General features: G+C 46.3%; 48 protein-coding genes and 1 other RNA gene (1 of these 49 running past the window's edge). 10 read left to right on the top strand and 39 right to left on the bottom strand.

Translation table 11 applies throughout. The annotated features are described in order from the left end of the window. Positions 1-302 precede the first annotated feature (302 nt). From GM612_RS00570 to GM612_RS00555, 4 genes are all read right to left on the bottom strand, one after another. On the bottom strand, positions 303-1,436 hold the full coding sequence (locus GM612_RS00570) for a THUMP domain-containing class I SAM-dependent RNA methyltransferase (RefSeq protein ID WP_155430436.1): 1,134 nt from the start codon (positions 1,434-1,436) through the stop codon (positions 303-305). 85 nt (positions 1,437-1,521) lie between these two features. Next, positions 1,522-1,900: RNase P RNA component class B (gene rnpB, locus GM612_RS00565), an RNA gene on the bottom strand. 20 nt (positions 1,901-1,920) lie between these two features. Further along, positions 1,921-2,268 (bottom strand): cell division regulator GpsB, encoded by a 348-nt coding sequence (gene gpsB / locus GM612_RS00560; RefSeq protein ID WP_155430435.1) that lies wholly within the window; start codon positions 2,266-2,268, stop codon positions 1,921-1,923. 55 nt (positions 2,269-2,323) lie between these two features. After that, entirely contained in the window at positions 2,324-2,893 is a 570-nt protein-coding gene (locus GM612_RS00555) for an SLOG family protein (RefSeq protein ID WP_155430434.1), read from the bottom strand. A 185-nt stretch (positions 2,894-3,078) separates the two neighbouring features. Here GM612_RS00555 and recU point away from each other — a divergent pair, with 185 nt between their 5' ends. Both recU and GM612_RS00545 read left to right on the top strand, forming a co-directional pair. Further along, on the top strand, positions 3,079-3,684 hold the full coding sequence (recU, locus tag GM612_RS00550; protein ID WP_343031726.1) for a Holliday junction resolvase RecU: 606 nt from the start codon (positions 3,079-3,081) through the stop codon (positions 3,682-3,684). A 24-nt stretch (positions 3,685-3,708) separates the two neighbouring features. After that, positions 3,709-6,051, top strand: coding sequence for a PBP1A family penicillin-binding protein (locus tag GM612_RS00545; RefSeq protein ID WP_155430433.1), 2,343 nt, complete (start codon positions 3,709-3,711; stop codon positions 6,049-6,051). Positions 6,052-6,137: 86 nt separating this feature from the next. Here the strand turns inward: GM612_RS00545 and GM612_RS00540 are convergent, their stop codons facing one another. The 5 genes from GM612_RS00540 to GM612_RS00520 form a co-directional block, all read right to left on the bottom strand. Then, a complete protein-coding gene (locus GM612_RS00540; protein ID WP_155430432.1) occupies positions 6,138-6,866 on the bottom strand; it encodes a DnaD domain protein in 729 nt (242 codons plus the stop codon). A gap of 93 nt (positions 6,867-6,959) precedes the next feature. Beyond that, positions 6,960-8,255, bottom strand: coding sequence for an asparagine--tRNA ligase (asnS, locus tag GM612_RS00535; RefSeq protein ID WP_343031725.1), 1,296 nt, complete (start codon positions 8,253-8,255; stop codon positions 6,960-6,962). 21 nt (positions 8,256-8,276) lie between these two features. Next, positions 8,277-9,464, bottom strand: coding sequence for a pyridoxal phosphate-dependent aminotransferase (locus GM612_RS00530; protein WP_155430431.1), 1,188 nt, complete (start codon positions 9,462-9,464; stop codon positions 8,277-8,279). Positions 9,465-9,485: 21 nt separating this feature from the next. Beyond that, entirely contained in the window at positions 9,486-9,992 is a 507-nt protein-coding gene (locus GM612_RS00525; RefSeq protein WP_155430430.1) for a cell wall elongation regulator TseB-like domain-containing protein, read from the bottom strand. Positions 9,993-10,045: 53 nt separating this feature from the next. Next, on the bottom strand, positions 10,046-12,874 hold the full coding sequence (locus tag GM612_RS00520) for a helicase C-terminal domain-containing protein (RefSeq protein ID WP_155430429.1): 2,829 nt from the start codon (positions 12,872-12,874) through the stop codon (positions 10,046-10,048). A 344-nt stretch (positions 12,875-13,218) separates the two neighbouring features. Between GM612_RS00520 and mvk the strand changes: the two genes are divergently transcribed. From mvk to fni, 4 genes are all read left to right on the top strand, one after another. After that, positions 13,219-14,163: a mevalonate kinase gene (gene mvk, locus GM612_RS00515; RefSeq protein ID WP_343031724.1), complete on the top strand. Its 945-nt coding sequence runs from the start codon at positions 13,219-13,221 to the stop codon at positions 14,161-14,163. Continuing rightward, the gene (gene mvaD, locus GM612_RS00510) at positions 14,163-15,149 is read left to right on the top strand and encodes a diphosphomevalonate decarboxylase (RefSeq protein WP_155430427.1); all 987 of its coding nucleotides are present in this window, start codon (positions 14,163-14,165) and stop codon (positions 15,147-15,149) included. The genes mvk and mvaD overlap by 1 nt, the downstream gene beginning before the upstream one ends. Positions 15,150-15,219: 70 nt before the next feature. Beyond that, positions 15,220-16,293, top strand: coding sequence for a phosphomevalonate kinase (locus tag GM612_RS00505; RefSeq protein WP_155430643.1), 1,074 nt, complete (start codon positions 15,220-15,222; stop codon positions 16,291-16,293). A 4-nt stretch (positions 16,294-16,297) separates the two neighbouring features. Next, positions 16,298-17,338 carry a type 2 isopentenyl-diphosphate Delta-isomerase gene (fni, locus tag GM612_RS00500; RefSeq protein WP_155430426.1) on the top strand — a complete coding sequence of 347 codons (1,041 nt, stop codon included), beginning with the start codon at positions 16,298-16,300 and terminating at the stop codon, positions 17,336-17,338. Between the two features lie 86 nt (positions 17,339-17,424). Here the strand turns inward: fni and GM612_RS00495 are convergent, their stop codons facing one another. After that, on the bottom strand, positions 17,425-18,777 hold the full coding sequence (locus tag GM612_RS00495) for an RsmB/NOP family class I SAM-dependent RNA methyltransferase (protein WP_155430425.1): 1,353 nt from the start codon (positions 18,775-18,777) through the stop codon (positions 17,425-17,427). Between the two features lie 255 nt (positions 18,778-19,032). Between GM612_RS00495 and GM612_RS00490 the strand changes: the two genes are divergently transcribed. Next, entirely contained in the window at positions 19,033-19,842 is an 810-nt protein-coding gene (locus tag GM612_RS00490) for a Cof-type HAD-IIB family hydrolase (protein WP_173021174.1), read from the top strand. Between the two features lie 93 nt (positions 19,843-19,935). Here the strand turns inward: GM612_RS00490 and GM612_RS00485 are convergent, their stop codons facing one another. Further along, positions 19,936-20,838: a hypothetical protein gene (locus tag GM612_RS00485; protein ID WP_155430423.1), complete on the bottom strand. Its 903-nt coding sequence runs from the start codon at positions 20,836-20,838 to the stop codon at positions 19,936-19,938. Positions 20,839-20,955: 117 nt separating this feature from the next. Here GM612_RS00485 and GM612_RS00480 point away from each other — a divergent pair, with 117 nt between their 5' ends. After that, complete coding sequence (locus GM612_RS00480; RefSeq protein ID WP_155430422.1) at positions 20,956-23,088, top strand: metallophosphoesterase family protein; 2,133 nt, start codon at positions 20,956-20,958, stop codon at positions 23,086-23,088. 73 nt (positions 23,089-23,161) lie between these two features. Here the strand turns inward: GM612_RS00480 and GM612_RS00475 are convergent, their stop codons facing one another. From GM612_RS00475 to GM612_RS00465, 3 genes are all read right to left on the bottom strand, one after another. Further along, positions 23,162-28,384, bottom strand: coding sequence for an MBG domain-containing protein (locus GM612_RS00475; protein ID WP_173021173.1), 5,223 nt, complete (start codon positions 28,382-28,384; stop codon positions 23,162-23,164). Positions 28,385-28,677: 293 nt separating this feature from the next. Next, entirely contained in the window at positions 28,678-30,183 is a 1,506-nt protein-coding gene (gene glpK, locus GM612_RS00470; RefSeq protein ID WP_155430642.1) for a glycerol kinase GlpK, read from the bottom strand. A gap of 171 nt (positions 30,184-30,354) precedes the next feature. After that, a complete protein-coding gene (locus tag GM612_RS00465; RefSeq protein ID WP_155430420.1) occupies positions 30,355-30,543 on the bottom strand; it encodes a 2-hydroxymuconate tautomerase in 189 nt (62 codons plus the stop codon). A 170-nt stretch (positions 30,544-30,713) separates the two neighbouring features. On the opposite strand from GM612_RS00465, the gene GM612_RS00460 reads away from it, so the two are divergent. Beyond that, positions 30,714-32,135 (top strand): C69 family dipeptidase, encoded by a 1,422-nt coding sequence (locus tag GM612_RS00460; protein WP_155430419.1) that lies wholly within the window; start codon positions 30,714-30,716, stop codon positions 32,133-32,135. A gap of 103 nt (positions 32,136-32,238) precedes the next feature. On the opposite strand, the gene GM612_RS00455 is transcribed toward GM612_RS00460, so the two are convergent. The 19 genes from GM612_RS00455 to GM612_RS00365 all read right to left on the bottom strand — a co-directional run bounded on the left by GM612_RS00455 (position 32,239) and on the right by GM612_RS00365 (position 51,560). Further along, positions 32,239-32,556, bottom strand: coding sequence for a hypothetical protein (locus GM612_RS00455; protein ID WP_155430418.1), 318 nt, complete (start codon positions 32,554-32,556; stop codon positions 32,239-32,241). A gap of 143 nt (positions 32,557-32,699) precedes the next feature. Beyond that, on the bottom strand, positions 32,700-33,062 hold the full coding sequence (gene rplS, locus GM612_RS00450; RefSeq protein WP_155430417.1) for a 50S ribosomal protein L19: 363 nt from the start codon (positions 33,060-33,062) through the stop codon (positions 32,700-32,702). A 208-nt stretch (positions 33,063-33,270) separates the two neighbouring features. Further along, complete coding sequence (gene trmD, locus GM612_RS00445) at positions 33,271-34,038, bottom strand: tRNA (guanosine(37)-N1)-methyltransferase TrmD (RefSeq protein WP_155430416.1); 768 nt, start codon at positions 34,036-34,038, stop codon at positions 33,271-33,273. Next, positions 34,038-34,559, bottom strand: coding sequence for a ribosome maturation factor RimM (gene rimM / locus GM612_RS00440; RefSeq protein WP_155430415.1), 522 nt, complete (start codon positions 34,557-34,559; stop codon positions 34,038-34,040). Before rimM ends, trmD begins: the two co-directional genes overlap by 1 nt. Positions 34,560-34,621: 62 nt before the next feature. Beyond that, positions 34,622-34,879, bottom strand: coding sequence for a KH domain-containing protein (locus tag GM612_RS00435; RefSeq protein WP_155430414.1), 258 nt, complete (start codon positions 34,877-34,879; stop codon positions 34,622-34,624). Between the two features lie 9 nt (positions 34,880-34,888). Further along, positions 34,889-35,164, bottom strand: a complete 276-nt coding sequence (gene rpsP, locus GM612_RS00430; RefSeq protein ID WP_155430413.1) for a 30S ribosomal protein S16 — start codon at positions 35,162-35,164, stop codon at positions 34,889-34,891. 133 nt (positions 35,165-35,297) lie between these two features. Continuing rightward, the gene (locus tag GM612_RS00425) at positions 35,298-35,594 is read right to left on the bottom strand and encodes a hypothetical protein (RefSeq protein ID WP_155430412.1); all 297 of its coding nucleotides are present in this window, start codon (positions 35,592-35,594) and stop codon (positions 35,298-35,300) included. A 2-nt stretch (positions 35,595-35,596) separates the two neighbouring features. Beyond that, positions 35,597-36,841: a VWA-like domain-containing protein gene (locus GM612_RS00420; RefSeq protein ID WP_173021172.1), complete on the bottom strand. Its 1,245-nt coding sequence runs from the start codon at positions 36,839-36,841 to the stop codon at positions 35,597-35,599. A gap of 20 nt (positions 36,842-36,861) precedes the next feature. Further along, a complete protein-coding gene (locus GM612_RS00415; RefSeq protein WP_155430410.1) occupies positions 36,862-38,019 on the bottom strand; it encodes an ATP-binding protein in 1,158 nt (385 codons plus the stop codon). Positions 38,020-38,093: 74 nt separating this feature from the next. Beyond that, positions 38,094-39,542, bottom strand: a complete 1,449-nt coding sequence (gene ffh / locus GM612_RS00410; protein WP_155430409.1) for a signal recognition particle protein — start codon at positions 39,540-39,542, stop codon at positions 38,094-38,096. 18 nt (positions 39,543-39,560) lie between these two features. Beyond that, positions 39,561-39,902, bottom strand: a complete 342-nt coding sequence (locus tag GM612_RS00405; protein ID WP_343031723.1) for a putative DNA-binding protein — start codon at positions 39,900-39,902, stop codon at positions 39,561-39,563. A 126-nt stretch (positions 39,903-40,028) separates the two neighbouring features. Beyond that, positions 40,029-41,591 (bottom strand): signal recognition particle-docking protein FtsY, encoded by a 1,563-nt coding sequence (gene ftsY, locus GM612_RS00400; protein ID WP_343031722.1) that lies wholly within the window; start codon positions 41,589-41,591, stop codon positions 40,029-40,031. A gap of 21 nt (positions 41,592-41,612) precedes the next feature. Continuing rightward, positions 41,613-45,164, bottom strand: coding sequence for a chromosome segregation protein SMC (gene smc, locus GM612_RS00395; protein WP_155430407.1), 3,552 nt, complete (start codon positions 45,162-45,164; stop codon positions 41,613-41,615). 25 nt (positions 45,165-45,189) lie between these two features. Next, entirely contained in the window at positions 45,190-45,891 is a 702-nt protein-coding gene (gene rnc / locus GM612_RS00390) for a ribonuclease III (protein ID WP_155430406.1), read from the bottom strand. 95 nt (positions 45,892-45,986) lie between these two features. Continuing rightward, entirely contained in the window at positions 45,987-46,235 is a 249-nt protein-coding gene (gene acpP, locus GM612_RS00385; protein WP_155430405.1) for an acyl carrier protein, read from the bottom strand. A gap of 73 nt (positions 46,236-46,308) precedes the next feature. Further along, entirely contained in the window at positions 46,309-47,346 is a 1,038-nt protein-coding gene (gene plsX, locus GM612_RS00380; RefSeq protein WP_155430404.1) for a phosphate acyltransferase PlsX, read from the bottom strand. Positions 47,347-47,364: 18 nt separating this feature from the next. Beyond that, the gene (gene recG, locus GM612_RS00375; RefSeq protein WP_343031721.1) at positions 47,365-49,398 is read right to left on the bottom strand and encodes an ATP-dependent DNA helicase RecG; all 2,034 of its coding nucleotides are present in this window, start codon (positions 49,396-49,398) and stop codon (positions 47,365-47,367) included. An 88-nt stretch (positions 49,399-49,486) separates the two neighbouring features. After that, entirely contained in the window at positions 49,487-51,178 is a 1,692-nt protein-coding gene (locus tag GM612_RS00370; protein WP_155430403.1) for a DAK2 domain-containing protein, read from the bottom strand. Positions 51,179-51,197: 19 nt separating this feature from the next. Continuing rightward, complete coding sequence (locus tag GM612_RS00365) at positions 51,198-51,560, bottom strand: Asp23/Gls24 family envelope stress response protein (RefSeq protein WP_155430402.1); 363 nt, start codon at positions 51,558-51,560, stop codon at positions 51,198-51,200. 209 nt (positions 51,561-51,769) lie between these two features. Between GM612_RS00365 and rpmB the strand changes: the two genes are divergently transcribed. Further along, positions 51,770-51,955 carry a 50S ribosomal protein L28 gene (gene rpmB, locus GM612_RS00360; protein ID WP_020088997.1) on the top strand — a complete coding sequence of 62 codons (186 nt, stop codon included), beginning with the start codon at positions 51,770-51,772 and terminating at the stop codon, positions 51,953-51,955. Between the two features lie 447 nt (positions 51,956-52,402). Here rpmB and GM612_RS00355 read toward each other — a convergent pair whose 3' ends face one another. From GM612_RS00355 to rsmB, 6 genes are all read right to left on the bottom strand, one after another. Continuing rightward, a complete protein-coding gene (locus GM612_RS00355) occupies positions 52,403-53,050 on the bottom strand; it encodes a thiamine diphosphokinase (protein WP_155430401.1) in 648 nt (215 codons plus the stop codon). Continuing rightward, complete coding sequence (gene rpe, locus GM612_RS00350; RefSeq protein WP_155430400.1) at positions 53,051-53,701, bottom strand: ribulose-phosphate 3-epimerase; 651 nt, start codon at positions 53,699-53,701, stop codon at positions 53,051-53,053. Between the two features lie 10 nt (positions 53,702-53,711). After that, positions 53,712-54,614, bottom strand: a complete 903-nt coding sequence (rsgA, locus tag GM612_RS00345; protein WP_343031720.1) for a ribosome small subunit-dependent GTPase A — start codon at positions 54,612-54,614, stop codon at positions 53,712-53,714. A gap of 83 nt (positions 54,615-54,697) precedes the next feature. Next, positions 54,698-56,692 (bottom strand): Stk1 family PASTA domain-containing Ser/Thr kinase, encoded by a 1,995-nt coding sequence (gene pknB / locus GM612_RS00340; protein WP_155430399.1) that lies wholly within the window; start codon positions 56,690-56,692, stop codon positions 54,698-54,700. Further along, the gene (locus GM612_RS00335) at positions 56,692-57,435 is read right to left on the bottom strand and encodes a Stp1/IreP family PP2C-type Ser/Thr phosphatase (RefSeq protein WP_155430398.1); all 744 of its coding nucleotides are present in this window, start codon (positions 57,433-57,435) and stop codon (positions 56,692-56,694) included. Before GM612_RS00335 ends, pknB begins: the two co-directional genes overlap by 1 nt. A 12-nt stretch (positions 57,436-57,447) precedes the next feature. Next, on the bottom strand, positions 57,448-57,671 hold the 3' portion of the coding sequence (rsmB, locus tag GM612_RS00330; protein WP_155430397.1) for a 16S rRNA (cytosine(967)-C(5))-methyltransferase RsmB. The gene runs 1,123 nt beyond the window's last position; the window shows 224 of its 1,347 coding nt (coding positions 1,124-1,347); the start codon falls outside the window, past its right edge; it ends in the stop codon at positions 57,448-57,450.

Raw genomic sequence — 57,671 nt, 5'->3', positions numbered from 1 at the left:
TTATGTTATGAATTCTAACATGTCTCAAAACCCTTTACCAGCAATACTTTTACGATGTAAAGTCAGATTTTTAAGAAAGTTGACCAGTAAACGCCTGGCAGTCTAAATGAGAGACTGATTAAAAAAGTTTTTAAAGTTCCATCTGCATGTTATGTTTATCCACACCCAAAGGTTCGTTATTGCATCCAAATAATCAGGAATTTAACCGGGAGTTAAAAAATAGCCGTTAAGAATATCGGGTTCATTATGAAATCTCCTGATATTCTTAACGGCAATTAAGCATTAGTAAGACGCAGTAAGTGCTATTTTCTGTGCGTTGCCCAGTACTGGAAATAATCCGTTCTTAGCGCGCCATTGTAAAGTTTTCGACGCTTCGTTGCTTTTTGACCATAGAAGTTTTCAAACTGTAAGTCGGCCGTCAAAATGTATTTTGACCAGGTCGTTAACGGTTTAAAAACCTGTCCCATTTGCTTATAAAGCTCGCGGACACTCTTCTGGTCTCCCATTCGTTTACCGTACGGCGGATTAACGATGATGACGCCATCCTGCTTATCGGTTCTGAAATCCTTAACGGCAATCTGTTTAAACGTGATATCGTGCAGAACGCCTGCTCCGTTGGCGTTTAATTTTGCAATATCGATCATTGAACCATCGATATCAAAACCGCTAATGTCGAGTTTTTCCTCGCGTTGCTGGGTTTTTGCATCTGCTTTCAGCTCGTCCGCCATTTTGGCGTTATCGGGGTGCCATGCTTCACAGGCAAAGTGTCGATTTAACCCTGGAGCAATGTTTCGCGCCATTAAGGCTGCTTCGATTGGTAGCGTCCCGGAACCGCACATCGGATCGATAAACGGCATGTCTGGATGCCAATTTGTAAGTTCGATCAACGCTGCCGCAAAGTTTTCCTTCAGCGGCGCCTCACCCTTTTCCTGACGATAGCCTCGTTTAAAAAGGCTGTCCCCGGTGGTATCTAAGGTTAACGTTGCCTCATCCTTGTTAAGCGCAATTTCCAGTGAAAATAGTGCGCCAGTCTCAGGAAAACGGGTTTTTCGATGGTAGGCAGTCGCCATTTGGCTCACGATTGCTTTTTTGGTAACCGCTTGAATATCTGGGACACTGAACAATTTAGAATTTTTAGAACGGCCATTGACCGGGAATTTGGCATCCATTGGTAGCAACTGATCCCAGTCCATCGCTGTTATGGTATCGAAGATATCATCAAAAGTGGTCGCTTTAAAAGTTTTAAGAATGATTTTGATCCGGTCTGCCGTTCTTAACCACAAATTGGCGCGTAAAATATCGTGCATAGTGCCTTCAAAATAGATTCGGCCATTGTCGACTCGAACCTGATAGCCTAAATCACGCAATTCTTGACCTGCTAAGGCTTCTAAACCACTAGCAGTAGCTGCGTATAGTTGGAAACGTTGTTCTGTCATGATCTGCCTCTTTCTACATGGTGAGTGACCGTTTAATTGCAAAAAAAAGGTGAGAGTCACCTCTCACCAATCCTGACCTGTAAATTCCTATAAGCCATGTTCCGTACTGAACCAAGTGTCAGGGACAGCTTGATACAGCGGTAATCATCTATCTCGAGAGTGAAACACTCTCCCCCCACATTTAGTTCATTTCCAGATGTGAAGCGCCCCTACCGTAGTTTGGGTTGCCCGCTCGAGGGGTTTACCAACGTTCCACCGCACCCGTTTCCGAATACGTCATCGTCGCTGTGGCACTTTCAGGGATATTAACGCATAGCCGAAACCTTAGCGCGTTCTCCCGCCGTAACTTCCAAAGAAGTTCCCCGGCTTATTTTTTCACCGAGCACGAACACTACAAGCATCGCAGCTTGTGCGGGCATGGACTTTCCTCAGCCGACATTAGCCGACCGCGATTACCCAAAATTTACAGGTAACTATCAAATGATTATAGACGATGGGATGCGTTAGCACCACTGTCTAACTGTGATCCGAAAACGTGTCGTTCCAAGTTTGAAAGCCGTTTTAAAATGTCCATGTTAGTGACATTAGTTGCTGGTTGACTTGGTTGAGCAACCGTTGAACCACCAACTGATAATTGCTTAGTCAGTTCGTCAACTTTCGCCCGCAGACGTTCGTTTTCGTCTTGAAGGTGCTGATTTTCCTTTGTGAAAGCTTCATAATCCTTAATGACATTATCCAAAAAGCCGTCAACGTCAGCGGGATCATAACCCCGCATCTTCTGGCGAAATTCCTTTTGCAAAATATCCTTAGGAGTAAAATTAATGGTTGCCATGTTTAAATACACCTCATTATTTATTCAACACCAACATTTAAGATGTTATCAAATTTTAGTTTGAATTGAAACCTTTATTTGAATTTTCTTCAAATTCATACGAAAATTCTTGTAATTGATCGAAATCGATGACTTGGACGGGGTAGTCATGCTGCTCCTGCCACTTCATAATCACATCATAATCGTACCTCGATTTGCCTTCGTTGTCTACATCGTAAACTAAAATCGCACCATCGGTATGTGTCAGCATGAATTCTTGGTAATTTCTTAATTGTTGTGGTGAAGAATAATCGTGATCGCTGACGCTAGCGTGAAAATCCACCAGGGACGTGATTGTTGCCAGTTTGGCTTGATTATCCGGCTTCCAGCGGCTACCAAAGTGAGTAAAGGGCGTCATCATCGCAACTTGCAATTCTGGATAGTCAGCCTTTAAACTCACCGCAACTTGAGCAGCCCACTGTTCGATCCCCATTTGTGGTCCTGTGATCACCCAGGTCGTGCCGTCTTCAACGGCCTGCGTGATCAATTTTTTTAAAGCGTATTGCAAAACAGTATATTTAGGGTCTTTTTCTGAGAAAACGCCCAGTTCATAGGCTCGATAGCCTGTTATCCAAACCCGTTGCATATCTACTGCCCCCCATTTGTGGTATGATTTCAAGCGTGAGTACTTCACCCACGGTATTTTCCATTATACTTTACTAATTGTTACACATTCACAGTTTTTATTCATGTTGCAACTTGGTATAATAACACTAACTGGGTATGTACATGCATTTCACACCTTACTATAGAAAAGAGATGATCCAGCCAGTGACAATCCATTATCCTAACGGGACTAGTTACCGTCCGCAGCAACCCGAAAAACCAGCTAATTATAATTCCAGCTTGATTCGGCATGGTGGCCGCGGAATGACATTAGAACAGGAAATTAACGAAAGTAATCAATACTACCTTGCACACGAGATTGCAGTTATTCATAAAAAACCGACACCTGTTCAAATCGTTAAGGTCGACTACCCGAAACGAAGTGCTGCGGTGATTCGGGAAGCTTATTTCCGACGCCCGTCTACCACTGATTATAACGGAATTTATCGTGGCCGGTATATCGATTTTGATGCGAAAGAAACTAAGGAGACGACCCGGTTTCCCCTGGATAACTTTCATGAGCATCAAGTAGAACACATGCGCAGTTGTTTAAAACAAGGCGGAATTTGCTTTGGCTTGATTAAATTTGTGACCCTCGATCAGCTTTACTTACTGAAGGCCAGCGATTTAATTCATTATTGGGACCAACAAGGTGATCCACACGGTCGTAAATCGATCCCGCTTGCTGCCTTTCAGCAACAGGCAATTCCAGTAGCCTACAGACTCAACCCCACCATCGCTTATCTTGATGCAGTTGATCAGCTTATTTAACGCCCTATTCAAAGGAGTCTATCTATGTCAAGTAATCAATCTGATCCTCAGACACGTTCAGAATCGCGAGTCGCACGACGTCGCCGCCGTCCAAGACGGCCCCATCTTTGGCGCCGAATTTTGACTTGGGCCGTGGGCTTGTTCCTAGCCGCTATCCTGTTCGGTGCCGGGCTATTCTTCTATTACGCTCAAGGAGCGCCGGACATTACCCAGTCGCAACTAGAAAGTGATACTTCAACTCGGGTTTACGACGCTAATAATAACGTCATTTCACGCTTAGGTGCACAAAACCGGGATTACGTGAAGTCGAAGAATATCCCTTCCACACTGAAAGCCGCGGTCGTCTCAATTGAAGACCGACGTTTCTATAAGCACCACGGTGTTGACCCGATCCGGATCTTGGGAGCCGCAATGTCAAACATCACCGGTTCTTCACTTGGCTTGCAGGGTGGCAGTACTTTGACCCAGCAACTGGTGAAATTATCCGTCTTTTCAACTGCCCGCTCCGATCAAACTTTAAAGCGAAAAGCCCAGGAAGCTTGGCTAGCTATCAAAGTCGAACAGAAGTACAGCAAACAGCAGATTTTGGAATTCTACATTAACAAGGTTTACATGGGTAACGGTGTTTACGGTATGCAGACCGCTGCTCACTACTACTACGGCAAATCATTGTCCAAGCTGAATTTACCGGAAATGGCAATGTTAGCAGGAATGCCGCAAAGCCCAACCGACTATGACCCGATTCACCATCCACAATATGCAACTTACAGGCGAAATCAGGTGCTGGATGCGATGGTCAAAAATAAGCAGATCACTTCCAGCCAAGCAGCAACAGCTAAGGCGGTCAGCGTCAAAACTGGGCTGGCAAGTACTCACCCGGTCAGCACGATCAATATGACGAATCAAAAGTACATTGATGCATACCTGAAGCAAGTTTACGCTGAATTAAAAGCCAACGGGTATGATACCAATAATGACGGTCTGCGAGTCTACACCAATCTGAACATGTCAGCTCAAAAACACTTATACAGCATTGCTAATACCTCGAATTACGTGCAGTATCCAAGTAATAAGTTTCAAGTTGGCGCAACCATGGTTGACCCGAATAACGGTAAGGTGGTTGCGATGCTTGGTGGACGAAAGACTGGTAATGTCACCTTCGGCTTAAACCGTGCTGTTCAAACGGACCGCTCTAGTGGTTCAACGGCTAAGCCAATGATTGATTATGGTCCGGCGATTCAGTATTTAAAATACCCAACCTATCAGCCGGTTCAAGATACCCAGTTCTACTATCCTGGTACAACTCGTGAACTCAATGATTTCGATAATAAGCATGAAGGCACGATCACCATGCGGCGAGCCATCGTTGAATCCCGAAATATTCCGGCGGTTCGCACGCTGGACGCCGTTGGGATCAACCGAGCAACTGACTTTATGAGTAACCTCGGCATGACGTTTAAGGACAAGCTGACACTGCAAAACGGAATCGGCGTTTACGTTTCAACCGAGCAGGAAGCCGCTGCTTACGCGGCCTTCGCTAACGGCGGGACGTACTACAAACCGCATCTTCTGAACCGCGTTGTCACGGCTGATGGTCAATCGCATTCTTACAGTTCCAAGGGGACGCGAGCAATGTCTCCAGCCACCGCCTTCATGTTGACTGACATGATGAAGGGTGTTATGACTAGCAGCAACGGTTCGGGGACAGCGGCCAACATTTCTGGTCTTTATCAAGCTGGTAAGACGGGAACTACTGCTTATCCTGACGATTACGCGTCATCGGTTCCCAGTGATTCTGCCATGGATTCATGGATGACTGGCTACACAAAGAACTATTCCCTGTCGGTTTGGACCGGTTATGATAAACAGTTCCAGACTGGTCACTACATTACACAATCAGAAACTGAGATCGCCCAGCAGATTTATCGAGCTGAGATGAGTTACGCGCAACAAAATGCAAGTAACACTAACTGGACGGCTCCTAGCGATGTGGTTGCTACCCGGCGGAATAACGTTACTGAGTACTACGTCAAAGGCTACCCTGGCGATGCTAACACGGCAACTAACGACTCGGGGTACAGCAGCAGTACCAACAGTGGTGACCGCTCAGGCAGCAACGACACCAATACCAACACCAACAGTAGTTCGACCAAGACGACCAGTTCTAGTGAAAGTTCATCAGTTTCAACTGAACAACGACCAACTGGTGGTAGTGGCAATGGTGGCAATAATAATAACAGCGATACCAACACCACTAGTTCCAAGACTTCTGAAAGTTCGTCGAGAACGCAAAGCAACACGAACAGCAACACCAATAATACTGGTAATTCCGGTAGTACTGCCAATTCAACGCGATCTAGTCAGTAGTTGATTGTTATAAACCGTAAAGCCACACAACAAAGCGCCAATTGATTTTCCAATCAATTGGCGCTTTTGTTGTACCTCTAGGCCGGTTATTTTGAGGGGTGTTGCTGCGAATCTTCACCAATTTTAAACATTGGAATATCAGGTAGATCGTTAGTCTTCTTTTTCTTAACCGCTTGGGAATGATCAGCTTGACTTTGCTGCCGTTGATTACGGTCCTTTTGAATCTGCTCAGGCGTAGTCAAATGCTTTTTTTGCCATGTTAGAAGAATTCGGTCCATGTATTTTAAACTGAACGCCTGGCTCAGAACGGTTTCTCTCAGTGCTAAGCGAATTATTTCTGGTTGATAGTGATCCTCATCTAGCCACTGTGAAATGGTTTCTAGCTCGATGGGTGACAGCGGACGGCCAAATTCTTGTTCAATTTGGTTAAAAATAGTCTCCCGCGCGTTGTCAGTTTCTTCCGTGACCGCTTCAGTTTTGGCAGTCTTCACAAACTGAGCCAATTTTTCATAAAGCTGTGTGAAATCATAAGAATCGCGCGCTAACTGACCCGGTTTTTGCACCGTGTTGATCTGCATCAAATGCTTCGCAATCATGGTGTGTAATTCTTGGAAAATCTGGTTATTTGACAAGCCAATCGCTTTGGCGATGGTATCAGTTTGAGGAAAACTCACGCCCCGGTCAGTATAACTTTTAATTTGCAGATAGATCAAGAACTCAGTGTTGCTCATACCAAGTTCACGATAATGCTGCACTAATAACGTGGCAACTGTGGTATTGCCCGTTTTAAGTAGGTCAGCTGCAAATGAATCCATCCTGACTCCTCCCTTCGGAAAGTGAAGAAACTTCCCCAGTACCCAGATTCGGTTTTGGAGAAGTTTCGAGTTGAAACGTAGATGTCATTTAATTTACGGGTAAATGCGGTTTAGCAAACGTGGGAACGGAATTGCTTCTCGAACGTGGTCTTCACCTGTGATCCAAGTAATTGCCCGTTCCAGTCCCAGTCCAAATCCGGAGTGAGGCACACTGCCATACCGCCGGAGATCCAAGTACCAATCGTACTCTTTAGGATCTAAACCAGCTTTGACGATTTGATCATAGAGGTAATCATAGTCAGTGGCCCGCTCAGAACCCCCGATAATCTCACCATAGCCCTCTGGTGCCAATAAATCAGCACAGATAACGACATCATCGCGAGTTGGATGTGGCTTCATATAGAATGGCTTGATTGACTTCGGATAGTTCAGTACAAAAACCGGTTGGCTAAAATGATCGGCCAGGAAAGTTTCTTCTGGTGAACCAAAGTCCACACCCCAATCAACATCAAAGTCGTTTTGCTTCAATAATTCGACGGCTTCATCATAACTGATTCGCGGATAAGGCAACTGGGTGTACTTCTTGAGTGTCTCAATGTCTCGACCCAGCGTTTCTAACGCATCCGCACAGTGATCAATGACGCTTTGAACTAGGAAAGCAATGTAGCGTTCCTGAATCTCAAGGCTTTGCTCTTGGTGCATGAAGGCCATTTCTGGTTCGATCATCCAAAATTCAATCAAGTGACGCCGAGTCTTTGATTTCTCAGCCCGGAAAGTGGGGCCAAACGAGAACACTTTATCAAAGGCCATCGCCCCAGCCTCTTCATAGAGTTGACCTGACTGAGACAGGTAAGCGTCCCGGTCAAAATACTCCGTGTGGAAGAGGTCAGTTGTCCCTTCTGGCGCACTCCCAGTCAAGATGGGTGCGTCGATTTTAGTAAAGCCTTCCTTGTTAAAGAATTCGTAAGTTGCCCGAATCAGCTCGTTACGAATGATCATTGTAGCGTGCGGACGAGATGAACGTAACCATAGATGACGGTGATCCATTAAGAAATCGATTCCGTGTTCCTTTGGCGTGATTGGATAGTCATGACTTTCACCGATCACCTCAATGGTTTCAACGGCAATTTCATAGCCAAACTTTGAACGGCTATCCTCGTGGATCACACCCGTGATCCACATGCTGCTTTCCTGCTTTAATTCCTTAGCAAGTTCGAAAACTTCCTCCGATACGTTATTCTTCAAAACGACTCCCTGGAAAAAGGCCGTTCCGTCACGAAGCTGCAAAAAAGCAATCTTACCACTGGAACGTTTGTTAGTCAGCCAAACGCCAATCTTCACCTTTTCGTCAACGTGATCCTTTGCGTCAATGATGTTAATCTGTTGCACGATGTAACCCCCAATAAATGATTAGTCTTTAAATTGTACCATGAATGTATTGATTCGAGCCATAGCTGTTTTTAATGAATCCAGATCGGTAGCGTAACTGATGCGGACATGGTTATCAACGCCGAATGCAGTCCCGTCCACAAGTGAAACGTGAGCCTCATTCAATAATCTGCTGACCAGTTCACCAGTCGTTTTAATCCCCGATAATTTAAGTGCTTCGCTAACGTCCGGAAACAGATAAAAGGCACCCTTCGGCTTGATTGGCAAGCGAAAACCAGGAATGTCTGTCAGTAACGGATAGATCGTGTTGAGCCGAGTTTCAAACGCCTGGCGCATCACCTCAACTTGGCTTTGATCACCCGACAAAGCGGCTTCCAGCGCATACTGGCTGACCGCGGTTGGATTGCCAGTCGCGTGGGACAAGAAGGCTGAAATCTTACTGATCAACTCGGCGTCAGCTACAACGTAACCCATCCGCCAACCGGTCATTGAATACGTTTTGCTGGCACCATTAATAATAATGATTCGTGGATCTAACTGCTCTGATAATTGCGCGATTGAAGTAAAGGTTGCCCCGTTATACGTCAACTGACCATAGATATCATCCGTAACGACCATTAAATCATGCTGTTTTGTCCAACTGTTAAGTGCGCTTAACTCAGCTTGGTCGTAAATCACACCAGTTGGATTAGCCGGACTGTTCAGCACAAGAGCAACCGTCTTAGCGGTTAAATACTTGTCCAGATCTGCTGGCGTGGCTTTAAAACTATCGCCTACCACAACTGGCACGGGGACCCCACCGGCCAGCTTAATCTGTTCTGAATAGCTGACCCAGTATGGTTCTGGCAACAAGACCTCATCACCGGGGTCCAAAATGGTCTGAAAAACGCTATAAAGTGCCATCTTGGCACCCGTCGTGATAGCGATATTTTCGGCTCTTAAGTTGTTCAAACCGTAGTCTTGCGAGGTTCGGTTGGCAACTGCCGTTCGCAGTTCTGGTAATCCGGCCGATGGCGTGTAAAAGCTGGCTTTACCACCTTTAATAGCTTCGATGGCAGCTTGTTCGATGTTCTTGGGGGTTTCAAAATCGGGTTCCCCAATGCCCAAATTAATCACATCAATGCCATTGGCAATCATCTTTTTAGCCTGCGCCGAACTTTTCATTGTCGCTGATGGTTGAATCTCTTGACTCCGTTTGGAAATTTTCATTTCAATGGCCTCCCCGCCTGGCTAAATGTTCTCAATCGACTGTAATACTTTGCCCGACTTAAAGCTCAGTGTTTCGTAACAGAGCTGGCCCTTTTGATTCATGTAGCTAATGATCCAGGCTGGCCGATTATTGAACACACTGAGCGCCGCTGATAAGACTTTTTGGGGCTTATGTTTTGTCCAGACCTGACTGAGTGCTTGGTTACGTGTCATACCGCTGCTCTGGTTAAGCACGCGAACGTGACCGCCCTTTTGCGGCACAATAATGTAAACGGCTTTATTTTGCTGATTGGTTCCCGCAACCGTGTAGTAGGTGGCGTTTAGATTCGTCCAGTAAAAACCGTTGCTCGTTTTTAACCCCGCGTACTTTTTAGCAATCGAGATCGACTGCGTTTTAGCTTGATTGACCGGCGCCGTAGCATGATGAACACCCCACACAGTGGCAATGATCAAAACTAAAATGACACCGAGCACCGTCCAAATAATGCGGTTGCTTAATCGACGGTGACTTGCATGTTCTCTTCTCATGTTTCTTAACGCGCCTTCCTTCAGTTGTCACTGCCAACAATTATATCAAAGACTTACCCGTCGTGACCGTTACTTTTGTGTTTTTTAAAGAATTTTGTGATATCGCTCAATAATTGTGGCACCTGGCCTGCCATGGTAGGCAAACTGGCCGGTAACGTCTTCAATATCGTTTGACCATAATGCCTGGTCACTAACCGGCTATCCAAGACGATCACCGCCCCATAATCTTGACGAGTTCGAATCAAGCGGCCGATCCCCTGCCGAAGCCGCAAAGTAGCCTTTGGTAACGATAAATTGTAAAACGGATTCTTTCCCTCAGCTTTCATGCGAGCGTACTGAACCCTGGTTTCCAGCTGATCTGGTGAATCAAACGGTAGCCGAGCAATGATTAAGAGCTGCAATTTTTCCTGTGGTAAATCGATGCCCTCCCAAAAACTGGCTGCACCCAATAACACCGCGTTATCTTCATCCATAAACCGCTTGATCAATTTGTCTTTCGAGCCGGAGATACCCTGAGCTAAAATTAACCGTTCACGCGGATGGATCGCTTCGGTTAGACTTTCATAGGCGGCTTCAATGGCCGAAAGCGAGTTAAACAGCACCAGTGTCGGTCGGTTGATCCGCGTCAAAGTCTTGATCAGCGTCTCCGAAACGTACTGATTGTACGCCTCATCATCACGAATATCCGGGGCATCGTTAGTCATGTACAACTTGGCCTGGGTCTTAAAATCAAAGTCCGACTTAAGCCGCCGCATTTTGACACTACTGCGGTCTAAGTCCAGTTGGTCGTATAAGTACTGTGACCGATTGGATGAAAAAAGCGTCGCGCCGGTGAAAGTTGGCGCCTGAAAATGGTCGTAAACGCGCTGGGATAAGAAACCAGCCACCGTCATCAAATTGGACGCGACCATAATATGGGACAAATCACTGCTTATGGTCAACCAATAAAGGTAGCTGCCACCGCCAGCCTGTTCATGCTGGGGAGCCCTTCGAATGGCAATCAGTGTCTGCCACGCATCCGTCAAAGCGGTCAAAGCATGCGAAAAGCGCATAAACAATTCTTCGTCGCTCTTTAGCCACCGATTCGACTGTTTGTAAAACGTGGCCGTGATGTCGCTGAGCTGGGTCTGGAATTTGCCAACGAGAATGTCAAGCTGTTCAAAGAGTCCAGACCGTTGCTCAAGGAAGGCAGTCCAATCGTCTTCAGAGATCACGATCTCCTTGTAAGCCGTACTGAATTTGCCACCGAACTGATCTTTAAACCGACTGATCAGATAGTCGCTCAACGCGCGTAGCTGGCGATGAAATTCGATCAGCCACCGATAGACCGTGTTCAATTGGTCATTAATGGCCATGCCCTGGGTAGCAACCGTCAGCCCATACTCATTTTCCGGATTAAGCTGGTCCATTAGCCGACGCGCGGTCGCCAACGAAACCTGAAAATCAAATTTTTGTCGTTGGGTCTTCAGTGCGTAGTCAGCGAGGTGTTGTGCTTCGTCCACGACGAGGTATGGCCGGTTAAAATTATCGCCCAGCAAAGCAGCGTGTTGAATCAAAAAGGCGTGGTTCACAATAATAAAACGCGAATAAGCCAACCGTTTATAAAGCCGGCGCAAGAAATCGTCCTCGTAAAACGGATCGGTCTCAGATAAATCGTCCAGTCCGTGGTGGTAAACACCATCCAAGTAAGGCGGTTCATTTTTAAAATGCAGTTCGTCCAAATCACCAGTTGTAGTCTGGGTCAACCAAACGAGTAAGCGTAATTTGATCAACTGGGTCTGCTTGGAATGATCCGCCTGACTCAGTGACACTTTAAAGCGTGAAAGGTCCAGGTAATGCCCATTGCCCTTAACCACTTCAGCGTGAGTCTCAAACGGCAGCATCCGTTCTAGTAGTGGCATTGTTTGCGTCATGAGCTGATTTTGCAGGAGCACTGTATCAGTAGCGATGACAACTTGCTTATCATACTTTTGAGCCAGATAAGCCATCGGTAGTGCATAGCCTAGCGTTTTGCCGGTCCCAGTTGGTGCTTCGACGATCAACGGCTGGTCAGCCGTGTCTTGATCCGTATACTGGCGGTAGATCAGGTTCATCATCTTTGCTTGGTCAGCCCGCCACTCAAAGTGTTTGGGAAACCGTTTTAACTTGTTTTTCTTGGTCCTCGGGTACGTGTAGTCACGGTCATCAGTTGACGTTAAGACCGGCGTTTTTCGCAAAGCCAAACCGTTTGACACGTACATAAAGTCCGGTAAGCTGCCGGGATGTTTACGCACTTCAGCCAGTCCCCACTTGAAAACGTCAGCCGTATTTTGCGGTAGATCGGCATCTTCAGCCACCATTTGTTGCAGGGTGATAATTGGCAGTTTTAACATCCGCTGAAACAAAACGATCAGTAATTGACCAGTTACCAGTGCATCATCGTTAGCTGAATGCGGATGATTATGAGTAATATTTAAGTACTGAGTTAAGTCGTGTAGGCGATAACTGGGAACCGTCGGGAGGAGGATTTGACTCAAAGTCACCGTGTCAATGGCTTGAATATTTAGGGTGGGATATCCCACTCGTTCAAGTTCAGCATTCACAAACGGAAAGTCAAAGTTCACGTTATGAGCGACAAAAACGGTGTCTGACAAGAGGCTATAGATTGAACCCGCCACATCATCAAAAAGCGGCGCCCGTTTAACCTGGGCTTCAGTAATGCCCGTCAAGGCTTGAATTGATTGTGGAATTGAAGTCTGAGGGTTCACGTCGGTATTAAAGTGGTTAATGATTGCCCCATTTTGGACCAGCACGCACCCAAACTGAATTATTCGGTTGCCTTCAGCAACGTTGGTGCCAGTCGTTTCAATGTCAACGACGGCATAGATAGTATTTGCATCCATTAAATTTCACCAAATTCTGTATGATCTTTTCCTTGTTCAATAATACTACACTTACCCACGTGACGGTAGTGTCGCTTAAGGTCGGCCTTTTCAGATGGTATTTAACGCCCTATCACTGCGAGCCTAAAGATGGGCATTAGTTGCTGAAGCTTGTCGCGTCGGCTTCAATAAAATGATTATTCTTAATAAAGCATTAAAATTCGCTATTTTTACGGTTTCAAATCCGGCTATTTCTTGTATCAATAGGCTAATTGTCGTATGATACCATGTGTTTGAATTATTACAGTACAATACTCAGTGAGTTTAGCAACTCATCATACAGGGATCGAAGGGAAGTCAAAATCGTGCAATCACCAGTCAGCGGCAGCAGTCATGCCAAAATTATTCTTATCGGTGAGCATAGCGTCGTTTACCACCAGCCCGCAATTGCTCTGCCACTGCCTGCTGTACGTGAAAGCGCCACGCTGACTGCCCGTCAAGACGGGCAGCAGCAACTGGTCAGTCGCTACTATCAAGGCCCCCGTCAGGATGCACCCGCCTCGCTTTACGGAATCAACCACCTCATTGACGTTTTGCTGAAGCAGTTCACTTTTCACGGTGGCTTCACACTGGATATTACCAGTCACTTACCTGCCGAACGGGGCATGGGCTCGTCTGCAGCCACCGCGGTTGCTATCATTCGGGCACTGTACCAGTTTGTTGAACAGCCGCTTTCACACGACCAACTGTTAGCGGACGCAGACATTTCGGAACGAATTATTCATGGTAATCCAAGTGGCATTGACGTGGCGACGGCTAGTGCTCAAGATCCGATCTGGTTTATTACTGGTGAGGAACCGGTTTCGCTGCCCTTTCACCTGCATGGTTATTTGGTGGTTGCTGATAGCGGCATTCACGGACAAACTGGTCAGGCGGTAAAGGCCGTTGCTGATCTGCGACGGGCACAACCAGCGGTCGCCACACCAATTATTAACGAACTAGGCCACTTGACTTATGGCGCTAAATCCGCACTGGCAAATGACCAGTTGATCCGCCTAGGTACGATTTTTAACCGCGCGCAAACTTTATTAGCGCGCTTAGGGGTTAGCCATCCCAAGCTTGACGAAATGATTACTTTGGCCAACCAAAATGGCGCACTAGGCGCTAAGCTGACTGGTGGCGGGATGGGCGGTTGCATGATCTGCCTTGCTGCCGACGAGTCTTCGGCAGCCCGCATCCGGGTGGCCTTAGCCAACTCAGGCGTTACCCAATCATGGGTTCAACCTTTGATAAGTGAGGAATCAAAATAATGGCAATTGCATCGCATCCGATTACGGCAAAAGCACATACAAATATCGCACTGGTCAAGTACTGGGGCAAGTTAGATCAACAGTTGATCATCCCACAAAACGACAGCTTGTCGATCACCCTGGACGAATTTTACAGTGAGACCAGCGTTCAATTTTTACCCTCACTAACTAACGATGAGGTCACCTTCGACCAGCAAAGACTTGCTGATCAGGCTAGTCTTAAAATTCGGCGTTTTCTAGACGGTGTCCGACAACTTGCCGGCGTTTCTGAACGTGCTAAAGTCGTCACTCATAACCACGTGCCGACTTCGGCTGGACTTGCCTCTTCCGCCTCTGGATTCGCAGCATTAGCGGGCGCAGCCAGTCGCGCAGCTGGCTTAAAGCTCAGTCGACGAGAGTTATCGCGATTAGCCCGGCGCGGATCTGGTTCAGCTACACGATCGATCTACGGTGGCTTCGTTGCTTGGCAACAGGGACACGATGACGCAACTTCTTTCGCCTATCCAATCGATGAAAATCCTGACTGGGACATTGCAATCGTAGCGCTGGTTCTTGCCAAGCAGCAAAAGAAAATTTCAAGTCGCCAGGGTATGCGTTTAGCAGTTGAAACCAGTCCCTTTTATCCGGCTTGGATCACCACCAGCAAAACTGATTTTGCAACCGTCAAACGGTCCATTAGCGACCGCAATTTTGATCTACTTGGCCATACTTCGGAACAAAATGCCATGCGGATGCACGCACTCACGTTAAGTTCCGATCCCAGTTTTACATACTTTAATGCTGACAGTCTTCAAGCGATGGACATGGTCCGAGACTTACGTTTGCAAGGCTTGCATTGTTACTTTACAATGGATGCTGGTCCCAACGTTAAAATCATCTGTCGGGGTGTGGATGCACCCAGGATAGCAACGGCATTTCAGAAGCGCTTCGGACCGGATAATGTCTTAGTTACCCGGCCTGGTGCCGGCATCACAATTACTGAATAGGAAATAAATAGTTAAGATTAACAATTAGGGCGGTTCATGTTGATTGCTACTAATGAAAGGACATGATGTTTTGATTTCTGTGAAAGCTCCGGGGAAACTTTATATTGCTGGCGAATATGCCGTCGTTGAAACAGGATTTCCGGCGGTCATCGTCGCACTGGATCAATTTGTGACGGTTAAAATTGAAGAAGCTGAGCAAATTGGCAGTATTGTTTCAAGTCAGTACCAGGAGAATTCAATTTACTGGCGGCGTGAAGACGGTGAAATGGTTTTTGATAACCGCGACAACCCCTTCCACTACATCCTGTCTGCAATTCGAGTTACGGAAGACTATGCAAAAACGGTGGGCAAGGCACTGGGCATCTACCATCTCACGGTCGAAAGTGACTTGGATAGTCAAGACGGGCGTAAATACGGTCTAGGTTCCTCCGCCGCCGTAACCGTGGCAACAATCAAAGCACTTTGCCAATTTTATGATTTACCAATGAATCACGATAAACTATTTAAATTAGCTGCAATTGCCCACTTTGATGTCCAAGGCAATGGTTCACTAGGCGATATTGCGGCGAGTGTTTACGGTGGCTGGATCGCCTATCATTCCTTTGACCGCGACTGGTTGAAACTGGCCGAAAAGCACTATAACTTTGCTCAGCTGCTGTCAATGGACTGGCCTGGTTTAGACATTGAACTGCTGACCCCGCCAGCCGACCTCCGCTTACTGATTGGCTGGACTGGCACGCCAGCTTCGACCTCCCACTTGGTTGACCGCGTTGCCTTGAATAAGGCTAAGCAACAGCAAGCCTACCAGGAGTTCCTAGTGAAGAGTAAAGCCTGCTTAAAGCGGATGATCAAGGGTTTCAGAGATCAAAATTTAGCTGCTATTCAAGCGGAGATTGCATTGAACCGAACCTTATTGAATGAACTTGATCAGTTTACCCACGCCCACATCGAGACCCCATTACTAAAGAGATTGTGTGAAATCGCCGAAGATTTTGGTGGCATTGCAAAAGCTTCTGGTGCTGGTGGCGGTGACTGTGGGATCGCCATTATTGACGCTCACAAACACTTGCACCAATTAGTCAATAAGTGGAAAGATAATCAAATTATTCCGCTGAGTTTTAACGTTCACCACGTAGAGGAGTGATGACATGACGTCAAAACAGTCGCATCGAAAAGATGAACACGTGTCGTTGGCAGAAAAGTTTCATCAGTCTGCTGAGATGACTAGTTTTCGACAGGTTCGAATTCTTCACCAGAGCCTGCCCGAGCTGGCTTTGACGGATATTGACCCCACCACTGCATTTAACGGCCAAAAGATCCCCTTCCCATTGCTGATCGAAGCAATGACTGGTGGCAGTGAGCAGACCGGCAAGTTAAACGCGCGCCTGGCGCAATTAGCGGCTGCTACTGGGCTGCCAATGGCGGTTGGTTCTCAAAGTGTGGCGCTGAAAGAACCCAACTTAGCAACGACTTTTTCGGTTGTTCGACGATCCGACCCCAATGGCATCATCTTAGCAAATATAGGTGCGGGTCACGGCGTCTTGGATGCGCAAGCCGCCATTGAAATGGTGCAGGCTGATGCTTTACAAGTTCACATCAACGCCGCCCAAGAGACCATCATGCCTGAAGGCGACCGCAATTTCTATTGGCTAGATCAATTAGCAGAAATCGTCGCCAAAATTTCAGTGCCCGTAGTCGTTAAAGAAGTCGGTTTTGGTATGACGGCTAAAACGGTTCAAAAATTAATGGCAATTGGCGTTAGAAACGTTGATCTTAGTGGCCGTGGCGGTACTAGTTTTGCTAAAATTGAAAACTTTCGGCGACCAGACAAGGAAATGGTCTATCTGGATGACTGGGGGCTGACAACACCGGAATCGTTGCTTGAGATGCGCAAATTAGCAACCCGACCGACCATTACTGCTAGTGGCGGCATCAAAACACCATTAGATGCAATTAAGGCTTTAGCCATGGGCGCAGACTTCGTGGGTATGGCTGGTGAGATCTTGCACCATGTCCTCCACGAGGATCAAGACACAACTTTGGAGTGGTTAAATCAGTGGCTGGCTGATTTTAAAGCCTTAATGCTGTTGACTGGCAGTCAAACACTCCGCGACTTACGTAAACAATCATTGGTTTACTCACCAGAATTAGAAGCTTTCGCCCGCCAGCGGTTTATCACGTTAGAATAATCTGCAAACTAGAAATTTAAAAATCGAAAATATCAAAAAAGCGTTTTGACAGCTGCTGTCAAAACGCTTTTTAAGTGGTGACGTCATTAGTTAGCCATAAACCGTAAACCCTTGGGAAAGTAATTTTTAACCGTTTGGTCAACCACTTTGCCAAACGCCACCGGTTGATGTCTACAAAACAAACGTACCCAGCCCTTTTTAATCGGCAAATCGTTGCGCTTAAAGATCTCACCATGAACGACCTTTTTCCAGTCGTCAAGATCAATTTCAGTTTCGTGAGCAAACTGTCCTCGATCAAGTGCTAAAGCTAAGGCGTAACTTGGTTCGAACCGTTTCTTTTTCAAGGTTCCCAAGTGCAGTCCTGGTCGAACGACACGCAAATGGTTCAATGGCGGCGTCCCCTTTGGCATCACATAAAGTTGATCACCAAACGCCATTAACTGATGGGAATCAACCTTAAACTGGAGATTTTCCTTCGCAAAATCGGCAAATAAGTTTGACTGGTCTCGGCTGACGTTTGACTCCTGTCGTCGTGAGTAACCCGCTTCTTCAATGGGGGCTGTGAGCCGTAACTTGGCAACAAAATGACCTTCCCCACGCATCAGGTGCGGGAATAAACGGGCAGCATTTTTCAATCGCTCATCACCGTTTGCCCACTCTGGCTTAGCATCAATGATCCCGGCCGTTTTTTTGATTGGCACCATGTCAAATTGTGGGTATGTTGAGAGTAACCAAGCGATGATCTGTTCATCTTCTTCTGGTGAAAAAGTGCAAGTCGAATAAATCAACTCACCATCTGGCTTTAAAGTTTTGACCGCTTCAGTTAGGATCTCCCTTTGCCGTTTGGCACAGGCCTCCACGTAATCCGGTGACCAGTATGCCATTGCGTCAGGATCCTTTCGAAACATACCCTCGCCAGAACACGGCGCGTCAACCAAAACTTGATCAAAGAAACCAGTGAAGTTTTTTGCAATATGCGCTGGATCTTCATTCAGAACTAGCGTGTTCTGAAGTCCAAAACGTTCAGTATTTTCAGCTAAAATTTTGGCCCGTTTGCCCATGATCTCATTACTGACCAGCATCCCACTCTGTTGCAGAAAACTACTCAGGTGAGTGGTCTTGCCGCCAGGTGATGCACAGAGGTCTAAAACTCGCATATTAGGTTTAGGATGAGCCACTTCACCGACAAACATGGCGCTCGGTTCCTGGCTGTACACTGCACCGCTTTGGTGGTCAAGGCTTTTGCCACTAACTTTGCCGTAGTAGCCCCATTCAGTATATGGGATCGGATCGCTAAGATCGAGATCAGCTGGCCTGTCACGACGCGGATTGAGTCGAAACCCGTTATTTTCCGGTTCATCGAAGCTTGCAAAGAAGGCGTCAGCTTCACTGCCTAATAATGATTTATATTTAGTTTTAAATGCAGCTGGTAATTCCATGATTCATTCCTTTCAATCCATTCAGGTAATCTGAAAGCAGTATACCTTTTCATCGTTTACCGGTCAATCAAGGCCCTGATTAAAGTTTCGGTAAAGATTTATGTTTGTCAGGTCAGCAACACCGTTCAAGAACCCCTTAAAACTGTCAATACTAGCGTTTCTGCCTGTCAATTTCCATTTAATGGTCACTTGCCCTAAACTAATCATCTGTGATAGATTAGGAACGTTAATTTACAAGAACGGATGTGGCATATTTTGACCCGAAAACTAATTGCACTTGATTTGGACGGTACAACTTTAAACAGTCATGCGGAACTTTCACCTAAAACAATCACGACGATTCGAGCAGCCATCAAGGCTGGTCACATCGTCAGCATTGTGACCGGTCGACCTAACCGGCTGTCACAAACCTATTATGATCGACTTGGTTTGACCAGTCCAATGATCAATTTCAATGGTAGCCTTGGTCACGTCCCTCACCGACACTGGGCGCGCGAATACCAATATACGTTTGACCGAGAGATTGTTTTAGATGTCTTAAATCATCAACATGATTTCCAGATTCAGATGGTCGCTGCAGAGGGCAAGCACCTGTTTTTAGCTCATCAGACTGCACCGACGCAGGTGGGGTTCTTCCCGGCGGTATTAACAGCGGATGAACAACTAACTGCCTCTTCCCTGAATCAAGATCCGACCAGCATGACAATTGCAGTTGCTCGCTCGAGCCAAAAGAAGCTCCAAAACTACATTGAACAAAGCTTTGGTTCCGCGGTTGATGTGGCACCTTGGGGCGGTCCTAATAGTGTCTTGGAAGTTGGCGCTAAGGGGGTTCAAAAAGCGGTTGGGCTCAAACGTCTAGCTAGCTTCTATCACGTTGAACGCCAAAACGTCATTGCCTTTGGCGACGAACATAATGACAATGAAATGATTGCCTACGCTGGACAAGGGGTCGCCATGCAAAATGCAACCGTCCACTTGAAAGCCATTGCTGACGATGTAACAAGGCTTGATAACGATCATGATGGTTTAGCTGATTATTTGTCACGCACCTTAAAACTAGCCTGATTACAAATTAAAAAGCGTGCGGTGGGGAACCGCACTACTTCTAGCACTGATTTGAACCGTTCAAAAACTGTTAACGTGAGCGGTCAAAACCGCCTAGTTCCAATTTGACTTTGAAACCTGCCGAATTTGATTGTTAGTTTTGCCATCGTCAGCTGGCTGTGCAACCACAAAATAAACGGCTTCACCCTGCAACTGAATGCCAGTTAGCGTTGCCTCTTGAGAGACGTCATCTAAAGACAGATCATGAAAACCGTTTTTCAAGAGCCAAAAACCTTTGCTGATTGCCCGTTGATCACCGTGGCTCTTTGTAGCGTAAAGCGCGCGGCCATTTGAAAATGCAATGCTTTGAATACTGCCAATCGTTTCTGGGGCTAGTTGCTTAGCAGTTGGTTTAAATGACTGATAGGCGGTCGCCATGATATGCAGATCACCGCCCTGCATATCTCGCACATCATGATTCGTTAATTGCCAAATCAAGTGAGCCATCTTGCGCACATCATAGATGGTTGCCTGTAAGTGCTGAGACTGATCAAGGACTAAAAGGGCCAGTTCATGACCGTCACTGGACAAAGCCGAAACGGAACCAATAACCGGTTTTGGTAGCGGCGTCCCCGTGATGTTGGCGGCTTCTAGATGGGTAACTCGAAAACTGCGCGGTGTGGGTTGCTGACTGTTAAGATCAATGGTTATCCAGCGAAACTCTGGTAAGCCAACTTCACCAGTTTTAGTAACGGGTTGGCCACTAACAACCACCGTTAATTTTGGGGCGCCATGAACCAGCGATAAACTGTTGACGCGGCTAAGTTGCTGAAGTCGAAAGCTCATTTGATTATCAGCGACGGCTAGGTATTGTTTAGGCTTTAAACGACACGGCGTAATAATGGTATCTTGCTCATCAGTTTGGGCGACATAGCAGGTATCGCGGTCAAAACAAAATGCTGTGACCGGAGCAAAAGACGCTAGGTCTTGAATCTGATAGGCTAAATCTGAATGCATTCAAAAAACTCCTTTTTAGCGAGCAGTCTCCCTTCTTGTATTTACAGAAAGGTTGACAGCCCGCAGATTCCATAACATGATTATAACATACGTAATTTATGAACGGCGGTGACTTCAATGAAAGAACGACAGCGCAACTTTACCAGCAACTTGATTGATGGTCAAAAACTTACCCTGGCTGGATGGTTCATTCCCAGTCACTTTCTGGTGAGTCGAAAAGCGCCAAATCTAATCAGCAAACGAGTTCGAATCTACCCTAAAAACAAAATGATATCGTACCAGGGGAAACTGAAAAGTGATGGTCATTTCTGGTTGATTGTTGAAAATGAGTACCTGAATGTCGCCGACTACCGGCAAAAATTAGCCGGCAATGATCTGAACCCAATTTGGGGCACAAAAACACCAGCAAAAAATGAAAAACAAACCCGAAACCGACCAATACCCGTCATCGCAAGAACAGGTCAGAAATACTTTGTGGCTGCCGAAACACTGCACTTTCGCCAGCTTCCTGAATGGACAGCAATCACCAAAAAGCATAAATTGCTATATACAGGTCATTCTATTGTATATAGCAGAATCCATACATATAGAGGGATTCAATACATTCAAACCGATTCGGGCTTTCTACCATTATTGAATCAAATAACGGGCCACCGATTTGGTATTTTGACAGATCAACGATTTAAACCACCCGTCCTGGAGCAGTCCAAGGTTCCAGAATTGTTCAAGATGCATGGCGTTTATTGCTTCACTAAACGACTGGTGAAGGTATACCAACTGCCGGATTTAAATTCAACAATCGTTGGTCGTCTAGACCGTGGGAGCATCGTTAACTACAGTGGAAAATTAGTTGATCCTCATCGTGGATGGTTGCAATTGATGGTTACTGGCCGACCATATTACGTACCATTCATGACTCGTTTTCCGAATCACGAAAATGAATATGGCTATGAAATTACCGGTTCAAAGAGTGTCACCCATTTAGTTCAGCCCTGGTCGTTTACCAAGGCGTCGCACCAGCATTTACTTTTAAACGCGACGGCCGCCGAAAAAAAAGCCCTTTCGCGATTAGAATTAAAGTTAAATCAGGTGCGAACTACTGATAGTATCGTTGTCGGTCTGATCAATGACACCCATTATGATGCGCGCCAATCCTCAGACTCGCAGCGGCCATTACACGATCTGTTACTGATGGCTCACTTTGCAAAGACTCAACGTTTTGATGCGGTCGTGATGAATGGCGACTTAGTGGACGGAAATCAAATCTTAAACCGCACCATCATTGATACCGCAGACGCCGTAGCAGCGCTGCATGAAAGTCACGTTCCCACCTTCATCACCCAGGGAAACCATGATGATAACTCGGGGTTTGGTCGTTACCTGAATGGCTTACGAAACGAACAAGTCATGACTGAAGCCACGGAAAGAAAACTTCATGACCTTCAGTGGGAGAACTTGTTGGATACAGAAAATCAATTTTATGGCAAATACAGGGTGCCTGGTACCGATGTCACGTTAATCATGCTCAATACCTTTGATATTCGCGACGCAAGTTCTAAGACCTATTTTGACCGTAATTACCACGACCGACCAAATGGCATTCACTGGACCGGTATTCTACAGAATATTCGGCATAGCCGTTCTCGAATCACGACTCAGCAGGTTAATTGGCTGATCAAAACCTTAAATCAGTTAGCACCAGATGAACAAGCCATCATTTTTACGCATGACTCGTTACGGTCCGCCACTGATAGGCAAGCCGTTACCCCCTTTTGGACCTACGACTGGTTTGCTAACAACCAGCAGGGCGATTACGCTCGAGCCTATCAAACCATTGTCGCCCACCGGCAGCAAATCATTGCGGTCATGTCCGCTCACACCCACGTTGATGACTGGTCGAAACAAGACGGTATCAACTGGGTCACAACGACCAGCGATATTACCAATCGGCGCAAAAGTGCACGCTTGGATTCCCAGTCGATTGGTGCTTGGGACGTGTTAGTGATCCAACCAAGTCAACGTCAGTTATTTCGCCTGCGTTACGGCTGGCAGGACCGTGCTGGACGGCTGCCAAACTGGCAGTACCGTTTGTTTGGTGATGGTACCGACACCCAACACCACGTCTTAGCTGCCCTGCTCAATCAGTTTAAACGTCAGCCCCCTTTAACTGGTAACGGTTTTTATTATCAGAATCAAAATAAACAAGTTAATCAGCAGTGGCGCGGCTTTCGTGGCTACTTTAAGTTTTAGAATGTGATCCCAGACAAAAAGAGCTCTGAATCATTTTAGGTTCAGAGTTCTTTTATTGCCACAAATCAATTGATTACCGTTCATTTTCCTTTTTTCGACGTTTACCTAAGAAGCCAAACAGGGTCAACAAACTTATTAAGCTGAGGCCAAGTTGTACAGATGAATTCCGTTGCTCATTCGTCTGTGGCAATTTTCTGGTCTGTGCTTGCTTGTTAGTCGAGGTCGTTGAACGTGTTCGAACTGCATATTCAGCCGTCCTGGTTACAGTAGCATTCTCTGCTGACAACTTTGATTCAGCCGCACTTCCTAGCGATTCATTTGACGCCGGCGTGTTTGAGTTCGTGGTGCTAGATACCTTGACATTTGCACCACTGACATCTGTTGAGATTGTGTTCCTGCCATTAGAATTGGAATTGGCGCCGGTTAAGTGCGAACTAATCTGATTTTGACCACTGGCTGAGCCCGACTGTGTCTCACCCGTTGTGCCAGTTGAGCTAGTCGTTCCTGTCGTACCCGTAGTAATTGACGAGCCAGAATTATCACCTGAAGAAGTGTCAGTTGTCGTGTTTAGCGTCACGTCAAGTGTACCAGGCAAGAAATCATTTTGCGTGAATTCATAACCCTTGTTAGCGGCTTCCACAGCTTGCTGACCCGCTTGGTTCAACCGAATGAGATAGTCTCCAGGCGTCAGTGCCCCCAGTTGTGCCGTACTCAAGGCATCTGCCGCGACCCACTGACTCCCATTAATATTGATATCAAAATCTGCGTTAGTGAGAGTCACTGGTACTAGACCAGAACCATATGCTGCATTAGCGCCCGTTTCAATCGTCAAAGTTGGTATCTCAGCCCCATAGGTCATACTACTATCGTTAACTTTCACCTGAGTTGTCTGGTTATTGCCTGCAGGAACAGCTGTCACGCTTAAAGTACCAGCGTGAAAATCGGTCGTCTCGAAGCGATAACCTGGATTTGCATTTTGAACTGCTGTTTGGCCGGCATTGGTCAAGCGAACCTTGTAGTTTCCAGGAAGCATTGTTTGCTTTTGAGTTGGCGTCAAATCGCTCAATTTTACCCAAGTAGCAGGATTACCGTCCACTCCTGGTAATTGTACTTCAAAATACTCATTGCCTAAGGCCGGTAACGTCAAAAGTGAACCTGATTGTTGAAGGGTAAAGTTTGGCGTGACTCCGCCATATGGCATTGTTTGATCACTGACTGACGGTTGCGTATCTACGCTATCGCTGGCTGGTGCTGGATCAACAGTCAAGTTGCCAACAATGAAGTCATTTTCCGTAAAGCGATAACCGCGGTTTGCATTTTCAATCGCAATCTGGGCACTTGGGGTCAGCTTAACCTCATAATCACCAGGAAGCAGGGTCTGCAACTCATCAGCAGTGACACTTGTCGCTTGAACCCACGTGGTTGAAGTCCTATTAGGAATTGCAATATCAAAATCGGCATTGCTCAAAGTCGGCAAATTCAATGCTGAACCAATCCCATCAGCAGTCGGTTGAATACTAAAGGTCGGTAACGTACCCCTATAAAGCATTGAACTTGGATCAACAGCTACCTGAGTAGTCTTACTATCGTTGGCATTCAGAGGTTTAACCTTCAGATCACCAGCATGAAAGGCGGCAGCGGTAAAGGTGTAGCCCGGATTGTTGCTGGCAATGATTGCCTGACCAGCCACGTTAACTTGAACGCTGTAATCGCCCTGAGTGAGTAGCGCTTTTTGCGTATCCGTTAGACTTGTTGCAGTGACCCAAGTTTCTGGTGCACTGCCATTGGTCGGGAACAGAATATCGAAGTCATTATTAGTTAAACCGTCAACATCCAGTGCTGAACCAGTCTGATTATTTTGTAGAATCGTAAACGTTGGCAATTCACCGTTATAATTCATTTGGCTGTCACTTACCGTTACTTGGCTGACTGAGCTATTAGTGGCAGATACTGGCTCGACCGTTAGTAGGCCGGCGTAGAAATCAGTATCAGCAAAACTATAATTAGGATTAGCAGCCTCAACGGCAGCCTCACCAGCCGCTGTCAAGCGAACGCTGTAACCGTTTGAGTTAGGCAACAAAGCTTGTTTTTGAGCTTCAGTTAAATCGTTAGCGTTCACCCAAGTTGCAGTCTGACTATCGGAGGCTGGCAACTGAATTTCAAAATCAGCCGCCGTCAAAGCTGGAACCGTCAATGCTGAACCAACTGTGGCATCTTTTTGAATCGTGAAGTTTGGCAAGGTACCATCGTATGACATTTCACTGTCTTGAACTTTTGCATGCGTTGTCACACTATTGCTGGCTGGCGCTGGAATCACCGTTAAAGTACCTACTTCAAAGTCGCTGTCCTTTAGACTGTATCCTCGGTTGGCATTTCGGATCGCAATTTCAGCGTCCGGAATCAACTCAACTTGGTAAGTACCAGGCACCAGCGTCTTTAACTGATTGGCACTCAACATTGAAGCTTGAATCCAGATAGTTGAGTTGCCCCCATTAGGAATGGCCACATCAAAATCGGCATTGGTTAAAGTTGGGATGTTCAAATTCAAATCTGATGTAACCGTCTTGACGGTAAAGTTCGGCAGCGTACTATCATACTGCATTTGACTGTTATTTACACCCACTTGGGCTTCAATTGGGGTCACCTGCAATGCGCCATCATGGAAAGCAGCCGCTGTAAAGGTGTAGCCCGGATTGTTGCTGGCAATGATTGCTTGACCAGCCGCGTTCACTCGAACGCCATAATAACCTTGAGTCAGCACTGCCTTTTGCGCGTCCGTTAAACTACTTGCAGTGACCCAAGTTTCTGGTGCACTGCCATTGGCTGGAACCAAAATATCGAAGTCATCATTGGTTAAGCCGTCAACATTCAGGGCCGAACCGGTCAAATCATTTTGTTGAATCGTAAACGTTGGCAAGGTACTGTTGTAATCCATCTGAGCATCGATAACCGTAACTTGACTAGCAAGTTTATTAGTCGCTGGTACAGGATTGACAGTTAATGTACCAACATTAAATGCTGTGCTATCAAAACTATAATTAGGATTAGCAGCCATTACAGCAGCTTCTCCAGATGCTGTCAAGCGAACACTGTAACCGTTTGAGTTAGGCAACAAAGCTTGTTTTTGAGCTTCAGTTAAATCGTTAGCGTTCACCCAAGTTGCAGTCTGACTATCGGAGGCTTGCAACTGAATTTCAAAATCAGCTTTTGTCAAATCTGGCACCGTTAATGAAACCCCACTAGTACTGGTCTGAACAATCGTGAAGTCCGGCAAGGTACCATCATATGACATTTGACTATTAGCTACGGTGGCGTCAGCCGATGCTTGGGTAACGGTTAGAGTACCTACTTCAAAGTCGCTGTCCTTTAGACTGTATCCTCGGTTGGCATTCCGGATCGCAATTTCAGCGTCCGGAATCAACTCAACTTGGTAAGTACCAGGCACCAGCGTCTTTAACTGATTGGCACTCAACATTGAAGCTTGAATCCAGATAGTTGAGTTGCCCCCATTAGGAATGGCCACATCAAAGTCGGCATTAGTTAAAGTTGGGATCTTCAAATTCAAATCTGATGTAACCGTCTTGACGGTAAAGTTCGGCAGCGTACTATCATACTGCATTTGACTGTTATTTACACCCACTTGGGCTTCAATTGGGGTCACCTGCAATGCGCCATCATGGAAAGCAGCCGCTGTAAAGGTGTAGCCCGGATTATTGCTGGCAATGATTGCCTGACCAGCCGCGTTAACCCGAACATTATAATAACCTTGAGTCAGAACTGCCTTTTGCGCGTCCGTTAAACTACTTGCAGTGACCCAAGTTTCTGGTGCACTGCCATTGGCTGGAACCAAAATATCGAAGTCATCATTGGTTAAGCCATCAACATTCAGGGCCGAACCGGTCAAATCATTTTGTTGAATCGTAAACGTTGGCAGTGTGCCATTATAATCCATTTCACTATCATTCACGGTGGCTTGACTAGCTTGCTTGCTGGTTGCAGATACTGGACTGACTCTCAAAGTGCCTGCATTAAAATCACCATCAACAAAACTATAGGATGAATTAGCACTTCGTACCGCATTTTCACCATCCGTGTTCAAACGCACGCTGTACCCCGCACTATTCGGTACTAAAGTCTGCTTCTGAGCTACTGTTAAAGTCGCTGCATTGACCCAAGTGCCAGCTTGATCATCAGTAACCGGTAACTGAATTTCAAAGTCAGCATCTGTCAGATCTGGCAGTGTTAATGAAACCCCACTAGTACTGGTCTGCTCAATCGTGAAGTCCGGCAAGAAACTGTTATATGACATTTGACTATCGGCGACAGTGGCATCAGCTGATACCTGATTGACAGTTAAAGTCCCAGGCACAAAATCACTGTCTGGCAAACTATACCCAGCGTTAGCATTGCGAATCGCAATTTTGGCGTCAGGGATCAGTTCAACTTGGTACGTCCCAGGAACTAGTAGCTTTAATTCGTCAGCGTTTAACATTGAAGCTTGCATCCAGAAGGTTGAATTGCCTCCATTAGGAATAGCGACATCAAAATCGGCGTTCGTGAACGTCGGTAAGGTTAAAGCCGAGCCGGATGACCCATTAAATTCAACTGAAAAATTCGGTAACGTCCCCTGATAAGACATTGATGTTGGTACAACTGTAACAGTTGTTGCTGTCGTAGCGCTAACCGGGTCTTCAGCAGCCTTTGCACTGATTAATTTTGAAGTTGCAGCGTTTTGCGCCGTAACAGTTGAGACCGCGTCAGAAGTTGCTTTTACCTGGTTAACTTGGGATGCCACAGACGCAGTAGAATTCACTTGTTTAGTCGCTACCTGGTTATCAGTCAATGTGCTGGCAGTCGACTTGCTGGTAACAGAAGAACCCGGCTGAGCACTGGTCGCTTGCGACGAAGACGCACTAGAAGACGATGCAAATGAAGCTGGCGCGGTCGAGGTACTTGTCGCGGCAACTGAACTGGTGCTTGATAATGCGCTAGCGGCACTTGTCGCACCGGTATCTGTCGAACTGGCCGCCGTCGAATTAGCTGTGGTATTAGCTGAGGAAGTGTTTGAAGCCGCGCTCTCATTGATTGTTTTGGCAGTTGAATTAGCTTCCACTGCAGTCGTCGGTTCAGTTGACGTTTGTGCGCGTGCCACCAAGCCGCTATTCAGCAACACTCCAGCACTAAAGGTCAAGCCGAATAAAGCCGCATATACCCAGTGCTTTCCCATTTTATATGATTTATAATGCTCCCGTTGATTGGCGCGGACAAAACGTTGAAGATTATTCTTTCCTGTCAAAGTAACTGCCCCCCCACATATTAAATACAGATTATATAAGTCAATGCTATTGTAATTCATCTCTTTAGCTAATAGCAAGAATAAAAAATGAATTTTAGCCAATTATCCTGATGTACAACTGAGTATTTACCTGAATCAAAAATCAAATTGTCGTGATCCTAAAAATTAAGGGAACTCTGACATTGACTACCTCTGAAACATGATGATTATACAAATTATTATTTCCGACTATTGAACCAAACGAAAAAGCCGATACCCACTTGAAATGGGTATCGGTGTAAATTTCTTTTCAATTAGCCCTTTGGTTTGAACATTTGGGTGGCTTTTACCGCTGCTTGCCAGCCTTTATAACAAGCTTCACGGGTCTTAGCATCCATTTTCGGATCAAATTCTTCACTTGGTTTGTGCATTTTTTTGATTTCCGCCATATCCTGCCAAAAACCAGTGGCCAAACCGGCGAGGTATGAGGCACCCAGAGCCGTGGTTTCAGCAATCGCTGCCCGTTGAATGTGGGTATCCAAAATATCAGCTTGAAACTGCATTAAGAAGTTATTATTCGCTGCCCCACCATCAACACTCAGCGTTTTAATATCGATGCCAGTATCAGCACTCATAGTATCCACAACATCACGTGTCTGGTAAGCGATGGCTTCAAGTGTAGCTCGAATAAACTGTTCGCGAGTAGTCCCCCGGGTTAGCCCAAAGACTGCCCCACGAACCTCCTGATCCCAATACGGCGCACCCAGTCCCGTAAACGCCGGCACGACATAAACGTCATTCGTCGTTTTGGCTTCAACCGCTAATTTTTCTGACTCTGAGGCGTGCTCAAACAGCCGCATACCATCCCGTAGCCATTGAACAGCTGAACCAGCAACAAAGATGCTTCCTTCCAAAGCGTATGTCACTTCGCCGTTGATCCCATAAGCAATTGTCGTCAATAGACCCTTATCAGACAGGGTCGGTTGGGTACCCGTATTCATCACAATGAAGGCACCAGTACCGTACGTGTTCTTGACTGATCCGGTTTCAAATGCAGTTTGGCCGAACAACGCTGCTTGCTGGTCACCGGCGATGCCAGCAATTGGCACCTGAATCCCAAAGAAGGTAAAACCGGCTGTGTAGCCATAAGTATATGAAGATGGGTGAACTTCTGGCAGCAAGCTGGCTGGAATGTTCAATAGATCTAAAATTTCCTGATCCCACTTCAGCTCATGAATATTAAACAGCATTGTGCGCGAGGCATTGGTATAATCCGTAGCGTGAACATGGCCGCCCGTTAACTTCCAGAGAATCCAAGTATCGATCGTCCCAAACAGCAGCTCACCCTTTTCTGCCCGTTCACGAACACCAGGCACATTATCCAAAATCCACATGATTTTAGTGGCCGAGAAGTAAGAATCGATTACTAAACCAGTCTTTTTATGGATCAGATCAGCGTAACCCTTTTCCTTGAGCTGATCGGCAATTTCACTGGTTTGCTTGGATTGCCAAACAACGGCGTGATAAACCGGCTCACCGGTATTTTTATCCCAAATGATCGTGGTTTCACGTTGGTTGGTGATACCGATGCCACGGACCTTGTAAGGCTGAATCTGGGCATTGATCACTGCATCTGAAACCACCGATTGGACGGCACCCCAAATTTCGTTAGCGTCGTGCTCAACCCAGCCCGGTTTAGGAAAATACTGGGTGAATTCCCGTTGCGCCTGACCCACAATCTGACCATCCCGGTTAAATAGAATTGCTCGTGTACTCGTGGTACCCTCGTCAATTGCCATTATGTACTGTTCGTCATTCATCGCTAAGTCTCCATTCATTTTTGTTTCCTGTTAGTCAATCTTCTATAGTATACCGAAGATGTTTGAATTAGCCAACCTGTACAATTTAAAAAAGCGTTAATATCGGTACTGGAATCGGTTACATTAACAGCCATAAAAAAAGGGTAACGCCAAGACGTCGACCCTCAAGAATTATTTTTCGTCGCTCTTCAGGATGCCGCCAACACTATAACGGTTAGTGGCCATTTCACTTAAGATGACGTGAACGTGTTCAGCGGGAGCGCCAGTATTTTTAGAAACCGCGTCCGTAACGTCCTTAACCAAATTCTTCAATTGTTCTTGGGAACGACCTGCAATGAGGTCAATGTGTACGATTGGCATGTTAGTGCCTCCTTGTATAGAATGCTCAAATTATACCGTTTTTTACCTCTGTGAGCAAGCGCCCTTCAAATTTCCAGAACACATCCGGATTAAATAAGACAACGGTTTTCACTGTATTTATCAACAATCATGATATGATGGACGTATTAAAAATTAATGGAGGGATTCACATGTCGTTTGAACCTTTTTCTGCTTGTACCAGCATTTTGATCGGTAAGGCAGCGAGCGTGGACGGTTCGGTGATGATTGGCCGAAATGAGGACTCGCGCGCTGCGTGGCCAAAGCACTTCGTTGTTCACCCTGAAACTGTCAGTGCCAACAATCAGTTCGTCTCAAAGAATAATGGTTTTAAAATGCCACTGCCAAACCAGGCTGATAAATACACGGCGACTCCCGAATGGACTGAGAAATACGGTCTGTTTGAAGAGGACGGCATCAACGGGCACGGTGTCGCAATGAGCGCTACCGAAAGTACTTACGCAAATGATCGGGTACTGGCGGCTGATCCATTGATCGAAGCCGGGATCGGAGAAGAGGCCATGGTGACCGTAACGTTGCCCTACATTAAGACGGCTCGGGAAGGTGTGAAACGTCTCGGAGCAATCATTTCTTATTACGGTACGTCAGAAACCAATGGTATTTTATTTGCTGATAAAAATGAAGCTTGGTACATGGAGACCGGTTCTGGACACCAATGGGTCGCCCAGCGAATTCCCGATGACGGTTACGCCGTTGTCGCTAATCAAATGGCGATTCAAGACGTTGATTTCGATGCTCCTGAACAATTTATGTGGTCGGCTGAGCTCCGTAAATTTGTCGCTGATAACCATTTAAATCCTAATCGCAACGGTTTTAATTTTCGTGAGATCTTTGGTACGAATAACCAGATGGATGCCTACTACAACTTACCACGGGTCTGGTACGGCCAAAAAATGTTCGATCCAAGTATCGAGCAGGCCATCAATAGTCACACCATGCCGTTTATCCAGCGAGCAGAAAAGTTACTGGCCGTTGAAGATGCCCAAGCCTTTTTGAGTTCTCACTATCAAGAAACACCATATGATCCAATTGGCACGGGTTCTGACACCGACCGGAAACGGTTTCGGCCAGTCAGCCTGGCCTCGACCCAGGAGTCTCACGTCCTGCAAATGCGGCCGTTTGAACAACCTGAACTGTCAGGTATCCACTGGTTAGCAATGGGTGTTGCAGCCCAAAGCGTTTATGTCCCCTTCTTTGCAGGTATCACCAGCACACCTGAAGCGTATCAACTTGGCCAGCAAAACTACAGCGCCGATAGTGCCTACTGGGTCTTTAAACATGCCGGTGTCCTTGTGGATGCGCACTACCATCAATTTAACGAAGAGTTGAAAACTGTTCAGCAGGAATTGAATCAACGGTTTGCGCGTTCGGTGACGGAAACGACGCGCCGGGCTACCCACTTATCCGGTATTGAATTAACCACGCTGCTGACCAAAGAAAGTAATCAAAATGCAGCGTTAGCTCTGAAAAAGTATCGCGACCTAACGGCTGATTTGATTACTAAAGCAACTGCCCTTTCTCCTTTGAGCTATAAACAGGATTTGAATTTGTAATAACCGATTTCTTTCAAAAAGCGGTTACTGATCTCCCTAAAAGAAAAAGCACGACAAATTCCCAGTTAGGATCTTGCCGTGCTTTTTTAACTTTAAATCCTTATTACTGAACCAAAAAGAAAATACCTAAAACTAAAAATAATGCTAGTTCAAACGCGCCCGCCAATTTTGCCATCCCAGGCCGCTTGACACGCGGAACCGGACCGACTCTTTTAATGGCTGCACTCATGAGTGATCCAAGCAGCCACTGGAGTAAAATGATGACTGCTAAAGCAATCAAAACATGCATTGATAAAAAGGTCAAATGAGACCCGATAATTTTAATTAACAAGCCAATTAATGCCACGGTGGCGCTGCCTTGAACCACCAACTGGGCACGGAATAGTCGCTGTTGGCCTGCTGTCAACTGTTTTTCAGACAACCAGATCACTTCCCTAAACTCGGTTTCAATTCATATTTAGCATACAGTGCTAGCCATCGAAACTCAAGTTTAACCGGCCGTCAAATTAAAAAGTTCCCAGTTAACAAATTGCTAACTGGGAACTTTTTAATTGAAACTCTTGCCTACTTACGAGGGCGACGAGCTTCTGGGATACGAGCAGCTTTACCATGCAAAGCACGGAGGTAGTAAAGCTTGGCACGACGGACACGACCGTAACGTACAACTTCAACTGAGTCTACTCGTGGTGAGTGAACTGGAAAAGTCCGTTCAACACCGACCCCATTAGAGATCTTACGAACAGTATACATTGCTTGGATACCAGTACCGTGACGCTTGATCACGACACCTTCAAACAATTGGATACGTTCCCGAGAACCTTCAACAACCTTAGCGTGGACACGAATGGTGTCACCGGGACGGAAGTTAGGAATGTCGGTACGTAATTGATCTTGGTTGATCTTTTCGATTAATTCATTCTGGCGCATAATGTTTCTCTCCTTCAATCAACATTCATACTCGATCTCGACAGCGGAATATTGTTAGTTGTGGCTAAACAGCCATCTAATAGAATATCATATCTGGCCTGCAGAGTAAAGAGAAAATCTAATCTGTCAGACAATCACGACTTGTTTCTCATTCAATCTGTTAGCAAAAAATGACGAAACGATGCAACTCGAAACCAAAAAAGACCGATTACTCCTGATCCTCATCCGCTTCGTCCAATTCGATTTGGATGTCTCGTAATTGACGTTTCTGATTCCCGGTCAATGTCAATTTATCAAGTAGATCTGGCCGCCGCATTAACGTTCGCTTTAACGACTGAATTTCTCGCCATTCATCAATTTTTTGGTGGTTGCCACTGATTAAAACAGCCGGCACTTTCATCCCTCGAAAATCCGCTGGACGGGTATACTGCGGGTATTCCAGCAGACCAGTTGAAAATGAATCACCTGGTGCAGAAGCTTCATTACCCAGCACACCAGGCAGTAGCCTGGAAATGGCATCGATCATAACCATTGCGGGCAGCTCGCCGCCGGTCAGCACGTAATCACCCATTGACACTTCGTCGGTTACGAGGGTTCGAATCCGTTCGTCATAACCTTCATAGTGACCGCAAATAAAGGTCAAATGATCTTCTTTAGCAAAGTCTTCAGCCACTTTTTGGGTAAATTGCACCCCCGCCGGATCCATTAAAATGACCCGTCCCTTTTCGTGCCCTAGCTTGGCCGCCTTTTTTTGCGTGGCAGCCATGGCATCAAAGATTGGCTGTGGCTGTAACAACATCCCAGCACCACCGCCGAACGGGTAATCATCGACGTTGCCATGTTTATCAGTAGAATACTGCCGAAAATCAGTCACTTCGACTTCTAGTTCGTCCCGGTCCAGTGCCTTGCCAACAATCGAATCATGCAGCGGGCCGTTAAACATATCCGGAAAGAGACTTAAAACATCAATTCGCATTACTCTAGTCCCTCCATCAGTTCAACCGTGACCTGACCAGCATCTAAGTCCACCTTCTTAACGACCTGATCAATTACTGGCAACAAGAGGTCTTCTTTATCTGGACGGGCAACGACCCAGACATCGTTCGCACCCGGTGCCATGATTTCTTTAATGGTGCCCAGTTTGCGGCCATCTTCCGTAATCACATCCAAACCAATGATTTGATGATAATAATACTGACCATCTTCAAGATCATCGTCCGAAAGGTTTTCTTCTGCCACCTTGAGAACGGTTCCCTTGTATTTTAAAACGTCATTGATATTATCATAGCCCCTTAGTGTGATCAGCATGAATCCCTTATGCTGGCGGGCGCTATTGATGGTGATCGTATCAAAGGGGGTCGGTGCTTTATCATCCTTAAAAACCGCTAACTGGCTGCCCTTTTTAAATCGCTGTTCAGGGAAATCAGTGATGGTCACAACACGCAGCTCACCGGCAATCCCATGGGTGTTTACGATCGTGCCAACTTTATAGTACATCTGGGTACCTGCCTTTCAATTAATTTGATTTTTGTAACAAAAAAGCTCCCGAGACCTGAGTCTCATTTGGGAGCTTTAGACTCATCGTTAATGACAAGCCGCACACGCTTAGGATCATTGATCCGTACGCTATATACGATTGTGCGGATCGCAGAGGCAACGTGCCCCCGCTTGCCTATCACCCGGCCTACATCGTCACCAGCAACCGTCAAATGATACTCGTAAAACCGATCAGTTTCGACGCGCTCAATTTGAATGGCTTCTGGATGTTCCACTAGGGGGGTGACAATCGTGGTGATTAATTTTTTAAAGTCGGTCATGACTGATCACTACTTCTTTGTGAACTTAGCTTCGTGATACTTCTTCATAATCCCTGCTTGGGAAAGCAAGGTCCGAACAGTATCTGAAGGTTGGGCACCGTTGTTTAACCAGTTCATAATGCTTTCTTCTTCAAGCGTTACTTCTGCTGGTTCAACAAGTGGGTTGTAAGTCCCAACTTTTTCGATGAAACGGCCATCACGAGGACTTCGTGAATCCGCAACAACGATACGATAGAATGGGCGTTTCTTCGAACCCATCCGCTTTAAACGAATCTTTACTGACATGCATGACACCTCCTGTTAATTCTTTCAACGATAAATAATATACCAGTTATCTAAGAGGTTGTAAAGGTTTTTTTCTTTACACCTGAAAACAAAGTCGCAGTAAGCACGAATGACACTTTGACCCAAGCAATCGTCACTCAAAATCCCGCAGTAGCCACTCCTGGCTGCCAGCAGCTAGTTCACCTTGATGACGGCGCAAAAAAGTCATCACGCTCTTATAATCTTTGGGATCAAAAACCCGTGGCAGATTACGATCAGTCTGAGTTTCCTGTAAAGCCATCATAAATTGCAAATCCGCGACAGTAATCATTTCACGCATCAGCGGGTTGGCTTGATTGACGTTTTGCCAGTCGTTATGAAGCAAGTTTTGCGCGCGTTTAAACGGTGCTGTTTGCTGAATAACGGCCCGTAATTGTTCTGCTGTCAGCATTGTTAACTCCTTTCGTGGATCACGGTCACGCGACCCACTGGTTGTTTGATTGACAAGTCGGCAACGCTGGTTGTCAATCCCCAGATAATGTTTGTCAGACCATGGGTGTCGACACGTTGTTCACCATGGCCATCCGTTAAGATCAACACCACAGCGTTTAAATCATTAGCCCCCTGCATCTGCAGCCAGTCAAAAATGGCCTGAAAAGTCGTCCCACCGCCCGCAAAACGCTTAAATTCTAGTTGTGAGGCCACTGCCAGGCGCTGCTGATGATCGGCATGAACCACAGCGTCAAATGGCAAGACGGTGACTTGATCTCGGTAGCGTCTTAGCAGTTGCGCGACTTGAGCTAAAATGGTTTGCACTTCAGAGTCACTCATGGATCCTGACTCATCAATGAAAAAGTAAAGCCTGCGTGTACTCGTCAGCGAACGACCAGGCAACTCCAACCGGTAGGGCTGACGACGATTAAACCGGTTAAAGGCCGGTTGTTGCCGTTTGAGCGGTCCATTCAATCCCAGCATGATCAGTTGGCGCCAGTCTAAGGCTAAATGGGTCGTTTGGGGTGCTAGTTCATGTTGGAGACGGTTGGGCAGTATGCCACGCTGCTTATCAGGCGTACCTTGCCAAGCACCGTTGCGAATCTCTGCTAGCTGCATCTTAGCGGTCTGTGATAAGGGTTGCCAGCCACGATGATCTTCTGGCGACTGGCCTAAGATACGTTTGACCTGTGTCGCTTTATGACCAGTTTTATCTGTCGCTAGTGCGGCTTTGATTCGTCTCAGATAATCCGCTGAATTCAGTTCAGGTGGCAAATGCAGTCCAAGCTTAAAATTGAGTTTAGCCCGTGTGATCGCCCCTGGAAAAAGTGTCTGCAAATGGTCGTTAACCACGATGTCAGTCGCCAGCCGAACTAGGGATGAATTACCCTGTGCAGCGTATCGTTTGGGGTGTTGCCAAGCCAGATGGGCGACTACATGGGCCAACATAGCTGTCAGTTCACCATCCGTGTGGGCCACTTCCGCCAACTGATCTGGATTGAGCACAAGGGTCAATTTTTCCCCAGTAGTCAGGGTCATAGCAACTGGTAACTGACGGTCGATTCGTTTGTCCAACCGAAGCAGCATTTCACCATAGAACCGTTGACTATTCAACATTTGGCGGGTAAACTGCTGAAAAATCGCTCTGAATTGGCGTGTGTATTTTTCATTATCCGTCTGTTGCTTTAATTCCTGTAGCTGTGTCACAAGCACCTGCCGTCACCCTTTCAATCGAGATCATTATTCAAGCCGATTGCTGTCAGTTGATCATATAACTGCTTGACGGTTGGCAGCCGTTGAGCCGCGTCATACATCTCTTCAAGGACGTTCGGCTTTTCGGCTAACTTAAGTGCAACAGCATACTGACCATCAGCTGGCATCATGTTTAACAAGGTATTAAAACGGGTCGCATATTCTGCATCTGTCAACGGGTACTGGTCAAGCTGCTCAATTAAATTATTCATAATTGACTGCTGCTGATCGATTTCACTTGTTCGAAAGCGGTGACTCACAGCGTCTTCGAGCTCATCTCCACCATAGATATCAGTGGCACTGAGTCCTGCTTTTTGACGGCGTAAAAAGGCTTCAAAACTCTGCCCCACAGTCATCCCCAAATCCCCTTGTAAAAGATCTAAGCGCAAAGTGAGTTGCTGTTTTTCCGGCAGTTCGGCCAGCGCCTGCAGGTTTTTTGAGACCCGCTGCCAAGCTCGAGGAGTGGGGTAAAGATCCGCGTCATGGTCGGCGGGTGCAAGCTGCCCGGGATTTTCTTCGATGTAGCGTCGGACCCGGGGATCGATTTGGCCAGCATCATTAGCCCACATCAACCAGTCTTGAACATCTGCACGCATCACCAAACGGACTGTCCGGTCGCTAATTGCCGCATCGCCAACGGTGACACCATAGTCACTATTCTCAAAACCCGCCATCGTTGCATCGGGATTTTCAGCCAGTATCAAATGGACTTGATCTGGGAGTCGCAAACTATTGATCTGCCGTTGTAAAACGAGGTTCATCAGTTCGCTTTGAACGGCTTGGGTCCCCCGATTGAACTCATCTAGAAACCAGATAATCGGCTGTTGTGGATGCCTTTCAGCCCACTGAATGATTTCAATCAATGTATGGGTATAACCATACTTTACGTCCGCCAGCTCACCATACTGAGAAGTTTTAACAAAGGCCGAATCACTTAAAGGGGGCACCGGAATGGCCAGATCGCCCTTTTCCGACAAGCTGACTACGGTGGTAAATAGTTTAGCTTTCAAATCAGTCGCCACCTGCGCTACAAGGGCCGACTTACCGATCCCGGCTTCACCCACGATTGCCGGGACATTGCCAGCTTTCAAGACTACTGGAATTACAGTCACTAATTCTTGAAACGATAACATTAACACACCTTCCCTGTCGTCAGATTTTTAAAAAAGAGCCCAAGGCAGACGCCCTCGACTCAGTTTAGACACGCTTATTTACGACGGCGTCTCAGCTTACTACGACGCTTCTTGTTCTTTTTCATCCGACGAGACATTGACTTCATCGCCATTTGTCCCATCTTGCCACCTAAAGCACCACCCATGCCGCTCTGGTTCATTAATCCTTCCATACCAGAAAAGTTGCCCTTGGAAACTTGACTCATCATTTTTTTCATTTGGTTGAATTGCTTGATCATCCGGTTGATCTCTTGGATCGGTCGACCAGAACCAGCCGCAATTCGACGCCGACGAGACGGATTCAACACGTCCGGATCTGTGCGTTCTTGTTCGGTCATAGAGTAGATTGCAGCCTTGATATGATCCATATCTTTCGGATCCATCGAAGCATTGGCTAAGGCCGGATTATTGGCCATTCCCGGAATCATCTTCACTAACTGATCCATCGGACCCATTTTTTGAATCTGCTCCATTTGATCCAAAAAATCGTTAAAATCAAACGTGTTCTCACGCATTTTTTCGGTGAGCTCTTGAGCCTGTTTTTCATCAACTTCTTTTTGGGTCTTTTCGATCAGGGACAGCATATCGCCCATCCCAAGAATTCGAGACGCCATTCGGTCGGGGTGGAAGACGTCTAAATCGGACATCTTCTCACCTTCACCGACGAACTTGATTGGCTTACCAGTCACCGCCCGAATTGAGAGTGCGGCACCACCACGGGTGTCACCATCTAACTTGGTCAAACTTACCCCGGTAACATCCAGCTTATCATTAAATCCTTCAGCAGTCGCCACGGCGTTTTGACCGGTCATTGCATCCACGACCAACATAATTTCATCTGGATGGGCTAGTTCTTTGATCCTTGCCAGTTCGTCCATCAGCTGTTCGTCAATTTGTAATCGACCAGCAGTATCGATGAAAACATAATCATTATGATCCTCTTCAGCCTTGGCTAATCCTTGGCGGACAATTTCCACCGGATCGGTGTCAGTACCCATTTCAAAGACTGGCACGTCGATCTGCTTGCCCACGGTCACCAATTGATCAATAGCGGCAGGTCGGTAAACGTCGGCGGCAATCATTAACGGACGCGCCTTGTCCTCAGTTTTTAGCCGGTTAGCGAGTTTGCCGGCAGTCGTCGTTTTACCAGCACCTTGAAGACCGACCATCATAATGATCGTTGGGATCTTGGTCGACTTATTCAATGGGGTGGCTGTTTCCCCCATGGTTTTAGTTAATTCTTCGTCAACGATTTTGACGATTTGCTGGGCCGGGTTCAAGCCCTCCAGCACTTTGGCGCCGGCTGCCCGTTCCCGAACCGTTTTAACGAAGTCTTTCACCACATCAAAGTTAACATCGGCTTCCAGTAAGGCCAGGCGAATCTCACGCATGGTATCACGCAGGTCAGATTCGGAAACCTTCCCCTTGCCGCGTAAACGTTTCATGGCGTTCTGTAAACGCTCGGTCAATCCTTCAAATGCCATCTATCATGCACCTAACTTTCATTCTTCTTCAGCTGATTCTAACTGGCTGACCAGTTGATTGAGTTGATTATCGTTTGGATAGTTTTTAGCTACATAAGCCTGAATCTTATCCGCCAGCTGATTACGGGTGGTAAATTCGGCGAATAAATGCAGCTTTTGTTCGTAATTTTCTAGAATTTTCTCGGTTCGCCGAATATTATCGTACACCGCCTGACGGCTAACCTGAAAATTCTCTGCAATCTCACCCAGTGAAAAATCATCACCGTAGTAAAGCTGCATGTAGTCATCTTGTTTCTTGGTCAACAACGGCTGATAAAAGGCAAACAGCGAGTTGATCCGGTAGTTCTTTTCAATCTCCACGTTGGAACCTCCATTCAACCTGCAGACTAGTGTAACCTAGCCTATCCATTATATCAAATCATTGGGATACTGGGACTCTAAATCACAAAAAAGTCGCCAGCCACTTCAGACTGCGACTTTGTCAAACTAGTCAACATCAATGAGTCCCTTGAATAAGCCGTATACAAATTCGTCAGGTTCAAACGGCCGCAAATCGTCAACCTTTTCGCCAAGGCCAACGTATTTGACTGGTAAATGCAGTTCGTTGCGGATCGCCAGCACGATACCACCGCGCGCAGTGCCATCTAGTTTGGTCAGTACAATGCCAGTGACATCCGTCGTCTCTTTGAATAATTTCGCTTGATTCAACGCGTTTTGGCCGGTAGTTGCATCCAAAACTAGCAGCACTTCCTGCGGTGCGTCGGGAATCTCACGGGAAATGACCCGCTTCATTTTAGCCAGTTCATTCATTAAGTTAGCTTTGTTTTGAAGCCGACCTGCGGTATCCACAAATAAAATATCGTAGTTCTCAGACTTGGCCTTTTGCAGCGCATCATAAACCACGGATGAAGGGTCACTTTTTTCCGGTCGCTTGACAATGTCGACCCCGTCACGCTGAGCCCAAACGTTTAACTGCTCGATGGCGCCCGCTCGAAAAGTATCCGCAGCAGCCATCAGCACCTTTTTCCCCTGTTGCTTAAAGAGGTTGGCCATCTTACCAATCGTAGTTGTTTTACCGACCCCATTGACCCCGACAAACAAAATAACAGTTGGACCTTGTTTGGCCAGATTCAACCCGTTTTGCTCGTTTGTGCCAGCTTGATCATACAGTTCGATCAGTTTTTCAACCACCACGTTTTGAACGTCCTTAGACTTCTTGACGTTTTTCAACTTCACTTCTTCTCTCAATTGGTCACTGATCTGCATGGCCATGTCAAACCCAACGTCTGCACCAATCAAGGTTTCTTCCAAGTCATCAAAGAAACTTTCATCAACGGAACGAAAATTAGCCAGCAAATGGTTCAATCGTTGGCCAAAGGTTAGTCGAGACTTTTCCAGTCCCTTATCGTAGCGTTCAGCGTCCGTTGTAACCTCTGGTGCTTCGTTTGCCGCAGCTGACTTATTATCGCTAACAGCAACTGTTTGAGTGTTGCTGGCGTCATCGCTGCTCTCCGATTGAGTGTTGGTGACACCTGCTGAAACCGTTTCATCAGTTTGAACAGCCGATTCTTCAGACTGAATTGCCACTTCTTGTGATGATTCTGAGACTGGTGCTTCGCTACTGACCGTTTCCGAAGCGGCATTGGCTGCTGCAGCAGCTGATTTAGCTAATTCAGCAGCCTGTTGAGCAGCATTTTGAGCCATTTCAGCAGCTTGCTGTGCCGTGTTTGAGTCATCTGATTGCGTATTGGCTGCCGGTTCTTCGATTTGAGTTTCTGAGACTTCAGACCGTTCCTTTTTCTCTGTTTCTTCAGTGGTACCTAAATCAGCAGATTCACTAGATTCAACTGGTCTTTGAGTTGCCACCGCTTCTGAAGTGGTTACTTCAGCTTGGTTATCCGATTGCTGATCAGAATCATTTCTCTTTGTTGCCTGTTCTTCAGCAGACGCTGTAGCGTTTTCAGCCGTTGACTCGGCTGTTTTCTGCTCACTCGTCTGTTTTGATTTCGCTTCTTTTGAGCGTCGTTTAAAGAAATCAAATAGCCCCACAAGATCACATCCTTAGTCATTTTAACTTTGGGCTGGTACTGTATTTAAATCAACTGAAACTAATTTGGACACCCCTGACTCCTGCATGGTAATGCCGTACAGGCGGTCAGCTTGGACCATAGTTTCCTTTCTGTGCGTGATTACAATAAACTGTGTGTCATCATCAAAGTGATTGAGATAACTGGCAAAGCGCCCCGTATTAGCTGGATCTAAAGCGGCTTCTGCCTCGTCTAGCACGCAAAACGGCGCCGGTTGAACTTGGAGGACCGCAAACAATAGCGTGATAGCAGTTAGCGCCCGTTCGCCTCCTGACAGCAACCGCATACTTTGTAGCCGTTTACCAGGCGGTTCTGCCATGATTTCAATCCCGGTTGTCAGCAAATGTCCTGGATCCGTCAATACCAGTTTAGCATGCCCACCACCAAACATTTTCGTGAAGGTCTTTTGGAACTGCTGGTTTAAGACTTTAAAAGTTGTGTCAAACCGTTCGATCACTTGCTGGTCCATTTCGTTCATGGTATCAAGCAAATTGGTTTTTGATGCGCTGAGATCTTCTCGCTGCTGACTTAAAAAGTCGTAACGCGTTTTAACCCGGTCATACTCGTCGATACTTGAAACATTTACTTCGCCAATATCGGTCAAACCACGTTTAAGTAATTTTAACTTCTGCTTCACTTCATCATACGACAAATTAACTTGATTTTGTTTAGCAAATGCCAAGCTAACGTGATAATTTTCAGACAACGACTTTTGATGAGCATCAATTTGGGAACTGACCTTTGAACAGACCATTTCCAGTTGCTGAGCAGCTAGCTGTTCACTATTAAGTGTCTCTGTCGCTAATTCATTTGATCGTTCCAAAGTTGCTTGTTGATCGTTAGCCGAGTCGAGATGCTGGTTTAGTTGTTCAATCGCTGCTTTCAGACGCTGCTCTTCCTTAGCTAGTTCAGCTAAATCAGCCTCGTGGGACTGCGTAGTTTGGCCGGTATGGTCGCGCTCTTCTTTAATGGCATCCACACGGTCTTGCAGTGATTGAATCTCCGCTTCAATTTGTTCAAGCCGTTGCTTTTGTTCCTTAGATTCCTTAGTCAGTTGTTTGGCTTGAACCGTCTTCGTTGTAACAACGGCACGTTGATCCTGATACTCGGTACTTAATTTTTCAACGGTTTGGGCACGCTTTTCTTGCCGTTCTTTGAGCTGCGATATTTTAGCTTTCAGATCGACTAGCTGCTGCTGTGCTGACACCGTTTCACGTTCATTTTGCTTTAGTTGAGCAACATAGTCCTCATCATTTTGATTTAAGCCCCACTGTGCTTGATGAACGGCAATTTGTTTCTTGATCGAATTCACGCGATCAGTCAGGAGTTTCACCTGATTTGCTGCCTGCTGTTTAGTCACGTTCAAGTCGTTTAACTGCTGCTGTTGTACAGCCTGGGGATCCTGTTTCTGAAGCGCTTTTAACTGCTCAAGTTCTTTTTGTTTAGCAGTTAATTGATCCGCCATCTGGGTTACGTTCAACTGGAGCTTTTTTAATTCCTGACGCTGACTCAAAACACCATGACGTTCGTGCTGCTCGCGTCCACCAGTCATTGCACCACTGGTAGAAATCACTTCACCATTTAGTGTGATGACCCGGTAGCGGTGCCGAACGAGGTTGGCGATTGATACCGCATGATCAAGACTATCAGCAAATAGGACATTACCTAATAAATGGTCTAAAACCGGTTGCAGTTTATCGGCTGAGACGGTCACCAAGTCGGCAGCCACCCCCAGAAATCCCGTTGCCTGCTGACATTTTTGCAGGATCTCTGAACTCACATATGTGGTTCGAATTTTGGTGAGTGGCAAAAACGTGCTGCGGCCTAACCGATTTTTAGACAGGTAATTGATTGCCGCTTTGCCAGCGACCTCGTCCGTCACAACAACGTGTTGCTGCTGTGCTCCGATAGCCGATTCAACGGCTTTGGTATAGCGTTCTGGAACCTGCAAAAGTTCAGCCACTGGACCAATGATGCCAGCCAATTGATCTTTGGCCTTTAACACCGCTCGCGTACCTTGGTAGAAACCAGTATAGTTTTGTGCCAGTTCCGCCATGCTCTTTAACCGTGCTTTGGCCTGCTGACTTACTTCAAGGGCCGAGAGCCACTGATCATTAAGCTGATCGATCTGTTGCTGCCGTTTTTGATGCTCACTCACCAGCTGCTGACAGTGTTTTTCTAGCGTTTGATACTGCTGTTGATCACGGGTTAATTTTTGGTTGGCAGTTGTTAAAGCTGACTGCTGCGCCGCAAGGTCTTCTTTTAGCCCCTGTAAGCGTTGGTCAGCTTGCTGATTTTCCGAGGAGGCCCGCTGCTGGTTTTTTTCTAAATACTGTTTTTGGTTATGCAAAGTCGTGATCGTCTGCAATTGATCAATATAATCAGCCTGCAAACGATCTTGCTCACCAGCCAGTTTCCCTTCGTCTAAATCAGTTAGTTGCGTCTTTAGTTGGCTAGCCTGTTTCCGATCCTGCTGCAGATCCTGATCGAGCTTGGTTAGGTCAGCATTGGTTTTAGCTAAGACTGACTGTGCTTTTGCCAAGTTGGTTGACGCTGTTTTAAGCCGAACCGTTAACTCACTTAAAGTTTGTTTTTGATGCTTTTGACGTTCTGAATCAAGGGCTTGTGCGCCTGCTACCCGTTGTTTTTGAGTAGTTACCGCGAGCAGTCTTTGATTGGTTACATCTTTTTTTGCGGTCAGCGCCGCGGTATTTTTACGGGCCGCTTTTAGTTCCGCTGTATTATCCGCTAACTGCTGCTTGGTGTCTGCTACTCGCGCTTGTTTATCGTGTAATTGAGACTGCTGCGTTTTTAACTTTGCTTGTAGCGATTCAATCTCTAACACTAGGCGAGTCTTATCGAGCTCGTCAAACTGCTTTTTTTGAGCCACGTATTCTTTAGCAAGGCTACTCTGTTGCGCCAGCGGTTCAATTTGACTGCTCAGTTCAGTCATTAAATCATTGACTCGGTCAAGATAACCGGCAGTTTGATCTAGTTCTCGCTGGGCCTTTTCCTTACCCTGACGGTATTTAGAGACACCGATCAGTTCTTCAACGATAAACCGGCGATCTTCTGGTTTACTATTAAAGATTGCTTCGACACGGCCTTGGGAAATCATGGAAAAGGCATTATCGCCGATTCCCGAGTCCATGAACAGGTTTAAAATATCTTTCAGCCGACATTCCTGACCGTTTAACTCATAACTACTTTCGCCGTTACGAAATAGCTTTCGAGTGACGTTGATCTCGCTATAATCAGTCTTTAAGTACTGGTCGGAGTTGTCCAAGACCATTGTCACTCGTGCCCGGTTCAGGGGCTTTCGTTTGCTCGAACCCGCAAAAATAACGTCGGGCATCCGGTTCCCACGTAAATTTTTAGCAGACTGCTCCCCAAGCACCCAGCGAATAGCTTCGCTAACGTTACTTTTACCGCTGCCATTAGGGCCAACAATGCCCGTCACGCCGTCTTCAAATTCGATTTTCGTGTCGTCTGCAAACGACTTAAAACCACTAATTTCCAGTGATTTGAGCTTCATACCTAACTCCCCGTTCGTTCAATAATTAAGCTTGGTTTGGTTCAAGTTTCAACAGGGCCTGTCGTGCAGCACTCTGCTCAGCATTTTTCTTGGAGTGACCTTCCCCGATTCCAAGTTCTTTACCATCGATTTTAACGGCGACCTTAAACGCTCGGTCATTATCTGGACCGTTCTCAGAGAGTAATTCATAATCAATTGAGACAGGTCCATTTTTTTGAGCCACTTCCTGAAGTTCAGTTTTATGGTCAAAGAACTCGTCAAAACGACCCTCATCAAGTTTTGGAAAAATAACCTGAGCTGCAAAAGCCCGGACTGGTTCCACTCCTTGATCAAGGTATAAGGCGCCGATAAAGGATTCAAAAATATCACATAATAGTGAGTCCCGTTGCCGAGCGTGCGCTTTTTCTTCGCCCTTGCCCAGTCTGATATACTGGTCAAAATGGCACTCACGCGCGAAGCTCGCAAAGCTGTCTTCATTCACCATCGCCGCCCGTAAACGCGTTAAACGACCCTGCGGTAATTTTGGATAACGGCGATAAATATACTCGGACACGACTAACTGCATGACCGCGTCACCTAAAAATTCAATTCGTTCGTAAAACTTCAAATTTTGATTTGGATGTTCATTCACGTAGGAAGCCTGTGTAAAGGCTTCGTCCAGTAAACTTTTATCCTGAATCACAATGTTAAATTTCGACTTTAATAAGTCGTCTAATCCCTCGATCAATATTCGTACTCCTTTGCCTTTGATACAAGGAAAAAGGCTGTGACAAAACGATTCGTTTCACCGCAACCTCTCACCCAATACTCAATTTATTGTTATTACTTGCTGTCGGTGTTGGCAACGATATAATCGACTGCTTCACCGACCGTGTTTAGATTTTCGGCCGCCTCATCTGAAATCTCAGCACCAAAAGTATCTTCTAACTCGAGGATAAATTCGACAAAATCAATTGAATCAGCATCCAAATCGGTTTTAAAATTCAGTTGCGGCGTGATCTTATCCCGATCAATTTCGAACCGATCTGCAATAATATCGGCTATTTTGTTAAAAACTTCATCTTTAGACATAAATTTACCTCACTCAATTTATTACAATTGCCAGTTTATCACAAACCACTCTAAAACGGTAGCCAACTTCAGCCTACTTCTGCATGTCAGCCTTCATTGCAGCCATTTCATCACTGTGATCATTAAAGTAACTGACAACGTTATCAACAGAATGGTTTTCAAGCATACTTTTAATTTGGCCAATGGTGTTAGCGATGGTCTCTGCTTTGGCCGAGCCATGCGTCTTGATGACCGGCGCTTTCACACCTAGCAGAACTGCCCCACCGTATTTTGAATAATCCATTTTATTTTGAATGTTTTTGAAAGTCGGCTTCAACATCGCAGCCCCTAACTTACCCGTTAAGCTGCCTTCGAGGATGCTGTTCTTTATCAGTTTCAGGACCGATAAAGCGGTCCCTTCCGTGTTCTTGAGCACGGCGTTACCAGTGAAGCCATCGGTCACGACCACGTCAGCAGCGCCATTCAGTAGTTCACGGGATTCAACGTTACCAATAAAGTTTAGATCTTTGGCACTGCCCAAAATGTCGTGAACAGCGCGGTGAGCCATGTCACCCTTATCAGCCTCGGTGCCGTTATTTAAGAGCCCGATTCGAGGATTATCAAAGCCCATGACCGTTTGCGCATAGTACTTGCCAAGAATGGCGTACTGGTATAGATTGAACGGCTTAGAGTCAGCGTTTGCACCAACGTCTAACATTAGAAATTGATCCTGTTTTGGATTATTGATCACCGGTAAAGTCGTAGTTAAGCCCGGCCGATCAATGCCCTTGATCCGGCCGATGATCAATAGCCCAGCAGCCAGGATAGCCCCGGTGTTGCCAGCAGAAAAGAAAGCGTCATCAGCACCGTCACGGACAGCCTGAGCAGCCAAAACGATACTGGACTGCTTTTTACGACGGATCGCACGGACTGGCTCGTCCTCCATAGCGATCACTTCATCCGCTTGAACGAGGTCGATCCGTTCGGCGTTGTTCAAAAGTGGTTTGACTTTGTCATTTTGACCAAACAAGTCAAATTCGACTTCCGGATAACGGTCGCGGGCGATTTCAATTCCCGCAACAACTTCTTTTGGTGCGTAGTCGCCACCCATGGCGTCAACAGCAATTTTCAAGATTTATTCCATCCTCTCTTAATCAAACATGTAGGCGTGTTCTTCAGCCTGTTTTAGATAGTTTACAAGTGCAGCATTCCCGGGCTCTCGCTGCCAATCAGGCGTGCTCGTCAGCTTTTTAGCTTCATCTTGAGCCACGCTAAGCATGGTCAAGTCCGCCACTGGATCACCAACTTTGAAGTCGGGCAGACCAGACTGTTTCTTACCTAATACGTCACCGGCACCGCGCAACTCTAAGTCCTTTTGTGAAACCACAAAACCATCGTTAGTTTCTGTCATCACGCGCATCCGATCGACCCCATTTTTATTTTTGGGGTCGGCAACCAAGATGCAGTACGACTGTTGATCAGAACGACCGACTCGACCTCGAAGCTGATGTAACTGTGCGAGCCCAAAGTGATCTGCATCGTAGATCAGCATCACGGTCGCATTCTTAACGTCCACGCCAACTTCAATAACGGTGGTTGCCACCAGTACCTGATACTCATTATTTTTAAACGCCTGCATCACCGCATCTTTTTCGTCGTTTTTCATCCGGCCGTGTAACAGTCCAACCTGGTAATGATGCGGCGAAAAATAAGCCGAAAACCGTTCGTAGATTGCCTGAGCATTCTTCATGTCCACCGCTTCCGATTCTTCAATCAGCGGTGTGACCACGTAAGCCTGGTGACCAGCCGCTAATTCACGAAGGACAAACTGAATCGCCGAATCAATCTGTGAATTCTTGATCCATCTGGTAGTCACTGGTTTGCGGCCTGCCGGCAGCTCATCAATCACTGAAATGTCCATTTCACCATAGCTGGTGATGGCTAAGGTCCTGGGAATCGGCGTGGCGGTCATTGCCAAAACATCTGGATTATCGCCCTTTTGCCGCAAAGCTTGACGTTGTGCAACACCAAACCGGTGCTGTTCGTCCACCACGATCAAACCAAGCCGGTGGTAATCAACACCATCTTGAATCAAGGCATGGGTGCCAATAATGAGGTTGATCTCGCCGGAAGCTAAGCGGGGCAAGATCTCTTTTCTGACTGCCGGCTTGGTGGATCCCGTGAGAAGCACGATATTAACTGGCAAACCTTCAAACAACGCCTGCAGGTTATTAGCGTGCTGCTCAGCTAGAATCTCTGTCGGCGCCATCAGTGCGGCCTGAAAGCCACCTGTAATCGCCGCATACATACAAATCGCAGCCACCACGGTTTTACCACTTCCGACGTCACCTTGAAGCAGTCGGTTCATATGGATCGGCCGTTTCAAATCTGCGCAGATTTCATTGACTACCCGCTTCTGTGCTGCAGTCAACTCGTAAGGCAGTGACCTGACAAACTCCTGCAGCCGCTCATTGTCAAAAGAAATCGCCGTTCCAGCTTGCGTTTTATCCCGTCTACGAAGTAGCTGCAACTGCATTTGAAACCGGAAAAATTCTTCAAACTTAGCGGATCTTCTGGCAGCTTTGGCCGCCGGTAGATCCTTTGGAAAATGCATATCGTGAATCATTTGTTTTCGATCCAATAATCGGTAATGCGTCTTGATTGCCTGTGGCACTAAATCCTGAATCTGTTCGTGGTACTTGTCCCAAGCCGCCACAACTAACTGACGAATGGTCTTCTGCCGGATACCCGAATTAGACGGGTAGACTGAAGCCATTGGGTCTGCTTTGCCACTGCTCAGGATCTTCATACCATTTAATTGTTTCCGATTAGCGTCAAAGCGACCGAAAACCATGATTGGCTGCTCAACTTCGATTTGTTTTTGTAACCAGGGCTGATTAAAGAAAGTCACCGGCACCACATCATTGTCGATCAACAAACGGAAGTTCAAGCGACTTTTTTTGCGACCAAAATGACTGACCGTCGGAGGTGCCGCCACGATGCCCTTTAACGTCACCTGTTCTTGGTCGCCAATTTCATTCAGTGCTTTGACCCGCAAATCCTCGTACCGAAAAGGATAGTAGGTGAGTAACGATTCAATTGTTGTGATACCTAAGTCTGCCAAGGCTGTTTGCCGTTTAGGACCAACTCCTGGTAGCACTGTCACCGAATCACTTAAAGCCACGCTACTTCCCCCCCATCCAATAGTTCTCGATAAACAAAGTGCCGGTTCGATTAGGAGCCGCCACTTTGCTAAACTACATTTATATCACTTATTCGACACTAATTACAAATGGATAAACTGGCTGGTCACCCTCGTGAACTTCAACTTCTAGTTCCGAGTCCATTTCCTGAACTGCGGCCTTAACGCGGTCAGCAGCTTCTTTAGTCGTGTCCTCACCATAGATGATGGTGACGATCTCGCTGTCATCATCAAGCATCTTATTGACCATTTGAATCGCCGCTTCTTCAGTATTATCGGTGACCACGTTAATCTTACCATCGATAATACCCATAAAGTTGCCCTCCTTGATCTTGAAGCCATCGACTTCAGTATCACGGATCGCGTGGGTCACTTCACCACTTTTAACCATGGAAAGGTTATCTTCCATCGCGCTTTGGTTCTGCTCTAAAGTGTGGTCTGGTTCAAATCCCAGCATCGCTGTCATACCTTGTGAGATCGTTTTACTGTGAACGATTACTGCCGGAATATCGACCACTTTAACGGCCTGTTGTGCCGCTAGGAAAATATTGCCATTATTTGGGACAATGATGGCCTTTTTAGCATGACTATCGTTAATTGCGTTAACGATATCTTGAGTGCTTGGGTTCATGGTTTGACCGCCGGAAATAACCGTGGTCGCCCCTAAACTCTCAAATAAGGCCTGCATCCCCTTACCGGCCGCAATCGTGATAATCGCCGTGTCGGGTGCCTCAGCGGGCTTTTCAGTTTCCTGCTCAGCAGCCTCTTGTTCATCATTTTCAATAATCGTTTCTTGTTGAAGACGCATATTATCAACTTTAACTTTAGCTAGATCACCAAATTCTTGACCCCAAGCCATCACTTTACCTGGGTGTTCCGTATGCACATGGACTTTGACGATCTCGTCGTCATTCACCACCAGCAAAGAGTCGCCCAATTTGGCTAAATAATCATAAAACGTGTCATAATCGAATTTTTTATCAACTTGTTTACCCTTACCGATTCGCACCATGATCTCGGTACAATACCCATAAACGATGTCTTCAGGGTTGATTTTACCCTGAACACTGCGGTGATGTTCAGCGTCCACCATTTCATCCATTTCAGTCGGATTTGGTTGGTGAGCTTTTTTGGCTGCAGTCTCACGACCATTTAAAACGTCATCGAAGGCTTGGAGAACAAATGTCAATCCTTGACCCCCAGAGTCAACAACGCCAACTTGCTTTAAAACTGGTAACAGATCCGGGGTCGTTTGAAGAGCTGCTTCAGCGGCTTCATAAGTTGCATCCATTACAGCCACCACGTCATCTTCACGTGCAGCCGTTTTTCGGGCCGCTTTTGCCGCCTCCCGCACCACGGTCAAGACGGTGCCTTCCGTGGGCTTCATGACGGCTTTATAGGCCGTTTGAGCACCAGCTGCAAAGGCATCCGCCAGATCGGCTGCCGTTAGGGTTTGCTTATCAGCAACATCCTTTGAAAAGCCGCGAAAAATCTGCGACAAAATAACACCAGAGTTCCCTCGAGCGCCCATTAATAAGCCCTTCGCAAGTGCTTGAGCAAGGTCACCGACTTTGGTGCTAGATGATTCATTAACGTATTTTAAGCCGCTATCCAACGACAAGCTCATGTTGGTCCCAGTATCGCCATCTGGCACTGGGAACACATTTAATGAATTGATGAATTCAGCGTTTTGGTCTAAAAATGCAGATGCAGCTTCGATCATTTTGATGAATTCCCGATTCGTTATTTCTTTCGTTTGCAACAACTTTATCCTCCGCTTCTTACTCGCTCTGAACTTGGACACCTTGAACTGTAACGTTTACAGCATTAGCAGTGATCCCGAGCATTGTTTCTAAATTATATTTCACTTTTGCTTGAACGGTACGAGAGACTTCAGAAATCTTGGTACCATAACTAACAATGATGTTCACGTCAACGGCAACACCATTGTCTTCTTGACGAACAACCACTCCCTTAGAGTAGTTGTTGCGATTAAGGATAACATTTACGTTATCGCGAATCTGATTCTTACTTGCCATTCCCACGACACCGTAAGAATCCGTAGCAGCACCACCAACGACTGTAGCGATTACATCGTTATCAATATCGATCAAGCCATGCTTTGTTTTTATTTTGACAGCCATCTTGAGCGGCCTCCTTGTATCCTAGTCTTCACGATAATTTATATTACCACATTTTTCGCAATATCGTTATCATATTAATCAACTTTCCGAGTGTCAAGTAAAATTACTTGAAAGAAAACTATTGCATTCCGCGAGGGTCTATGCTAAATTATTTTAGTGAGCTAAAAAAAGCAACGATTTTTAGATAAGTCTAAAAGGAGGTAGTTACCATGGCAAAGGATTTCATTAACGGCAAGCGCACCCGGTTCGGTAACAAGCGCTCCCACGCCTTGAACTCATCACGACGTGCTTGGAAGCCAAACTTGCAAAAAGTTCGGATCTTAGTGGACGGCAAGCCTAAGAAGGTTTGGATCTCTGCACGGACTTTGAAGTCAGGAAAAGTGACTCGAGTTTAGTTAAGAAAGTTTGGCAGACGCCAAGCTTTTTTTGTCAAAATTGATCAAAAATATCTTTCAACCTGAAAAGACCACAGTCAGCGAGTATCTCGTTGACCGTGGTCTTTTTTGTTCGTTCAGTTTTCTTTCCAAGATGGTGTGACCTGATCTGCCATCAAACTAGTCATGTGCAGAGAATAGCAATTCAAGAGTAAAATTCATGAGTAATTAGTTCTGTTAATCATATTTTAGTGCATAGCAATCAAGATGACTTAGACAACCTATCACTGAAATGATTCATTTTGCTGAGAAAGTAAAAGCATCAGAAACCTTTTAAACGAGTCAAAAAATGATACTGCAAAACGCTATCTTCTGTATTCTGCTATAAAATACAAAAGTGCTGACGAAATCATCCATCAGCACTTAATTAAACACTTTTTCCTACTCAATCTCTAGCCTAGCGTGTGATCAATCTTTACTTTGAATCACGGCAACCGTGCCACTTTCAAAGGAGAAGTGACCCGTATTACCGATAAATTCATTACTAGCATAGGAGATCGACCGGGTAACATTAGCGTCCTTTAAGGTGTATTTTTCATCCATCAGATTCAAATGGTCAACTTTTTCCAGGGTCACAAACGCCAGGTACTTCTTATCCGGTTCCTTTTGAATCTCATAGGAGCCAGGAGCGTAAAAAGTGATCGTATTTTGCTTATCGATAAACCGAATTCGTGGTGCGTATTGACGATAGCGCGGTTCAAGCACCATCCATAAATTTGCCAGGAAATGGTCTAATCGCCCACCGGTAGCACCATAGATATCCAAGCGATCATAGTTGAATTCCTGGAGTGCCACCGTGACGGCTAACTGGGTGTCAGTTTCATCCTTTTCCGGAATCGCTTGTCGAATATCTGAAACGGCAGATTTAACGCGCTTTAGTTCCTCCGGCGATAAAGAATCGAAATCACCAATTGCCACTAATGGCGTAATTCCCATGTTCAATAGTCGCAGGGTGCCGCGGTCCACGCCGATCCAGTCACCACTGACCTTACCGGCGCTTAACTGTTCCGGCCATTCACTAGTTGGACCCCCGACCAGCAAGTTCAGATGTGTCATCTACTTCGTCGCATCCTTTAAGGTTTTGACCATGGCTGCCGGATCGTCGGCGTCAAAAATGTATGAGCCGGCAACGGCCACTGTAGCACCAGCCTTTTGGCAGTCTTTGATCGTATTGTCCTTCACGCCACCATCGACTTCAATATCGAAATCATAACCTTCCGTTTGCTTTAGCTGGTCTAATTGTTTGATCTTCTTGAGCGTTTCAGGTAAGAACTTTTGGCCGCCAAAACCGGGGTTGACCGTCATAACAAGGACTTGATCGACCATGTAAAGTACTGGCTTGATCATTTCAACGGGAGTGCCCGGGTTGATGACAACTTCAGCTTTTGCACCGGCGTTTTTAATCAGCTGTAAAGCCCGGTGAATATGGGGCGTCGACTCAACGTGCACACCAATGATGTCGGCACCATTTTGCGCGAATAATTCAACGTAGCGTTCGGGATTTTGCACCATTAAGTGAACATCAAGGGTCATCTTGGTGATCGGCCGAATCGCCTTCAACCAGCCTGGACCATACGAAATGGCCGGTACAAAGGAGCCGTCCATAACATCAATATGCAGGTATTCAGCACCCGCTTTGTCGACTTTTTCGATGTCTCTTTGAAGATTAACATAATCAGCACTTAGAATCGATGGTGCGATTTTCATAAATAATCCCTCATTTCTTAGATTTACGATAATTTGGTTTTTGATTCTTCAAAGCTTGATACAGTAGCAGATAATTGTCATAGCGGCTCTGCCGAATCTCACCAGAGTTAACCATTGCTTTGACAGCACACCCTGGTTCGTTCACGTGAACGCAGCCCCGAAAGCGGCAGTTAACCGATGCACGGCGAAATTCTCGGAAATACTTTCCCAGTGATCTGGCATCAATCGAAAAAACATCATAGGAGGAAAAACCAGGGGTATCGGCAATCAGACCGCCAGCCACGGCTAATAACTGAACCCTGCGCGTGGTGTGCTTGCCACGGTTTAGTGCCGCAGAAATTTCACCAGTAGCAAGCTGAAGATCCGGTGCAATATGGTTCAGGAGAGTTGATTTACCAGCTCCGGTCTGCCCCATGATCACGCTGACTTTATCCGCCATTAACCCGTTTAGTTCACCCAAAGCAGTCTTGGAAAAAGGCTCTGGCGTATAAATCACCTCATAACCAATTTTACGATAATCTTCAGCCAACTTCGCGAATTCCGCTTGCTCTGACCCTTTCAACAAGTCCGTCTTAGTCAAGTAGATTACTGGCTCAATGCCAGCAATTTCTAAAGCCAGCAGTTGTCGATCCAGCAAGTTCGTTGAAAAGACTGGTTCGCGAACTGCGGTTGCCACGATTGCCTGATCCACGTTAGCAACTGGCGGTCGAACCAACGAATTACGGCGTGGTTTAACCTCCAGAATATAACCTTCTTGGTCATTTGGCGCATCAATGACTACTCGATCACCAACCAAGGGGGTAATTTTTCGACTTCGAAAATTACCCCGTGCTCGCGTTCGCACTAACCGTCCGTCATCAGTCATAACATCGTAGAAGCCACTTAAAGATTGTCGAATTTGGCCTTCCGCCACATCAACGCCACCCTTCCAAATTTTGAATAATTAAAAACCAGTTCTGTTTCATTATAAAAGAACTGGTTTTAAAATGCAGTAAATTAATGCGAATTTTTCGTCACATTATTATCGGATTGAATGACCTTGCCATTTCGAACGATTCTATAACCGCCACTCTTACCCGATTCCACCGCAAATGGGATCGTCACTTGAGTATCTTGCGAAATGGTCAATTGTTTGTAGACCGTGCTGTAATCATGATCATGGTCACGGACGTATATCTGAACCGTATTCACGTCACTCTCTGAGGCCGACGAACTACTACTGCTGCTGTCGCTGGAACTAGAACTGGATGCCTCAAACGGGATATCAACACTGACGCTAAAGTCTTCCACTTTCGGCTGAGAACTGTCCACCGGCCGTTTACCACGCGACAGGGTCACGCTGATCGTAGAGCCTTCCCTAACGGTACTGCCGCCACCGGGTGATTGCTCGATCGCGGTATCTTTCTTGTCGTTTGAGTACTTATAATTGAAGGTCACATTTAACGATTCACTGGTTGCATAACGTTGAATCGCTGACTTCGTTTTACCAATTAAAGTGGCCAAGGTCAATTCTCTTTGGCCTGCCGAAACTGTCAGCGTCACGGTCTCCTTTTTCGGATCAATCCGCTTGCTGGTGGCAACGCTTTGCTGCATAACCGTACCAATTGGTACCTCGCTGGAAGATCGGTTTTGCCGTCTAACAGTCACGCCCTTGGCCTCTAAAACCGCGGCAGCCCGAGTGTAGGATTGACCAACGTAATTGCCGATCGTCACCAATCGTGGCCCATCACTGACAAAGAGGTTCACCTTGCTGTTCTGCTTGGCTTGGGTACTAGCTTTAGGCGAGGTTTTAATGATCCGGTTTTTCTTCACTTGAGTGCTGGTTTGGCGTTTAACTGATCCGGTGTCTAAATTCACTGCCGTTAATTTATCGCGCGCCTGCTGAACTGTCATGCCACTCAAGTCAGGAACTGAAACCGTCTGCGTACGTCCTAGCCAAAATGCTAGCCCAACCGCGGCAATTAAAATGATCAGTAGACCAGCTAATAATGCCACCCATCGCCGACGATGACGACGTTTCTTCTTTGATTTACCCGGGCTAGAATCAGCAGTCGCCTTTGGCTCTAATGGCTGATTAACGGCTTCAGAATGCAATTCTGACTTATCCAGTACCTTGGTCTCCCCATCATCAGCGTCCAGATTAGGAACAAACTTCGCCTCGGAAGCTCGCCGCGGCGATAAAGAAGTCTTTAAGTCACTCGCCATATCCGCTACGGTTTCGTAGCGGTCAGCAGGCCGTTTGGAAGTCGCTTTTAAGACCACGTTTTCCAAAGCCTGCGGGATCCGGGGATCAAATTCCCGAACCGATGGGATCTCAGACTGGAAGTGCTTGATAGCAATTGAGACCGCCGTTTCACCCTTAAATGGCACCGTTCCGGTCAGCAGTTCATAAAGAATGATACCTAAAGAATAAATATCAGACTTCTTGGTCGCCATTCCGCCACGCGCCTGTTCAGGTGACAAATAATGCACCGAGCCTAACACAGTGTTGGTCTGCGTCAGCGAATTTTCAGACATTGCGACCGCGATTCCAAAGTCGGTAATCTTGGCAGTGCCCTGTTCATCGATCAAAATATTTTGCGGTTTTAAATCGCGGTGAATAATATTATGCTCGTGAGCGACTTGAACGGCCGACAGAACCTGTTCCATGATGTTGATGACTTCCTGATATGGAATCGGAAAGTGCTTCTTGATGTACGCCTTGAGATCCATTCCCTTCACGTACTCCATTACCATGTACTGCATGCCGTTTTCTTCACCCACGTCATACACGCTGACGATATTGGGATGAACGAGTTCCGTCGCTGCTAAGCCCTCGCGCTGAAAACGTTTGATAGTATGCGGGTCATCGCGGAGATCCAAACGGAGCAGCTTAACGGAAACGTCACGGTCAAGAATCAAGTCATGGGCCAGATAAACGTTAGCCATTCCGCCTTCGCCAAGTGCTTTTAAGATCTTATAACGGCCGCCTAAAACGTAATTTGGTCGCATTAGTCAGCCACCTCCGATCCATTATCGACGATGATGACGCTGATGTTATCCAGGCCGCCGGCGTCGTTTGCAAGTGTGATCAATTGATCACACTTAGCCTGTGGCTTGCCTGGGCCTTCCAATACGGCTTGAATCCGTTCATCCTTCACCATATCGCTAAGTCCATCTGAGCACAGCAGTAGCGTATCGCCAGTGGTCAGTTCTAGGTAATGAAGGTCGATTTGAACCGATTTTTCAATTCCTAGGGAACGCGTGATCACGTTTTTTCTTGGGTGGACACGAGCAGCTTGCTTTGACAATTCACCGCGTTTGACCAGTTCATTGACTAAAGAATGATCTTCAGTCACCTGTGAAAAGACCTGGTCACGGAGCAGGTAAGCTCGGCTATCGCCAATATTTCCAACCAGAACCGTTTCATTGGACAGGATGGCTAACACCACCGTTGTTCCCATTCCTTTCAAATCGGCAAACTGTTGCGATCGCTCCCGGATATCCTGGTTTTCAAAACTAATTTGTTTTTGCAACCAGTCCTTGCTTTCATCGATATTTTGAGCTTGGGTGGTCTCAAAAGAATGGCCAAGGTGCTCCACAGCCATTTCAGATGCAACGTCACCACCCTGGTTTCCGCCGATACCATCAGCAATCATTGCTAGTTTAACGCCGTTTTGGTTAGTAAATACGCCAACGCTGTCTTCGTTATCCGCGCGACGCTTCCCTATCGCTGTTCGATAAGCAATCTGCATGAGTATCCTCCACTAACGTACCCGCTTGAACTGGCTCACAAAAAAACCGTCAGAGTCATAATCATCGGGATAAATTTCAAGGTAATCAGTTTGCCGGTCAGCCTTCAGATCACGGGTCGTTGTCACCCTTTGTGATTCAAATTCTGGGTGGTTAGCCAAAAAGGCCGCCACCACATCTCGGTTTTCCTGATTAAGTATCGTACAAGTACTGTAAGTTATTATACCGTTAATTTTTA

The sequence above is a fragment of the Secundilactobacillus folii genome (assembly GCF_009720675.1).
Taxonomy (GTDB): Bacteria; Bacillota; Bacilli; order Lactobacillales; family Lactobacillaceae; genus Secundilactobacillus; species Secundilactobacillus folii.
The sequence above is the reverse complement of the archived record's forward strand: the minus strand, read 5'-3'. Positions and strand labels throughout refer to the sequence as shown.

What these genes read in the sequence shown, in the direction of transcription:
- GM612_RS00570 (WP_155430436.1), bottom strand. Translation starts at nt 1,436, where the DNA reads ATGACAGAACAACGTTTCCAACTATACGCAGCTACTGCTAGTGGTTTA.
- gpsB (WP_155430435.1), bottom strand. Translation starts at nt 2,268, where the DNA reads ATGGCAACCATTAATTTTACTCCTAAGGATATTTTGCAAAAGGAATTT.
- GM612_RS00555 (WP_155430434.1), bottom strand. Translation starts at nt 2,893, where the DNA reads ATGCAACGGGTTTGGATAACAGGCTATCGAGCCTATGAACTGGGCGTT.
- GM612_RS00545 (WP_155430433.1), top strand. Translation starts at nt 3,709, where the DNA reads ATGTCAAGTAATCAATCTGATCCTCAGACACGTTCAGAATCGCGAGTC.
- GM612_RS00540 (WP_155430432.1), bottom strand. Translation starts at nt 6,866, where the DNA reads ATGGATTCATTTGCAGCTGACCTACTTAAAACGGGCAATACCACAGTT.
- GM612_RS00530 (WP_155430431.1), bottom strand. Translation starts at nt 9,464, where the DNA reads ATGAAAATTTCCAAACGGAGTCAAGAGATTCAACCATCAGCGACAATG.
- GM612_RS00525 (WP_155430430.1), bottom strand. Translation starts at nt 9,992, where the DNA reads ATGAGAAGAGAACATGCAAGTCACCGTCGATTAAGCAACCGCATTATT.
- GM612_RS00520 (WP_155430429.1), bottom strand. Translation starts at nt 12,874, where the DNA reads ATGGATGCAAATACTATCTATGCCGTCGTTGACATTGAAACGACTGGC.
- mvaD (WP_155430427.1), top strand. Translation starts at nt 14,163, where the DNA reads ATGGCAATTGCATCGCATCCGATTACGGCAAAAGCACATACAAATATC.
- fni (WP_155430426.1), top strand. Translation starts at nt 16,298, where the DNA reads ATGACGTCAAAACAGTCGCATCGAAAAGATGAACACGTGTCGTTGGCA.
- GM612_RS00495 (WP_155430425.1), bottom strand. Translation starts at nt 18,777, where the DNA reads ATGGAATTACCAGCTGCATTTAAAACTAAATATAAATCATTATTAGGC.
- GM612_RS00485 (WP_155430423.1), bottom strand. Translation starts at nt 20,838, where the DNA reads ATGCATTCAGATTTAGCCTATCAGATTCAAGACCTAGCGTCTTTTGCT.
- GM612_RS00480 (WP_155430422.1), top strand. Translation starts at nt 20,956, where the DNA reads ATGAAAGAACGACAGCGCAACTTTACCAGCAACTTGATTGATGGTCAA.
- glpK (WP_155430642.1), bottom strand. Translation starts at nt 30,183, where the DNA reads ATGAATGACGAACAGTACATAATGGCAATTGACGAGGGTACCACGAGT.
- GM612_RS00465 (WP_155430420.1), bottom strand. Translation starts at nt 30,543, where the DNA reads ATGCCAATCGTACACATTGACCTCATTGCAGGTCGTTCCCAAGAACAA.
- GM612_RS00460 (WP_155430419.1), top strand. Translation starts at nt 30,714, where the DNA reads ATGTCGTTTGAACCTTTTTCTGCTTGTACCAGCATTTTGATCGGTAAG.
- rplS (WP_155430417.1), bottom strand. Translation starts at nt 33,062, where the DNA reads ATGCGCCAGAATGAATTAATCGAAAAGATCAACCAAGATCAATTACGT.
- trmD (WP_155430416.1), bottom strand. Translation starts at nt 34,038, where the DNA reads ATGCGAATTGATGTTTTAAGTCTCTTTCCGGATATGTTTAACGGCCCG.
- rimM (WP_155430415.1), bottom strand. Translation starts at nt 34,559, where the DNA reads ATGTACTATAAAGTTGGCACGATCGTAAACACCCATGGGATTGCCGGT.
- GM612_RS00435 (WP_155430414.1), bottom strand. Translation starts at nt 34,879, where the DNA reads ATGACCGACTTTAAAAAATTAATCACCACGATTGTCACCCCCCTAGTG.
- rpsP (WP_155430413.1), bottom strand. Translation starts at nt 35,164, where the DNA reads ATGTCAGTAAAGATTCGTTTAAAGCGGATGGGTTCGAAGAAACGCCCA.
- GM612_RS00425 (WP_155430412.1), bottom strand. Translation starts at nt 35,594, where the DNA reads ATGCTGACAGCAGAACAATTACGGGCCGTTATTCAGCAAACAGCACCG.
- GM612_RS00415 (WP_155430410.1), bottom strand. Translation starts at nt 38,019, where the DNA reads ATGTTATCGTTTCAAGAATTAGTGACTGTAATTCCAGTAGTCTTGAAA.
- ffh (WP_155430409.1), bottom strand. Translation starts at nt 39,542, where the DNA reads ATGGCATTTGAAGGATTGACCGAGCGTTTACAGAACGCCATGAAACGT.
- smc (WP_155430407.1), bottom strand. Translation starts at nt 45,164, where the DNA reads ATGAAGCTCAAATCACTGGAAATTAGTGGTTTTAAGTCGTTTGCAGAC.
- acpP (WP_155430405.1), bottom strand. Translation starts at nt 46,235, where the DNA reads ATGTCTAAAGATGAAGTTTTTAACAAAATAGCCGATATTATTGCAGAT.
- GM612_RS00365 (WP_155430402.1), bottom strand. Translation starts at nt 51,560, where the DNA reads ATGGCTGTCAAAATAAAAACAAAGCATGGCTTGATCGATATTGATAAC.
- rpmB (WP_020088997.1), top strand. Translation starts at nt 51,770, where the DNA reads ATGGCAAAGGATTTCATTAACGGCAAGCGCACCCGGTTCGGTAACAAG.
- GM612_RS00355 (WP_155430401.1), bottom strand. Translation starts at nt 53,050, where the DNA reads ATGACACATCTGAACTTGCTGGTCGGGGGTCCAACTAGTGAATGGCCG.
- rpe (WP_155430400.1), bottom strand. Translation starts at nt 53,701, where the DNA reads ATGAAAATCGCACCATCGATTCTAAGTGCTGATTATGTTAATCTTCAA.
- pknB (WP_155430399.1), bottom strand. Translation starts at nt 56,692, where the DNA reads ATGCGACCAAATTACGTTTTAGGCGGCCGTTATAAGATCTTAAAAGCA.
- GM612_RS00335 (WP_155430398.1), bottom strand. Translation starts at nt 57,435, where the DNA reads ATGCAGATTGCTTATCGAACAGCGATAGGGAAGCGTCGCGCGGATAAC.